At 64.5% G+C, this 55,810-nt stretch carries 59 protein-coding genes (2 of these 59 running past the window's edge); 11 read left to right on the top strand and 48 right to left on the bottom strand.

Annotated elements, in window-relative coordinates:
• The 34 genes from fliR to motA all read right to left on the bottom strand — a co-directional run.
• Nucleotides 1-456: the 5' portion of a flagellar biosynthesis protein FliR gene (gene fliR / locus B5V03_RS37610; RefSeq protein WP_129275445.1), read on the bottom strand. The gene continues 297 nt to the left of window position 1, outside the view; the window shows 456 of its 753 coding nt (coding positions 1-456); it begins with the start codon at nucleotides 454-456; its stop codon lies beyond the left edge, outside the window.
• Nucleotides 453-2,534, bottom strand: a complete 2,082-nt coding sequence (gene flhA, locus B5V03_RS37605; protein ID WP_129275444.1) for a flagellar biosynthesis protein FlhA — start codon at nucleotides 2,532-2,534, stop codon at nucleotides 453-455. Before flhA ends, fliR begins: the two co-directional genes overlap by 4 nt.
• Before the next feature lie 78 nt (nucleotides 2,535-2,612).
• On the bottom strand, nucleotides 2,613-2,879 hold the full coding sequence (gene fliQ / locus B5V03_RS37600; protein WP_129275443.1) for a flagellar biosynthesis protein FliQ: 267 nt from the start codon (nucleotides 2,877-2,879) through the stop codon (nucleotides 2,613-2,615).
• On the bottom strand, nucleotides 2,876-3,289 hold the full coding sequence (gene flgD, locus B5V03_RS37595; RefSeq protein ID WP_129275442.1) for a flagellar hook assembly protein FlgD: 414 nt from the start codon (nucleotides 3,287-3,289) through the stop codon (nucleotides 2,876-2,878). Before flgD ends, fliQ begins: the two co-directional genes overlap by 4 nt.
• A 14-nt stretch (nucleotides 3,290-3,303) precedes the next feature.
• Nucleotides 3,304-3,714 (bottom strand): flagellar biosynthesis repressor FlbT, encoded by a 411-nt coding sequence (gene flbT, locus B5V03_RS37590; protein WP_129275441.1) that lies wholly within the window; start codon nucleotides 3,712-3,714, stop codon nucleotides 3,304-3,306.
• On the bottom strand, nucleotides 3,714-4,058 hold the full coding sequence (gene flaF / locus B5V03_RS37585; RefSeq protein WP_129275440.1) for a flagellar biosynthesis regulator FlaF: 345 nt from the start codon (nucleotides 4,056-4,058) through the stop codon (nucleotides 3,714-3,716). The genes flbT and flaF overlap by 1 nt, the downstream gene beginning before the upstream one ends.
• Before the next feature lie 52 nt (nucleotides 4,059-4,110).
• Complete coding sequence (locus tag B5V03_RS37580; protein ID WP_129275439.1) at nucleotides 4,111-5,157, bottom strand: flagellar hook-associated family protein; 1,047 nt, start codon at nucleotides 5,155-5,157, stop codon at nucleotides 4,111-4,113.
• Nucleotides 5,158-5,160: 3 nt separating this feature from the next.
• Nucleotides 5,161-6,636: a flagellar hook-associated protein FlgK gene (gene flgK, locus B5V03_RS37575; RefSeq protein ID WP_129275438.1), complete on the bottom strand. Its 1,476-nt coding sequence runs from the start codon at nucleotides 6,634-6,636 to the stop codon at nucleotides 5,161-5,163.
• Nucleotides 6,637-6,670: 34 nt separating this feature from the next.
• Nucleotides 6,671-7,903: a flagellar hook protein FlgE gene (locus B5V03_RS37570; protein ID WP_129275437.1), complete on the bottom strand. Its 1,233-nt coding sequence runs from the start codon at nucleotides 7,901-7,903 to the stop codon at nucleotides 6,671-6,673.
• 97 nt (nucleotides 7,904-8,000) lie between these two features.
• Entirely contained in the window at nucleotides 8,001-8,582 is a 582-nt protein-coding gene (locus B5V03_RS37565) for a transglycosylase SLT domain-containing protein (RefSeq protein ID WP_129275436.1), read from the bottom strand.
• Nucleotides 8,533-9,882, bottom strand: a complete 1,350-nt coding sequence (locus B5V03_RS37560; protein ID WP_129275435.1) for a flagellar hook-length control protein FliK — start codon at nucleotides 9,880-9,882, stop codon at nucleotides 8,533-8,535. Before B5V03_RS37560 ends, B5V03_RS37565 begins: the two co-directional genes overlap by 50 nt.
• Nucleotides 9,879-11,090: a chemotaxis protein gene (locus tag B5V03_RS37555; protein WP_129275434.1), complete on the bottom strand. Its 1,212-nt coding sequence runs from the start codon at nucleotides 11,088-11,090 to the stop codon at nucleotides 9,879-9,881. Before B5V03_RS37555 ends, B5V03_RS37560 begins: the two co-directional genes overlap by 4 nt.
• Nucleotides 11,087-12,424, bottom strand: a complete 1,338-nt coding sequence (locus tag B5V03_RS37550) for a MotB family protein (RefSeq protein ID WP_129275433.1) — start codon at nucleotides 12,422-12,424, stop codon at nucleotides 11,087-11,089. The genes B5V03_RS37555 and B5V03_RS37550 overlap by 4 nt, the downstream gene beginning before the upstream one ends.
• Before the next feature lie 5 nt (nucleotides 12,425-12,429).
• Nucleotides 12,430-13,125: a hypothetical protein gene (locus tag B5V03_RS37545; RefSeq protein ID WP_129275432.1), complete on the bottom strand. Its 696-nt coding sequence runs from the start codon at nucleotides 13,123-13,125 to the stop codon at nucleotides 12,430-12,432.
• Nucleotides 13,122-14,750 carry a flagellar basal-body MS-ring/collar protein FliF gene (gene fliF, locus B5V03_RS37540; RefSeq protein WP_164988541.1) on the bottom strand — a complete coding sequence of 543 codons (1,629 nt, stop codon included), beginning with the start codon at nucleotides 14,748-14,750 and terminating at the stop codon, nucleotides 13,122-13,124. Before fliF ends, B5V03_RS37545 begins: the two co-directional genes overlap by 4 nt.
• A 304-nt stretch (nucleotides 14,751-15,054) precedes the next feature.
• Complete coding sequence (locus B5V03_RS37535; RefSeq protein ID WP_129275430.1) at nucleotides 15,055-15,963, bottom strand: flagellin; 909 nt, start codon at nucleotides 15,961-15,963, stop codon at nucleotides 15,055-15,057.
• 232 nt (nucleotides 15,964-16,195) lie between these two features.
• Complete coding sequence (locus B5V03_RS37530) at nucleotides 16,196-17,104, bottom strand: flagellin (protein ID WP_129275429.1); 909 nt, start codon at nucleotides 17,102-17,104, stop codon at nucleotides 16,196-16,198.
• Between the two features lie 269 nt (nucleotides 17,105-17,373).
• Nucleotides 17,374-18,279 (bottom strand): flagellin, encoded by a 906-nt coding sequence (locus tag B5V03_RS37525; RefSeq protein ID WP_129275428.1) that lies wholly within the window; start codon nucleotides 18,277-18,279, stop codon nucleotides 17,374-17,376.
• A 264-nt stretch (nucleotides 18,280-18,543) separates the two neighbouring features.
• Nucleotides 18,544-19,284: a flagellar type III secretion system pore protein FliP gene (gene fliP / locus B5V03_RS37520; RefSeq protein ID WP_129275427.1), complete on the bottom strand. Its 741-nt coding sequence runs from the start codon at nucleotides 19,282-19,284 to the stop codon at nucleotides 18,544-18,546.
• Nucleotides 19,281-19,724, bottom strand: a complete 444-nt coding sequence (locus B5V03_RS37515) for a flagellar basal body-associated FliL family protein (RefSeq protein ID WP_164988540.1) — start codon at nucleotides 19,722-19,724, stop codon at nucleotides 19,281-19,283. Before B5V03_RS37515 ends, fliP begins: the two co-directional genes overlap by 4 nt.
• 42 nt (nucleotides 19,725-19,766) lie before the next feature.
• Nucleotides 19,767-20,474: a flagellar basal body L-ring protein FlgH gene (gene flgH, locus B5V03_RS37510; RefSeq protein WP_129275425.1), complete on the bottom strand. Its 708-nt coding sequence runs from the start codon at nucleotides 20,472-20,474 to the stop codon at nucleotides 19,767-19,769.
• Entirely contained in the window at nucleotides 20,475-21,260 is a 786-nt protein-coding gene (locus tag B5V03_RS37505; RefSeq protein WP_164988539.1) for a MotE family protein, read from the bottom strand. It abuts the gene before it with no gap.
• A 67-nt stretch (nucleotides 21,261-21,327) separates the two neighbouring features.
• Entirely contained in the window at nucleotides 21,328-22,458 is a 1,131-nt protein-coding gene (gene flgI, locus B5V03_RS37500; RefSeq protein WP_129275423.1) for a flagellar basal body P-ring protein FlgI, read from the bottom strand.
• Entirely contained in the window at nucleotides 22,455-22,931 is a 477-nt protein-coding gene (flgA, locus tag B5V03_RS37495) for a flagellar basal body P-ring formation chaperone FlgA (RefSeq protein ID WP_164988538.1), read from the bottom strand. Before flgA ends, flgI begins: the two co-directional genes overlap by 4 nt.
• A gap of 13 nt (nucleotides 22,932-22,944) precedes the next feature.
• Complete coding sequence (gene flgG, locus B5V03_RS37490) at nucleotides 22,945-23,733, bottom strand: flagellar basal-body rod protein FlgG (RefSeq protein ID WP_129275421.1); 789 nt, start codon at nucleotides 23,731-23,733, stop codon at nucleotides 22,945-22,947.
• An 18-nt stretch (nucleotides 23,734-23,751) separates the two neighbouring features.
• The gene (locus tag B5V03_RS37485; protein WP_129275420.1) at nucleotides 23,752-24,081 is read right to left on the bottom strand and encodes a flagellar hook-basal body complex protein FliE; all 330 of its coding nucleotides are present in this window, start codon (nucleotides 24,079-24,081) and stop codon (nucleotides 23,752-23,754) included.
• Between the two features lie 2 nt (nucleotides 24,082-24,083).
• Nucleotides 24,084-24,500, bottom strand: coding sequence for a flagellar basal body rod protein FlgC (flgC, locus tag B5V03_RS37480; RefSeq protein ID WP_129275419.1), 417 nt, complete (start codon nucleotides 24,498-24,500; stop codon nucleotides 24,084-24,086).
• A gap of 11 nt (nucleotides 24,501-24,511) precedes the next feature.
• On the bottom strand, nucleotides 24,512-24,892 hold the full coding sequence (gene flgB, locus B5V03_RS37475; protein ID WP_129275418.1) for a flagellar basal body rod protein FlgB: 381 nt from the start codon (nucleotides 24,890-24,892) through the stop codon (nucleotides 24,512-24,514).
• 84 nt (nucleotides 24,893-24,976) lie between these two features.
• On the bottom strand, nucleotides 24,977-26,062 hold the full coding sequence (gene flhB / locus B5V03_RS37470) for a flagellar biosynthesis protein FlhB (RefSeq protein WP_129275417.1): 1,086 nt from the start codon (nucleotides 26,060-26,062) through the stop codon (nucleotides 24,977-24,979).
• 13 nt (nucleotides 26,063-26,075) lie between these two features.
• Complete coding sequence (locus B5V03_RS37465) at nucleotides 26,076-27,116, bottom strand: flagellar motor switch protein FliG (RefSeq protein ID WP_129275416.1); 1,041 nt, start codon at nucleotides 27,114-27,116, stop codon at nucleotides 26,076-26,078.
• 2 nt (nucleotides 27,117-27,118) lie between these two features.
• Complete coding sequence (fliN, locus tag B5V03_RS37460; RefSeq protein WP_129275415.1) at nucleotides 27,119-27,499, bottom strand: flagellar motor switch protein FliN; 381 nt, start codon at nucleotides 27,497-27,499, stop codon at nucleotides 27,119-27,121.
• Nucleotides 27,500-27,574: 75 nt separating this feature from the next.
• A complete protein-coding gene (locus B5V03_RS37455) occupies nucleotides 27,575-27,889 on the bottom strand; it encodes a hypothetical protein (RefSeq protein WP_129275414.1) in 315 nt (104 codons plus the stop codon).
• Nucleotides 27,870-28,808 (bottom strand): flagellar motor switch protein FliM, encoded by a 939-nt coding sequence (locus B5V03_RS37450; protein ID WP_164988552.1) that lies wholly within the window; start codon nucleotides 28,806-28,808, stop codon nucleotides 27,870-27,872. Before B5V03_RS37450 ends, B5V03_RS37455 begins: the two co-directional genes overlap by 20 nt.
• Before the next feature lie 2 nt (nucleotides 28,809-28,810).
• The gene (gene motA, locus B5V03_RS37445; protein WP_129275412.1) at nucleotides 28,811-29,707 is read right to left on the bottom strand and encodes a flagellar motor stator protein MotA; all 897 of its coding nucleotides are present in this window, start codon (nucleotides 29,705-29,707) and stop codon (nucleotides 28,811-28,813) included.
• A 141-nt stretch (nucleotides 29,708-29,848) separates the two neighbouring features.
• On the opposite strand from motA, the gene B5V03_RS37440 reads away from it, so the two are divergent.
• The 5 genes from B5V03_RS37440 (at nucleotide 29,849) to B5V03_RS37410 (ending at nucleotide 36,719) form a co-directional block, all read left to right on the top strand.
• Nucleotides 29,849-30,637 carry a DUF1217 domain-containing protein gene (locus B5V03_RS37440; protein ID WP_129275411.1) on the top strand — a complete coding sequence of 263 codons (789 nt, stop codon included), beginning with the start codon at nucleotides 29,849-29,851 and terminating at the stop codon, nucleotides 30,635-30,637.
• A gap of 3 nt (nucleotides 30,638-30,640) precedes the next feature.
• Nucleotides 30,641-31,369 carry a flagellar basal-body rod protein FlgF gene (gene flgF, locus B5V03_RS37435; protein ID WP_129275410.1) on the top strand — a complete coding sequence of 243 codons (729 nt, stop codon included), beginning with the start codon at nucleotides 30,641-30,643 and terminating at the stop codon, nucleotides 31,367-31,369.
• A 54-nt stretch (nucleotides 31,370-31,423) separates the two neighbouring features.
• Nucleotides 31,424-32,749, top strand: coding sequence for a flagellar protein export ATPase FliI (gene fliI, locus B5V03_RS37430; RefSeq protein ID WP_129275409.1), 1,326 nt, complete (start codon nucleotides 31,424-31,426; stop codon nucleotides 32,747-32,749).
• A 966-nt stretch (nucleotides 32,750-33,715) separates the two neighbouring features.
• Complete coding sequence (locus B5V03_RS37425) at nucleotides 33,716-34,363, top strand: MarR family winged helix-turn-helix transcriptional regulator (protein WP_129275408.1); 648 nt, start codon at nucleotides 33,716-33,718, stop codon at nucleotides 34,361-34,363.
• A gap of 1,291 nt (nucleotides 34,364-35,654) precedes the next feature.
• Nucleotides 35,655-36,719, top strand: a complete 1,065-nt coding sequence (locus B5V03_RS37410; RefSeq protein ID WP_129275407.1) for a ketopantoate reductase family protein — start codon at nucleotides 35,655-35,657, stop codon at nucleotides 36,717-36,719.
• 24 nt (nucleotides 36,720-36,743) lie between these two features.
• Here B5V03_RS37410 and B5V03_RS37405 read toward each other — a convergent pair whose 3' ends face one another.
• Nucleotides 36,744-37,070, bottom strand: coding sequence for a hypothetical protein (locus B5V03_RS37405; RefSeq protein ID WP_129275406.1), 327 nt, complete (start codon nucleotides 37,068-37,070; stop codon nucleotides 36,744-36,746).
• 204 nt (nucleotides 37,071-37,274) lie between these two features.
• Complete coding sequence (locus tag B5V03_RS37400) at nucleotides 37,275-37,526, bottom strand: hypothetical protein (protein WP_129275405.1); 252 nt, start codon at nucleotides 37,524-37,526, stop codon at nucleotides 37,275-37,277.
• A 40-nt stretch (nucleotides 37,527-37,566) separates the two neighbouring features.
• Between B5V03_RS37400 and B5V03_RS37395 the strand changes: the two genes are divergently transcribed.
• Both B5V03_RS37395 and B5V03_RS37390 read left to right on the top strand, forming a co-directional pair.
• Entirely contained in the window at nucleotides 37,567-38,385 is an 819-nt protein-coding gene (locus B5V03_RS37395; RefSeq protein ID WP_129275404.1) for a YkgJ family cysteine cluster protein, read from the top strand.
• 103 nt (nucleotides 38,386-38,488) lie between these two features.
• The gene (locus B5V03_RS37390) at nucleotides 38,489-40,003 is read left to right on the top strand and encodes an ATP-binding protein (RefSeq protein ID WP_129275403.1); all 1,515 of its coding nucleotides are present in this window, start codon (nucleotides 38,489-38,491) and stop codon (nucleotides 40,001-40,003) included.
• 28 nt (nucleotides 40,004-40,031) lie between these two features.
• Here B5V03_RS37390 and B5V03_RS37385 read toward each other — a convergent pair whose 3' ends face one another.
• The 9 genes from B5V03_RS37385 to B5V03_RS37345 all read right to left on the bottom strand — a co-directional run bounded on the left by B5V03_RS37385 (nucleotide 40,032) and on the right by B5V03_RS37345 (nucleotide 49,112).
• Nucleotides 40,032-41,078: a HoxN/HupN/NixA family nickel/cobalt transporter gene (locus B5V03_RS37385; RefSeq protein ID WP_129275402.1), complete on the bottom strand. Its 1,047-nt coding sequence runs from the start codon at nucleotides 41,076-41,078 to the stop codon at nucleotides 40,032-40,034.
• A 211-nt stretch (nucleotides 41,079-41,289) separates the two neighbouring features.
• The gene (locus B5V03_RS37380; protein WP_129275401.1) at nucleotides 41,290-42,030 is read right to left on the bottom strand and encodes an ABC transporter ATP-binding protein; all 741 of its coding nucleotides are present in this window, start codon (nucleotides 42,028-42,030) and stop codon (nucleotides 41,290-41,292) included.
• Entirely contained in the window at nucleotides 42,027-42,872 is an 846-nt protein-coding gene (locus B5V03_RS37375) for an ABC transporter ATP-binding protein (RefSeq protein ID WP_164988537.1), read from the bottom strand. Before B5V03_RS37375 ends, B5V03_RS37380 begins: the two co-directional genes overlap by 4 nt.
• Nucleotides 42,872-44,695, bottom strand: a complete 1,824-nt coding sequence (locus tag B5V03_RS37370; protein WP_129275399.1) for an ABC transporter permease — start codon at nucleotides 44,693-44,695, stop codon at nucleotides 42,872-42,874. Before B5V03_RS37370 ends, B5V03_RS37375 begins: the two co-directional genes overlap by 1 nt.
• 12 nt (nucleotides 44,696-44,707) lie before the next feature.
• On the bottom strand, nucleotides 44,708-45,865 hold the full coding sequence (locus tag B5V03_RS37365; RefSeq protein WP_129275398.1) for an ABC transporter substrate-binding protein: 1,158 nt from the start codon (nucleotides 45,863-45,865) through the stop codon (nucleotides 44,708-44,710).
• Nucleotides 45,866-45,926: 61 nt separating this feature from the next.
• The gene (locus B5V03_RS37360; protein ID WP_129275397.1) at nucleotides 45,927-46,505 is read right to left on the bottom strand and encodes an alkylhydroperoxidase domain protein; all 579 of its coding nucleotides are present in this window, start codon (nucleotides 46,503-46,505) and stop codon (nucleotides 45,927-45,929) included.
• Nucleotides 46,502-47,119, bottom strand: coding sequence for a CMD domain protein (locus B5V03_RS37355; RefSeq protein WP_164988536.1), 618 nt, complete (start codon nucleotides 47,117-47,119; stop codon nucleotides 46,502-46,504). Before B5V03_RS37355 ends, B5V03_RS37360 begins: the two co-directional genes overlap by 4 nt.
• Nucleotides 47,120-47,151: 32 nt before the next feature.
• Complete coding sequence (locus B5V03_RS37350; RefSeq protein ID WP_129275395.1) at nucleotides 47,152-48,186, bottom strand: putative FMN-dependent luciferase-like monooxygenase; 1,035 nt, start codon at nucleotides 48,184-48,186, stop codon at nucleotides 47,152-47,154.
• Between the two features lie 131 nt (nucleotides 48,187-48,317).
• Nucleotides 48,318-49,112 (bottom strand): MetQ/NlpA family ABC transporter substrate-binding protein, encoded by a 795-nt coding sequence (locus tag B5V03_RS37345; RefSeq protein ID WP_129275509.1) that lies wholly within the window; start codon nucleotides 49,110-49,112, stop codon nucleotides 48,318-48,320.
• Between the two features lie 53 nt (nucleotides 49,113-49,165).
• Between B5V03_RS37345 and B5V03_RS37340 the strand changes: the two genes are divergently transcribed.
• Nucleotides 49,166-49,354 carry a hypothetical protein gene (locus tag B5V03_RS37340; RefSeq protein ID WP_129275394.1) on the top strand — a complete coding sequence of 63 codons (189 nt, stop codon included), beginning with the start codon at nucleotides 49,166-49,168 and terminating at the stop codon, nucleotides 49,352-49,354.
• On the top strand, nucleotides 49,351-49,737 hold the full coding sequence (locus B5V03_RS37335; protein WP_129275393.1) for a hypothetical protein: 387 nt from the start codon (nucleotides 49,351-49,353) through the stop codon (nucleotides 49,735-49,737). The genes B5V03_RS37340 and B5V03_RS37335 overlap by 4 nt, the downstream gene beginning before the upstream one ends.
• Before the next feature lie 6 nt (nucleotides 49,738-49,743).
• Here the strand turns inward: B5V03_RS37335 and B5V03_RS37330 are convergent, their stop codons facing one another.
• On the bottom strand, nucleotides 49,744-51,192 hold the full coding sequence (locus B5V03_RS37330; RefSeq protein WP_129275392.1) for an MATE family efflux transporter: 1,449 nt from the start codon (nucleotides 51,190-51,192) through the stop codon (nucleotides 49,744-49,746).
• 141 nt (nucleotides 51,193-51,333) lie between these two features.
• Here B5V03_RS37330 and B5V03_RS37325 point away from each other — a divergent pair, with 141 nt between their 5' ends.
• Nucleotides 51,334-51,912: a TetR/AcrR family transcriptional regulator gene (locus B5V03_RS37325; protein WP_129275391.1), complete on the top strand. Its 579-nt coding sequence runs from the start codon at nucleotides 51,334-51,336 to the stop codon at nucleotides 51,910-51,912.
• Between the two features lie 251 nt (nucleotides 51,913-52,163).
• On the opposite strand, the gene B5V03_RS37320 is transcribed toward B5V03_RS37325, so the two are convergent.
• The gene (locus tag B5V03_RS37320) at nucleotides 52,164-53,351 is read right to left on the bottom strand and encodes a CaiB/BaiF CoA transferase family protein (RefSeq protein ID WP_129275390.1); all 1,188 of its coding nucleotides are present in this window, start codon (nucleotides 53,349-53,351) and stop codon (nucleotides 52,164-52,166) included.
• A gap of 148 nt (nucleotides 53,352-53,499) precedes the next feature.
• Here B5V03_RS37320 and B5V03_RS37315 point away from each other — a divergent pair, with 148 nt between their 5' ends.
• A complete protein-coding gene (locus tag B5V03_RS37315) occupies nucleotides 53,500-54,387 on the top strand; it encodes a VOC family protein (RefSeq protein ID WP_129275389.1) in 888 nt (295 codons plus the stop codon).
• A gap of 111 nt (nucleotides 54,388-54,498) precedes the next feature.
• Here the strand turns inward: B5V03_RS37315 and B5V03_RS37310 are convergent, their stop codons facing one another.
• Nucleotides 54,499-55,810, bottom strand: partial view of a porin gene (locus tag B5V03_RS37310; RefSeq protein WP_129275388.1) — the 3' portion only. 272 nt of this gene lie beyond the right edge of the window; 1,312 of the gene's 1,584 nt are visible here — the last part of the coding sequence; its start codon lies beyond the right edge, outside the window; its stop codon occupies nucleotides 54,499-54,501.

The following is a 55,810-nucleotide window of genomic DNA, read 5'->3' as shown; positions in this document are numbered from 1 at the left end:
GTTCATCAGCCCGCGCAGCACCAGCCAGTGCTGGTCGGTCACGAAGAACAGCGTGGTGACCGACGCCATGATCAGCGGCACCAGGGCCGGCGCCGGATCCGTGTCGGCGATCGGCGTGCCCGGAATGTTGCTGAGCCCGATCGCACTCGCCATCACGGTTGCCATGGTCTGGAGTGCCAGGAAGAACACGCGCCCGCCGAGGCCAATGACGCTGCCGATCAGGATTTCGGAGCCGATCAGGAGTGCCAGCGCCAGCGGCGCCGCATTCTCCGTCAGAGGTTTCAGGACCGCGATCAGGATCGGCGTCAGCGCAAACGTGGTGACGAGCGCGACGAATAGACGGATCTGGGCCGGGACCATGGCGCTGGAATAGCCGGGCACGAACATCAGGCAGGCGCCGATGCGGCAGAACACGATGAACGTCACCAGCACGCTGTCGGTGAGGCTGCTGATCACGAGATGGCTCCGAGCGCCCTGATCTCGGTACTGCGCGCGACCTCGACATGCGACAGGATCGGCAATGTCGGGAACACCCGCTCCAGGATCATCCGGACATATGGACGGGCTTCCGGGGTCACCGCCAGCACCACACTGGTGCCGTTCTCCGTGAACTTGCGGATCGCCGCGCTGGCTTCCGTCGCGAACTGCTCGATCAGACGCGGGTCGGCGTCGAACTCGGCGACGTCGCCCTTGGCATCACGCTTCAGGCTCTGATGGAACGCGAGATCCCAGCGATTGCCGAGACGGACCACGTTGAGCACGCCGTTGTCGGAGAGGTCGCCGCAGATCTGCTGGGCAAGACGCGTGCGCACGTGCTCTGCGACCTGCTCGGAGCGCCGCACATGAGGCGCGATCTCGGCGATCGCCTCGAGGATCAGATGGAGGTTGCGGATCGACACGCGCTCGGCCAGCAGGATCTTCAAGATCGCCAGCAGGCCCGAATAGGAAATCTGCGACGGGCAGAGATCCTCGACCAGGCGCTTGTATTCGGGATCGAGCCGGTCGAGCAGCCCGCGCATGTCCTTGTAGGACAGGAGCTGGGCGAGGTTGGCCCGGATCACTTCGCTCAGATGCGTGAGCAGCACCGACAAATTGTCGACCGGCTTGCAGCCTTGCCGCTTGACCTCGTCGGTGAAGGCTTCCGTGACCCACAGCGCCTTCATGCCGAAGGCCGGCTCAATCACCTCTTCGCCGGGCACGTCGGGCTTGCCGTCCTTGTCGACCAGCACCAACACCTCGCCGAGCCGCAGTTCGCCATGGGCGACACGCGTGTCGTGAATCCGGATCTGGTATCCCTTCGGATCGATCGACAGATTGTCGGTGAGCTTGATCTCGGGAATGACGAAGCCGTACTGCTTGGCGAACTTCTTGCGTATCTTGGCCACGCGGTGGCCAAGCTCGGTGCGCGAGCCCAGCATATGCACCGACAGGTGACCGCCGAGCGACAGCTCGATCTCCGCGGTCTTGAGCGATTCCTTGACGGAGTCCTTGGCCTCGGCCTGGGCACGCTCGTCGGCCTTGCGCGCATGCTCTTTCTTTTCCCGCGCCGCCTGCCGCCGCGGCAGCGAGTAGCCGACGAAAGCCATGACGCCGCCGAGCAGCAGGAACGGCGGCATCGGCAGCCCCGGCATCAGGGCGAGCACGAACATCATCAGCGACGCCGCCGTCACCGCGCGCGGGTAGCCGCCGAGCTGCCGCAGCACGGCCTGCTCCGCCGAACCCCGGGTGCCGCCCTTGGAGACCAGCAGGCCCGCCGACAAGGACACGATCAAGGCCGGCATCTGCGTGACCAGACCGTCGCCGACGGAGAGCTTTGTGTAGACGTCGGCGGCGCGCGACAGCGTCAGACCGTGATGGGTGACGCCGATGATGATGCCGCCGAAGATGTTGATTGCGGTGATGATCAGGCCGGCGATGGCATCGCCGCGGACGAATTTCGAGGCACCGTCCATGGCGCCGAAGAAGGAGCTTTCCTCTTCGAGCTCGCGCCGCCGGCGCTGCGCTTCCTTGTCGTCGATCAGGCCCGCCGAGAGATCGGCGTCGATCGCCATCTGCTTGCCGGGGATGGCGTCCAGGGTGAAGCGAGCGCCGACTTCGGCGATACGCGTTGCACCCTTGGTGATCACGACGAAATTCACCGTAACCAGGATGGCGAAAATGATCAGACCGATGACGAAGTCGCCGCCCATGACGAACTTCGAGAAGCCGGCAACGACGTGGCCCGCAGCCTGCTCGCCCTCCCCGCCCCGCGACAGAATCAGACGGGTGGTCGCGACGTTGAGCGCCAGCCGCAGGATCGTCGCGATCAGCAGCACGGTCGGGAAGGCGGAGAAGTCGAGCGGCCGCTGAATCCACAGCGCGACCATCAGGATCAGCGCCGACAGTGCGATCGAAAAGGCCAGGCCGAGGTCGATCAGGATCGGCGGGATCGGCAGGAACAGGATCGTGAGCATGGCCACGATACCGCCTGCGAAGAAGGCATCCGCCCCGAAACGGCGGGGGCTGGGCAGGCTAGCAGCAAACGTATCGGCCATGGGTCACCGGCAGGGGGGTCCGCCCCGCAATCTGCCGTGTAAAGCTTACGCGAGGGTGGTGGCCGACAGCGCAGCGGCTCAGAAGCCGCGCTCGATATGCGAGTAGACCATCTCGGTGAAGGTGGAGAGATGGGCACCGATGAAGGAGCCGGAGACGGCCACGACCAGGAGAATGACGATGATCTTCGGAACGAAGGTCAGCGTCATTTCCTGGATCTGGGTCAGCGCCTGCATCAGCGCGATGAGCGTGCCGACCAGCATTGCCGCACCGACGGCGGGTCCGCAGGCCACGATGATGGTCCAGATCGCCGCCTGGACGATGTCGAGGGCGTCCCGCTCGTTCATGACTGGCTGATCGTGAGGCCGGGTCCGACGGCGACCTTCGTGCCGTCCTGGAGGGTCGCGACGGAGCCGTCGGAGTTGATGGAGACCGACGCCACCTTGCCGGTGAAGGTCGCGCCGGTGGAGTCGGTGAAGCTGACGGTCTTTCCGATCAGTCCGGAGGCCTGCGACAACGACTGCGAGGACAGCAGTGAATCCAGCTTGGTGTTGGTCTGCATCGCCTGCTCGACCGACGACAGCTGCGCAAACTGGCTCATGTATTGCGACGTGTCCATCGGGTTGGTCGGATCCTGGTTCTTCATCTCGGCGATGAGGAGCCGAAGAAACGTGTTGTAGTCGACGCCGGTGCTCGACGTGGGCGTGTTCGAGCTGGACGATTTGCTGGTGCTGTCGGTCGCGCTGGAAACGTTCATGTGCCTCTCCGCTGTCAGGCCGCCTCGGATGGGGAATCGGTCGCGGCGCCGGCCAGGATGGCCTGCTCCACCGGGAACAGTGCCCGGATCCGCTTGAGCGCCTCGAAGTAACGGGTCGTCTCGACCAGCTCGTCGGCCGCCGCAAGCCCCTCCAGCATCTCGCGGCTTTCGCACACTGCGACCAGGGCCGAGTGGTGCTGCGCGTAGAGCGCCGAAGCATCCCGGATGTCGGTCGGGTTGATCAGCATGAGCTGGACGATGAAATAGAGCTGCCGCAGCGCCGTGGTGGCGTCGGACGCCTGCATGACCTGCCCTTCGAGCAGGAACATCACGTCGTTGACGAGTTCGAGCGAGACCTTGCGGTCCACGCGCAGCACCGCGCCGTTGATGTAGATCCGTTCGCCCGCGCGCAACGAGATTTTCATCAGAGAGCGTCTCGGATCAGGCGGTTGATTTCGATGAGCTGCATCACGTCGCTCGACCGTTCCTCGCGAAGGCGATCGGCTTCCTTGACCACCCACAGGCCGATCGAGATGATGTCGGCTCGCAGCTTCTCGGGAAGCCCGTTTTCCGGATGTGCGAGATCCTCGATGAAGATGGTCCATAGCCGCCGGACGTAAAGCAGGCTCTGGACCTGATCCTCCATGTTGAAGCGTTCGTTCTGGAGCCGTTCCAGCCGATCGATGCCGAGGCTGAGCGCCTGGCGCTCGCGCCCCCGCGCCTCGTAGCCGCTGTCTTCAACGACCGTTTCGTAGGATTCAAAAGTCATCCGGACAAACTCTGCGCAGGAATTTCAATGAGAAAGCGACGGCGGCCCGGGCTCAGAGATAGTTGATGAGGCTGATCTTCTGGAGCTGCGACGTCAGCGCGAGCGCCGTCTGGATCTGGGTCTGGAGCACATTGACGCGCACCGACGCTTCCGCCGGATCGACCTTCTCGATACCGACGATCTGATTGTTCAGAATGTCCTGCTGCGCCTTCAGCTTGTCGGTTGCGGTGGTCATCCGCTGCTGGACCGTGCCGATATTGCCGCCGAGCGTAGCGAGGTCAGTGATGGCGGTTCCGACCAGGCCGATGGCCTTGTCCACGACGACCTGAAACGTCGACTGGTCCAGGTTCGCATTCCCGAGATCGGCCATCATGGTGTAGGCCTCGGCAAGCTTGCGGAAGCCGGTCTGGTTGGCGCTGACGGACGTATCGGCGATCTCGGTCGTCGAGATACGGCTCTGCATGACCTGGTCGGTGGCCGACGACCAATTGGTGTTCCAGGCCGGGCTCGCGAACTCGGCATCGAAGGTGGTGTTGAGGAAGGTCTGCATCTGCGCCGGGGTGATGTTCTTCACGTTAGGCGAGGATTGCGAGAAGCCGAAAGTCGCAAGGAAATCGGCATCGACCTGGTTCTTGCTGGCTGTGCCCGTGGCATAGGCCGTGACCGGCGTGTTCTGCGTGTTGATGCCCGAGAACAGATACGAGCCGTTATAGGAGACGTTCAGCGCGCCGATCAGATCCTGGAGGTTGGAGGACGCAGGCGGCAGGATGATCCGGCCGCCGCCGTCGGTACTGCGGGCTGCGATCAGGTCCTTGAGGAAGTCCGTTGCGGTCGTGCCGAGCTGGGTGATCCGGCTCTGCGTGATGTCCAGGCGTCCCGCGACGAGCCCGTTGGTATCGACGAGCTGATCGGCGAAGCTCCAGTCTGCCCGCAGGGTGAGGTCGCTTCCCGTCGTGGCACCAAGCTCGAGACCGACATCGTAGAAGCGGCCGGTGGTGGCCTCGGTCGAGGCCTTGCTCAGCGCAGCCTGATTGTTGGTGATCGAGGACCTCAACGATGAGGACAGCATCAAGGTCGAGATGTAGTTCGCGCTCATCATGGCTTAATTCCCCACGGCAGCCAGCAGGCTCTGCAGCATTTGGTCGACGGTCGAGATGATCTTCGACGATGCCGAATAGGTGCGCTCGACCTGGAGCATCAGCGACATCTCGTCGTCCATGTTGACGCCGCTGACGTTGGACAGCGCCGCCGTGCTGCGGTCGAGCAGCGTTTTCTGGTAGGTGACGTTGGAATCCGCGGTCTTGCGCTGGTTTTCGATCCAGCTCGCCGACGACGACGCGAAGTCGATCAGGCTGCCGCTCGGCTTGCCCTGCGTTGTTGCATCGAACGGCTGCGCCGCATCCATGCCTCCGATGAGTTGCTGCAGCCGGGCCGAGTAGCCGCCGTTGCCCGCGGTGTTGTACCGGTATGCGACGTTGCCGCTGATCGCACCGTCGCGCAGCAGATTGGGGTTGCCGCCCTGGGCCGGGTCGACTGACGCCGCGACACTGATCAGGCCGGCAAGGCCGACCGAGACGGTGGCGCTCGCCGGCATCGCCGGCGCGCCGGGATAGGTGAAGAGACCGGGAACGTCGGGCAGCGCCGCGGCGGTCTGATCGCTTTCCCTGAACGTATTGATCAGGCCGCGCGCGACTTCGTCGAGCTGGCTCTGATAGGTCACGGTGTCCTTGTCACGTAGCTGAGCAAGGCCCGCGAGCTTGCCCGACTTCAGCGGCATCACCGAATTGGCTCCGGTCACCGGCACGCCGTCGACGTAGACCGCATTGCCGGTGGTGCCGGCCGTATAGATGTCGGTCGCCGCGAAACTCACCGTGCGCGCCGTCTTGTCGAACAGGACGGCGCCGCTGTCGGTGTAGAGCGCCGCGTCCCCGTTGGGACGGAGCGACATCGAGACGCCGAGCTCCTGCGACAGCTTCGAGACGATGCTGTCGCGCTGGTCGAGGAAGTCGGTGATGTCGTCGCCGGCGATCGTGCCCTTCACGATCGCGGTGTTCACGGACTGGAACTGGGAGAGCAGCTGATTGATGTTCTGAACCGACACCTTCATGTCGGCATCCGCGCCCTCACGGACCGACTGCACGGCCTGGGTCGCCTGGTTGAGGGCGGTCGCCATGTCCTTGGCGGACGTGACCGCCGCCTGTGCCAGCGTGGTGTTATCAGGGGCGTTGGCGTATTGCTGCAGCGCCTTCTTCAGCGCGTTGAGCTGCGCCGTCGGCGACTGGTCGAGCTCCGTATCGTCCACCGTGGCGGATGCGATTTTCTGGAGACCGTCATAAATCGCGTTCTGCTTGGCCGACGACGAGGTCGCGACCAGGACGTTGTCGTAGAGACCCGAACTGGCGGCGCGCTGGATCGCCGCGACGTAGACGCCGGCGCCTGGGAGGTTGTCCAGCACGGCGATCTTGCGTGAATAGCCGGTGGCGCCGGCCCCGGCGATGTTGCGCGAGATCGTCGACGACTGGATGCCCGACGCCATGAGCGAGGCGCGAGCGGAGTCGAGAGCAGTGGTAAGGGACATGATCTACTCTTGCCCGGGACGAGCGCTGAAGGATTCAGCGCTTCAAGTTGACGACGACGTCGAGCAAGTCGGCGCCGGTCTGGAACGATTTCGAGTTTGCGGTGAAGCCGCGCTGCGCCTCGATCATCCCGGTGAGCTCATCCGCGAGATCGACGTTGGACTCTTCCAGGGCGCCGGACTGAATCGTGCCGAGCCCGCCGGTGCCGGCATTCCCGGCCTGTGCATTGCCGGAATTCATGTTGGTCGAATAGACGTTACCAGGCTCGGGCGTGAGATTGTCAGGGCTCGCGACGTCGGCAAGCATGATCGTGTAGAGCGTCAGCTGCTGTCCGTTCTTGAGGATGGCCGTCACGTGGCCCCCATCGTCGACATCGACCTTGTCGATAGCCGAGGGAACGCTGCCATTGACGGTGGCCTTGAAGCTGAAGTCGGTTCCGACCTGCGTCATGTTCGACAGATTCATGGTCATCGCCGCACCGCCGGGGACGGTGAAGGCGAGACTGGTGGGGCTCGCCGCGGCCAGCGTGCCTTTGCCGGCTGCCGTCGTATCGAAGGTGAAAGTGGTGGCGGGGGCGAGCGACGCACCCGTCGCGGAGTTATAGACCTGAAGCTGCCAGGTATCCGAGCCGGCGGCCGTCGCCGTGTGGGACATATAGACGTCGAGCGTAACAGCCTGGCCGATATTGTTGTAGGCCACGATGGAGCTCTTCGATGAATATGACGCCGGGCCGGGCGGACCAGCAATGACAGCCGCCTTCGGGTCCAGATTGCCGGTCGTGAGCGTCCCCGCCGTCGACGGCACGGGCACCTGCGAAACCTGGGCGACGTTGACGATCTGCATGCCGGACAGGCTGTTCTGCGAGAAATTGGACACGTTACCAGGCTGACCCAGGAGGTAGTAGCCGGCCGCGTTGACCAGATTGCCCTGGCTGTCCGGCACGAACGAGCCGGCGCGCGTCAGATATTGCTGCGTGTTCTTGGCGTTCGAGACCACGAAGAAGCCGTTGCCCTGGACACGGAGATCCGTGGTCGACGTGGTGAACTGCGTACCTCCGCCGTCGCTGATGGCATAGCGGACGGTCGTCTCGACGGCGCCGGAGTCGTAATTGCCGGAGCCACTCTTCAGGATCAGCGACGAGAATTCCGTCGAAGCCCGCTTGTAGCCGGTCGTGTTGACGTTCGCGATGTTGTCCGAAACCGTCGACAGCTTGTTGGACTGCGAGTTCATTCCGGAAACGCCGGTGCGCATAACACCATACAGGCTCATGAATTAAGCTCCTTTGTCAGGTTGCATCTACAATGCGGGTTCTTGCTTGCGCGGGGCTGATGATTGGGAACCATGCACAACTTTCGGGTCGTCCTGGTCATGTCGTCTTCGGCTGACAGAACGAGCGCGCCTTGTCGGTCCACGCGCCGAAGCCGCTGGAGACGAGGTGAGCGACGATGTGGCAGACGTAGCGCTTTTGCGCCGGCTGGTTGTTGGGGCCGGCATTGTAGCGGGCGACTGCCATGGTCCAGCTGCCCTCGCGCTGCTTCAACTCCTTGAGGAAGCGCGCGGCATATTCGACGTTCTTCGCGGGGTCGAACATCGCCTGCACCGAGTTGAACTTGTCGCCGTGATAGTAATGGTTGATCTGCATGCAGCCGAGATCGATCAGCTTGATGCCCTTGGCTCGCATCGCCTCGAAATTCGCGATCGCATCCTTCATGTCCTTGGCGAACACGGTCTGGCCGTCGGCACCGAGCGCGTAAGGATAGAGCGCGCCGCGCCGCCCGGTCTCGGTGAGCCCGACGGCGTAGAGAATGCCGAGCGGAATGCCGTGCTGCTGGGACGCACGTGCCATCTCGCGCTCGCAGGGGCGCGAATTGTCGGTCGCCGCTGCCGCAGCGCCCGCATTACAGATAAACAGGGCCGCGACGAGTCTGCGGGCCCACGTCCTGGTCATGACGCGTCTCCTGGTTGGACTGGCGCTCCTGGCGAGCCTGCTTCGCGCCGTTGTCCGATTGCCCCGACGAATTGCCGGCGCCGTCGAACGTGCCTTGCGACTGGGACGGTGGCTGTTGCTGGCCCGAGAGCTGCGATTGCGACTGGCCGGAGCCGCTCTGGAATCCGTCCAGCGAACCGTGCTGGACCGGCGCAACGTCGGCGACGTAGCCCGCCGACTGCATCAGATCGCGGATCGAGTCGCGCTGCTGGTCCAGCATCTGGCTCGTATCCTTGCGTTCGGCGGCAAGCTGTACCGACACTTCGGTACCGACGAGACGAAGGCGAACGGTGACGTTGCCGAGCTGCGGCGGCTCGAGATTGATGGTCAGAATCTTGAGCGGCTGATCCGGCGCGTTGCCCTGCGACGTCGCGAGATCGGCGGCGGCAGACGCGGTCGACGCCGGCGTCTCCTTCAACTCGGCGACGACCGCATTGGCGACCTGTTGCGGGGCGTTGAATTGGGCCGGCGGCAGATGGGTCTCCTGCTGTACCACGGTGACCTTGGTCGTCTCGGGCAATGCATCCCGGGCCGAGGCCTTGACTGCACGTTCCACATTGGCCGTGACAGCCTCGAAACCGGATGACGCGGGCATTGCTTTTGGCGCAGCTTCATCGCCTTGCAGCGGCGATGCCGCCGCTTGCGAAGCCGGGCCCTGCGCACGCGTATTGGCTGGAGCAGCAGCGGTTGGCGCGGGATCGGCCGTGGCCGCCTTCGCCATGCCGACGCCCTGAACATCGCGCTTCGTTGCGGACGATCGTTCGTCGCGCGTGGACGAGTCCTTCCTGTCCGCAGCGGATTGCGTCTGCGGCTGGATTTGCGGTTTCATGGCCGGCACCGCCGCCAGATCCTGCCCGACGATCGTTGGAATGCTCGATCGGCTCTGGACGTCCGCCTTCATCACCTGATCGGTCGGTGCTTGCTTGTCCGACGGCGCGTCAGCCGATTTGTCGGACTCGTTCGCAGATTTGGGCTCATCGGTCGCGTCGGTGCGATCCTCCACCGCCTCGTCCGTCTTGTCCTTCCCGGCCGGATGCACCAGGCGCGCCCGCAGCGTTCCGGCTTTCACGGTCGTATCGCTGCCATCATCGTTCAGCGCCCGCTTCGCCATGTTCGAGACGGTGTGGAGCAGATCATTGAACGACGAATCCGCCTGCGATTTGCTCGCGGCGCCCTTGGCCAATCGCGACGTCCCGCGCATGTTGAGGCTCTCGGCTAGACCGGAGAAGAGCTGCCCGGAGGTTCCGCTGAGCTTGGTCATGGACGACGATCCCTGGTGAGGAGTTCGAGTTCGCCGAGCTGCTTCTGCGCGCGTGCGAGGGTTGCGGTCGATGATGCGAGATCGACACGCGCCGGCGTCACCGGAGGTTTTTCGGCCGCGGCGGCGGGTCCGCCCGCGAACGGCTTGCGGACATCGAGCGCAAGCTGAACCGTTGCATTGAGGAGCGGAACGTCGTGCTCGGGCAGCTTCGACCGGTCGAGCGCCTTCAGCTCGGCGAGACCGCCGTCATATTCGTCGGTGAGCACCCGCGAGGCACCACGGAAGAAATGCGCCCGCTCGCGCTCGACCGAGGCATCGGCGCTGAGCGTGAGCGCTCGCTCGCCAGCGAGCCGGGTCACGGCCATCCGTCCACGCACCATTGCACTGCGCGCGATGACGAGATAGAGCTTGAGGCGGCTCGCGCGGTCGATCTGCTCCAGCAACGTGACGATCCGCGCGAACCGGTTCTCGTCGAACGCGAGGCTCGATTGCGTCAGGCCCGTGGAGAAGCGCTGCCAGAAATCGCCGGCATAGATCGAGTTGCGGTAGTGACGGATATAGGCCAGCGTCAGGAACTCGAACTTGTCGAACTCCTCGGCCTGCCCGACCAGCAGGATCTCGCGCCGCAGTGCCGCCTCCTCGACGAGCGTGCCGGGCAGCAGCAGGCGCGCGTCGTCGAGACGCTCGATCGCAAACGATGCCTCGGCACGCGCGAACAACGCGCCCTGGACCAGCGCGACCTGCCCGCCCAGGCCCGACGGAATCGTCCGCGGCTTGACGTCCTTGAGCAGCTCGCGCGCCTCGTCCTGTCGGCCCTCGACATAGGCGAGCGCGCCATCGAACAGCCGTCCGTCGACGTTGATCTTGTCGCGCGGCAGCTTGCGCACCACTTGCGGCGCGCCGCCGCTGAGCAGGTAGATGACGACGGCCTGGCCGTTCTGCGGGTTGCTCCACACGTTCGCATCGGCGGCGAGAAACTTTTCGCCGATCTGCCGGATCAGCGCGATATGGCTGCCATGCGCCGCGGTGTCGCCGCTGGCGATGCCGTCCTGCACCGCCTGCAATCCGCGCACGAGCTCATAGGGTTCGCTCGATGTCGACGCCGGCGCTGGCGCCGCAGCCGACGCTGGAGCCGGATCGGCCAATACGCGTGCGGCCGTCAGCGGCAACGCCATCAGCAACACGGCGCAGAGGAGCGGCCTGATCAAGAGCGCTTCTCCCGGATCAAGATCTCGATCCGGCGGTTCTGCGCGGCCGCCGGGTCGTTCTGAAGTTTCGGCCGACGATCGGCGTAACCCTCGACGTGCTCGATCCGCTGCGCATCGACGCCGGAGCGGACCAGCATGTAATAGGCCATCTGCGCACGGGCCGTCGACAGCCGCCAATTGTCGTAAGTCTCCGACTTGTACGGCCGATTGTCGGTGTGACCGCGGACGATGATCATGCCGGGGCGCTTTGCCAGCAGCGGGCCGATCTTGTCGATCACGCGGATGAGTTCTGGCCGCGGCTCGGCTGAGCCGACCGCGAACATGCCGAAGCTCGCATCGTCGGTCAGGCTGACCAGGAGGCCCTCCTCGACCTGGCGCACCTCGGCCACCGGTCCCGCGCCCGCCTTGATGTCCGACAGCGCATCCGCGATCGCGGACTGAAGCTGCGTGACGGCCTGCTGTTGTGTTTGCGCGGCGTCGCGCGGTTCGGAATTCTTCGCTTGATCACCGGGGCGCGACTGTGCGGCCGCGTTGGCTTGAGCGCCAGCCTGGGCGCCTGGTTGCGTATTCGCCTGGGCACTGCCATCGCGTTGGGCCTGCGACGGCGCGGGACCCGGCGGCAGCAGGGGCGTCAGGCTTGCGGACGACGCGTCCGCATTCGGAGCGATGCTTCCGCCGGCATCATCCTGCGTGGCACGGCGCGGTTGCGGCTCGCCCTGCCCTGTTCCGGACGCATTGTCGCGCGCGGACGCATTCGGCTTTGGCTCGCTGTCGACGAAGCGATCCGAATCCTTGGACGCCTGTGGTGTCAGCCTCCAATAGCCGGGATCGAAGGGATCTCGGTAGGCGTCACCGCCCTTGAGGCCATCCTCCTCGGCGGAGGTCAGCGCGCCGGCGCGGCGCTGGCCCGCGGCCTGGTTCGCGCTGTTGGCAATCTCGGAGAGCGTCGCATAGGGATCGCGAAACAGAATTTTCTCTTCATAGGAGGCCGGCTTCTCCGCTGTCGGCGAGTCGCCACGACGCTCTTCGTTTTGCCCGGCCGGCTGTCGCCTGCCGTCTTGCCCCTCGAAGATCGTGTGCTCCTTCTTGGAGAGATCCTTGAGACCCTTGGGAGCGGGCGCGTTCTCCGCGAGCTTGATCGGGTTGAAATAGCTCGCGACCACCCGTTTCTGGTCCTGGTTGAGCGCGTTGAGCAACCACATCACCAGGAAGAACGCCATCATCGCGGTCATGAAGTCCGCATAGGCGATCTTCCAGACGCCACTGTGATGCGGCTCCTCGGCGAAGGCGCTGCGACGGCGGACGATGACGAGCTCGTGCTTGACCTCTTCCATGGCGTCTACCGGCGCGCTTCCTTCAGGCGTTCGCTCCAGGTCGTGATCTGGGTTTCGATCACGGTCTGGTCGGCGACGACGCGGACTTCGACAGTTTCGGCGGCCTCGTACTGGATCCCCGTGCGCCTGGAAGCCTCGAGCTGCGTCCTCACGAGATCAAGCAGCTCGCTCGGGCCGGTGACCTTGAACACCGGCACCGGCGAATTGCCGGTCAGCGCCGCAATCTGTTCGACCAGCGATCCGATCGCCTTGTCGCGAACCGCGTCGGCGAGGAAAGGCAGCAGGATGCGCGCGACCGAGCTCGCGATGTTGGTCTCGATCTCGCGGCAAGCCGACTCGAAGCCGCTCACGATCGCGACCGCCTGCTGGTCGGACCATTTGGCCCGCTCCTCGCCGAGCCGGATCGCGCTGCGGACGCGCTCCTCGGCAACCCTGGCATCGGCCTCCGCGACGGCGGCGGCATGACCGCGACGATAGGCGTCGTCGAGGAGATTGACCGGCGGAGCTTCCGGCTCGGGCGCCGGTGACTGAAGCTGCGGCTGCGATTGAGGCTGACGCTGCGGCTGGGCCTGCGGCTCGCGCCGGGCCTCCTTCGGCCTGGTCAGCACGTCCTGGATCTTGGGCGGTGGAGCTAGCGGCGGCGACTTAGTCCGGCCGTTCGCGTCGAACTGCGTCAGGAGTTTTCCGATAGCCGCGTTCATGCTGCCTCCTCGCGTCGCATCCAGTCTTTAAGGATCGCTGCCGCTTGCGTCTGATCGAGCCGGACGATCTGCTCGAGCCGCTTCTGCGGCGTCCGCTGCATCTTGCCCTCGAGGTCCTCGACGAGGTTGAGCTCGAGATCCTGACTCTCGGTCAGGGCAAGCGCCGCAGCAGCTTCGAGCTCGGCGGCCTCGGCCGCCTCGGTCTGCTCCTGAGCCGCGCGATGGGTCAGAATGCCGTTGACCGCGGGCCGAAGACCGAACCAGACCAACATTGAAGCAACGGCCAGGATCGTCACCGCGTTGATGACGCTGCCGAGCTGCTTGTTGATCATCTCGACGAAGCTGATCGGCGGCACCGGCGCGAGCTCGCGCGAGCCTTCGATGAAGTCGACGGCCGTCACCTGGATCTGGTCGCCGCGCGTCTTGTCCAACCCGCCGGCCGTCGCCGCGAGCTGGCTGATCTCGGCGAGCTTGCTGTCGACGATGGCCTGGTTGCTCTTGTCGCCGAGATCGGCAACGAGCCGCGCGCGGTTGACCAGAACGGCGATGAAGAGCTTCTTGACCGAGTAGCCGTCGCTCACCGTCGTCGTGGTCTTCGACGACACCTCGAAATTGGTGACGTCTTCGCGGCGGGTCTTGTCTTCGCTGGAATTCTTGGTGCCGCCGGCGTTGACCTGCTGATCGGGAAGATTCTGCTGAACCGTGGTCGGCGTCGACCGGTCCGCGTTCTGCGACTTCTCGTTTTCGCGCACGTTCCGCACGGAACGCTCCGCGCGGGTCTCGGGATCGTAGACGGTCTCGTTGGTCTGCCGCTTGTCGGTGGAGAGCTGCGGGGCGACGCTCACCTCGAAATTGTCCAGGCCCAGATACGGCGTCAGCGCCTTGCGGATGTTCTCCTGCACCATGCCGCCGACCGTCTTCTGCAGGCTTGCCATCTTGGTCGGCGCGGCGCTCGCCTCGTCCTCTTCGGCCAGCAGCATCGAGCCGTCGGCGTCCAGCACGGTCACCTTCTCTTTGCTCATGCCCGGGATGGCTGCAGCGACGAGATGGCGGATCGACTGCGCCGTGCGCGCCTCGATTGCGCCATCGGTGCGCAGCACCACCGAAGCCGAAGGCGGCTGCTGCGTCGCGCGGAACGAGCCGCGCACCGGCAGCACGATATGCACCCGTGCCGCCTTCACGCCTTTCATCAACTGCACCGTTCGCGCGATCTCGCCCTCGAGCGCGCGCAGCTTCGTCACTTCCTGCATGAACGAGGTCAGGCCGAGCGAGCCGATCTTGTCGAATAGCTCGTAACCGGAATTGGCGCTGGTCGGCAGCCCCTTCTCGGCAAGCAGCATCCGCGCCTGCATGGTCTGGCTCGGGCGCACTGAGAGCGCGTCGCCGGCTGTATTGACGTCGAAGGTAATATTTTGCTCGCGCAGGGCGGCGCCCATGCGCGTCACGTCCTCGCGGGTCAGGCCTGTGTAGAGCGTCTCGAATTCCGGCCGACTCAGATAATAGGCGCCACCGACAACGGTGACCAGAACGGCAAAGCCGATCAATCCCAAAGCCATCAGGCGTCGCGGACCAAGCTCCAGCAGATTATTGAGCAGTTGCTGTATTTGCGCACGACTGAACAGCATATGACCTCGTACCAATGCGAACGTAGAGGACACTCCGCTGCCAACCTTGTCTGAAGGTTGCGCGAGGGCACGAATGTGTCAGTTCGCAGGCGAGACGTTGTAAATTTGCAAATTTTCCTCCGACGCATGCGGGTCAGGAGCAACAAGCGGACGCGCGGCCGCAAGGCGGCGCGATCGGCTACGGCGTGTTGCACGAAGTCTGACGTCAGGAGGTCGATTGCGGGCACGTCATGTGCCGTCAAAACCGCCGTTCACGGCGGGGACCGTGCTCCCTTGGGAACACGGTCGTTTCCAAAGTCTAAGCTTACTTGAACAGCGACAGGATGCTCTGGCTGTTCTGGTTGGCGATCGAGAGCGCCTGAACGCCGAGCTGCTGCTGGGTCTGCAGCGCCTGAAGGCGGGTCGATTCCGCGTTCATGTCGGCATCGACCAGCTGGCCGACACCGCGATCCACGGAGTCCATCAGGGTCTTGACGAAGTCCGTGTTGGTCTGGATGCGGTTCTTGACCGCGCCGAGGTCGGCGGCGGCCGAGGCCACCGAGTTGATCGCTGCCGTGACCTTCACGATGTAGCCATCGAGCGTGGTCTGGTCAGCCACCGAGTCGGTCAGCGTGGCGATGGTGAGCGTGTTGATCGAGGCACCGGCGCTGACGGTGTCCAGAATGCCGGTCGTGGCCGACGTATAGAGCGAATAGTTGGAGATCGTCAGGGATATGGTGCCGATGGTGGGCGTTCCGCCGACGCGAGAGAACGACGACACCAGGTTGAAGGTCGCCGGCGTGGCGGTGGTCGCGCTCAGCCAGTTCACGCCGTTGAAGGTCGCCGCACTGGCGGTGCCCTTCATCTGCTGCTGGATCTGGGTGATGTCAGCCTGGATCTTGGTACGGTCGATACCGGCGGTCTTGGCTTCGACCAGCAGCGCCTGGAGCTTGGTCAGGCCGCCGGTCTTGTCGCCGACGACCGCAGTCAGAGCGGTGTATTCGGTGTCGACGGTCGCAGCCGACAGACCGAGCGAGTCGGAGACGGCGGAGAGCGCGGCGTTGTCGGCGCGCATCGAGGTTGCGATCGACCAGTAGGCGGCGTTATCCGAAGCGGTGGCCACGCGCTGGCCGGTGGAGATCCGGCTCTGCGTGGTGGAAAGCTGGCTGCTGACGTTCCGGAGCGTCTGCAGCGCCGTCATTGCGGAGGAGTTGGTGAGAAGGCTAGAACTCATCTTTGACGCCCCTTTGAAAACTGGATTGAGGTTGGGGACATACCGGACTTGCACCGGTACGACAGGGCGGCGTCATGCCTTTGGGCCGCGGAAAAGCGGCTCAACCTGTCGTACCGGCTGCGATAGCAGGCGAAGTTGGTGCGAGGCTTGTGGCTTCGCACGGGACGTGACGCCAAAATGAAAAGGGGCCGCGCTTCGCAAGAAGCGCGGCCCCCTCAGATGGTTGTTAGGCTTAGCGGAACAGCGAGAGGATGCTCTGGCTGTTCTGGTTAGCGATCGAGAGCGCCTGAACGCCGAGCTGCTGCTGGGTCTGGAGCGCCTGAAGGCGGGTCGATTCCGCGTTCATGTCGGCATCGACGAGCTGGCCGACACCGCGATCAACCGAGTCCATCAAAGTCTTGACGAAGTCCGTGTTGGTCGAGATGCGGTTCTTGACGGCGCCGAGGTTGGCGGCGGCCGAGGCCACCGAGTTGATCGCTGCCGTGACCTTCGAGATGTAGCCATCGAGCGTGGTCTGGTCAGCCACCGAGTCGGTCAGCGTGGCGATGGTGAGGTTGTTGACCGAAGCACCGGCGGTGACGGTGTCCAGAATGCCGGTCGTGCTCGACGTATAGAGCGAATAGTTGGAGATCGTCAGGGTAATGGTGCCGATGGTGGGCGTGCCGCCGACGCGGGAGAACGACGACACCAGGTTGAAGGTCGCCGGCGTGGCGGTGGTCGCGCTCAGCCAGTTCACGCCGTTGAAGGTCGCCGCACCGGCGGTGCCCTTCATCTGCTGCTGGATCTGGGTGATGTCAGCCTGGATCTTGGTACGGTCGATGCCGGCGGTCTTGGCTTCGACCAGCAGCGCCTGGAGCTTGGTCAGGCCGCCGGTTGTATCGCCGACAACCGCGGTCAGAGCGGTATATTCGGTGTCGACCGTCGCAGCCGACAGACCGAGCGAGTCGGAGACGGCGGAGAGCGCGGCGTTGTCGGCGCGCATCGAGGTTGCGATCGACCAGTAGGCGGCGTTGTCCGAAGCGGTCGAGACGCGCATGCCGGTGGAGATCCGGCTCTGCGTGGTGGCGAGCTGGCTGCTGACGTTCCGGAGCGTCTGCAGCGCCGTCATTGCGGAGGAGTTGGTGAGAAGGCTAGAACCCATTTTGATGTCCCTTTGAGATTGATTGAGTGGGGACATACCGGACTTGCACCGGTACGACAGGGCGGCGTCATGCCTTTGGGCTGCGGAAAACCGGTTAAGGCCCAACCTGTCGTAGCGCCGACCTTAACCCGCGAAGCTTGTGCGGGGCTTGTGGCTCTGTGTCTTGACTGCAACAGGGCAGCCGAAATTGCGGCGTGCGCGTAGCGTCCCGCCAAACGAAAGGGCCGCGCTTCGCGAGAAGCGCGGCCCTCCCTGGATTGTCTTCAGGCTTAGCGGAACAGCGACAGGATGCTCTGGCTGCTGTTGTTGGCGATCGAGAGCGCCTGCACGCCAAGCTGCTGCTGGACCTGGAGGGCCGCCAGGCGGGTGGACTCCCGGTTCATATCGGCGTCGACGAGCTGGCCGATACCACGATCAACCGAGTCCATCAGGCTCTGGACGAAGTCCGTGTTGGTCTGGATGCGGTTCTTGACGGCGCCGAGATTGGCGGCCGCCGAAGCCACCGAGTTGATCGCTGCCGTGACCTTCGAGATGTAACCATCGAGCGTGGTCTGGTCAGCCACCGAGTCGGTCAGCGTGGCGATGGTGAGCGTGTTGACCGAGGCACCGCCGCTGACGGTGTCCAGAATGCCGGTCGAGGTCGACGTATAGAGCGAATAGTTGGAGGTCGTCAGGGCAATGGTGCCGGTGGTGGGCGTGCCGCCGACGCGGGAGAACGACGACACCAGGTTGACCGTCGCCGGCGTGGCGGTGGTCGCGCTCAGCCAGTTCACGCCGTTGAAGGTCGCCGCACTGGCGGTGCCCTTCATCTGCTGCTGGATCTGGGTGATGTCAGCCTGGATCTTGGTACGGTCGATACCGGCGGTCTTGGCTTCGACCAGCAGCGACTGGAGCTTGACCAGGCCGCCGGTGCTGTCGCCAACAACCGAGGTCAGAGCGGTATATTCGGTGTCGACGGTCGCGGCCGACAGACCGAGCGAGTCGGAGACGGCGGAGAGCGCGGCGTTGTCGGCGCGCATCGAGGTTGCGATCGACCAGTAGGCGGCGTTGTCCGAAGCGGTGGCCACACGCTGGCCGGTGGAGATCCGGCCCTGCGTGGTGGAGAGCTGGGAGCTCACCGACCGCAGGGTCTGGAGTGCGGTCATGGCGGTCGAGTTCGTAAGCAGGCTTGACATTGCGAATGTCCCTTTATGTACGCGTTACATTTTCACGAGGGGACATACCGGGCTTTCACCGGTACGGAGGGGCGGCATCATGCCTTTGGACTGATGTGGGTGGGGTCCAACCCGCCGTGCCGCATTGCTAGCACGTCGAATCTTGCGCCGAGATTAAGATCGGCTGGAATTTCGCTGCAATATCAGATGGTTAACGGCACTGTCCGCTAACCATAAACCCCTACTTCTCGCTAACCATAACCAGCCGCCCGGCAATCTCGGCCGCTATGAGAACGACCGCACCAGTCCGGAGGCGAGCAGGTTCCAGCCGTCGATCAGCACGAAGAACAGCATCTTGAACGGCAGCGCGATGATCGTCGGCGGCAGCATCATCATGCCCATCGACATGGTCAGCGTCGCCACGATCATGTCGATGACCAGGAACGGCAGCATGATCAGGAATCCGATCTCGAACGAGCGCCTGAGCTCGGAGATCATGAAGGCCGGGATGATGACGCGCAGATCGATGCGCTTGTCGTCGAATTTCTTGCGGAAGCTCTCGGCGGCGAGCGCCTCGAAGGTCTGCAGATCCTTGTCGCGGACATGGGCCAGCATGAACTCGCGGAACGGATCGGTGATCTTCAGATAGGCCTCTTCCTCCGAGATCTCGTTCTTCATGAGAGGCTGGACGCCGGTCTCCCAGGCGCGGTCGAAGGTCGGCGCCATCACGTAGAACGTCATGAACAGCGCGAGGCTGACCAGCACCAGATTGGCCGGCGTGGTCTGAAGGCCGAGACCGGAGCGCAGGAACGACAGCGCCACTGCAAATCGCGTGAAGCTCGTCACCATGATGAGCAGACCCGGCGCCACCGACAGCACCGTGATCAGCGCCATCAGCTGAATGATGCGGCCGCTGGTCGAGCCGTTGCCCGGCGGTAGCAGCGAGTTGAGGTCCGGAATCTGGGCCAGCGCCACCTCGGGCAGCACGACCAGAACCAACGCGAGCAGCAGGACTCTCAGTTTCACTGGATCACCAACGTCTCAATGATCAATTCGCGGATCTTGCCCGACGAGCGGATATTGGCGCGCTCGGTCAGGTCGTCGCGCAGATGCTGGAGCCCGCGCGATCCCTCGAACTGCGTCACCGAGGCGGAGCGCAGATAGGTCACGATGTCCTCGCTGACATGGGCGGCCAGGATACCGGCATCCTCGTCACTCATGCTCTCGGTCACCATCGAGGCCTCGACGCGAGCCCAGTTGTTGGCGGGCGCGGCGAGATTGGTCACGATCGGCGACAGTTTTCGAAGCCGCGCGCTGCCAGCGTAGCTCGACGCAATCGGCGGCGGCGTGGCGCTCTTCTTCGCGTCGGCGACGCGCTCGGCGGCCGCAAACAGATGCAGCCCGGCAAGCGCGCCCGCACCGATCGCGACAAGGGTCAGCACCAGGATGGCCGCAATCAGGCGCATCACGATCCCCGCCCTCGCCGCGCGGCCAGACCGCCGCAAATCTCAGAATGGTGCCACGGCGTCATAGATCCGATGTCCCCATCCAGGCTGCTGCACGTCAGACAGATTTCCGCGACCGCCATAGGACACCCGCGCCTCCGCGATCTTTTCGTAGGAGATCGTGTTGGTGCGCGAGATGTCACGCGGGCGCACGATGCCGCCGACGTTGAGCACGCGCATCTCGGTGTTGACACGGAACTCCTGCGAGCCACTGATCATCATATTGCCGTTCGGCAACACGTCGGTGACGATGGCGGCGATCGAGAGCTTGATGTCCTCTGTGCGATCGATCTGGCCGTTGCCTTTGATCTGGGTGTTGGTGCTGAGGTTGGCGCTGGTCGAGCCCTTGTCGCTCCATCCTGCGACGTCCATCAGCCAGTCGAGCCCGAACTTGATCTGCGAATCACGCGAGCGATCGGTCTTGTTGTCGAGCTTGGCCTTGTCCTGCATCGAGATGATGACAGTCACGACGTCGCCGGCGCGCCGGGCGCGGGGATCGCGGTAGAGATCAGTGCCGTCGTCCCAGGTCGAGCGATAGCTGACCGGCGTACGCACACGGGGCGTCACCGGGATCGGCTCGGCCTGCGTCCGCAGGCCGCTGCCGACGGGCGACAGGCGCGGGCCGGTCAGGACCTCGGCCGGATCATTCAAGCACCCGGTCAGGAGCACCGACGACAGCAGCAGCGACAGGACGAGGATCGGCTTTTTCATCTATTTGGTCTTTCCGTCGTCCACGCGACGCATTCCGCCGAGCAAATCGGCAAGGTGTGCGGCGCGCGCCGTATCCATCTCGTTGAAGATCGCGCTCGAGCTCCTCGGGCTGAGCTTGGCGAGCACGGCGGCGGCGGTCTCGTCCGCCATGCCGGCGATCTGGGTCGCCGCGGCGTCCGGCTTCATGCGCGAATAGATCTCGACGACCTGCGCCTCGGCCTTTTTCAGGAAGTCGTCGCGCAGCGCCATCCACTTCTCGTATTCGGCACGCTTGGCCTCGACCTCGGCGATCCGCTCACGGAGCAGGCTCTCGGCCTTCTCCAGCTCCTTGAGCTGCCAGGCGAGCCTCGCATCGACGGCGGGATCAGCCACGTTGCTGCAGAACAGGGCGACCTCGCTGTCCCCCGACGCGGCGGCCTGCGGCGGCGCAGGCTTCGGCGGCGCCGTGACGCTGCCGGGTTTGGCAGGCCGAACCGGTGCGGCTGCGGGCGCTGCCGGTGCTCGTGCCGGTGCAGGCGCTTCGGGCGCCGGCACCGCGCCGGTGGTGACTGGCCCGGAATCTTCGGCCGCCCACGCCGTCGCCCGCATCGAGGCATTGTCGCCTGGAATCGCCGAAGCAGGCAGCGGCGGCTTCTGCGATTCGGGCGCGCGCGCCCGCGCGAAGGACAGCAGGTTGAGCGGCTTCGACGGCTTGGCCTCGTCCAGAGCAAGCACGGGCGAAGCACTCACGACCGCGGAGATCGCGATCAGGAGGAGCAGCTTGGTTTTGTGTTCCAATTTCAGCATCGGGCCGTGTGCGATTCTCGGTCGAGACCTGAGCATTGAGCGACCAAGCTTGCACGACGCTTGTGCATCATTGCACGATGACGTCGGCCTGGAGGGCGCCGGCCGACTTGATCGCCTGGAGGATCGCGATGATGCCTGACGGTTTGAGGCCGATCTGGTTCAATCCGCGCACCAGGCGCTGGAGATCGACGCCGCTCAGGATTGCCACCTGCGATCCGGCCTCGTTGGCCTCGACCACGGTCTGGGGAACGACCACGGTCTGCCCTCGCGAGAACGGCGCCGGCTGCGACACCACGGGAAGCTCGGTGACGCGGACCGTCAGATTGCCGTGCGTCACCGCAACGGTCGATATCCGCACGTCACGCCCGATCACGACCGTGCCGGTGCGCTCGTTGATGACCACCCGCGCCGGCGTGTCCGGCTCGACCGTCAGCTCGCCGACTTCCGCGAGAAAACGGACGGGTCCGACGTTCCGCGGTTTCGACAGCACGATGGTGCGGTAGTCGCGCTCGAAGGCGATCTGGGCCCGGTAGCGGCCGCCGGCATAGCGATTGATGGCATCGAGGATGCGGGTTGCCGTGACGAAATCAGGGTTCTTGAGCTCCAGCACCAGGTACTCCATCTCGTGGAGGCTTCCCTGCACCTCGCGCTCGACCAGCGCGCCGTTCGGAATGCGGCCTGCGGTGGGCGTGCCCTGGCTGACGCTCTGCGCCTGGCCGCCCACGCTGTAACCGGCAACCGTGACCGCGCCCTGCGCCACCGCATAGACCGCGCCATCCGCCGCGCGCAGCGACGTCATCACCAGTGTGCCGCCGAGCAGCGAGGTCGCATCGCCCAGCGACGACACCGTGACGTCCATACGCTCACCCGCCCCGATCGAGGGCGTCAGGTCCGCGGTCACCATCACGGCTGCGACGTTGCGCGTGCGCAGCGTTGTCGGACGTGTCGGGTTGCTGGTGCTGGTGGTCTCGTTCCTGACATTGATGCCCATGTTCTCGAGCATCGATTGCAGGGATTGCTCCGTGAATGGAGCGTTGCGAAGCGTGTCGCCGGTGCCGTTCAGGCCGATGACGAGGCCATAACCGACGATCTGGTTTTCGCGCAGACCCTTGATGTCCGCGATATCCTTGATGCGGACGGCGGCCTGGGCGCTGGCGGCGGAAAGAATGAGGACGAGCGCGATCAGGAATCTGGTCATGACCCGTCCACGACCTTGACGGTGCCGTCCGGCTGGACGATCGCCCTGATGATCACGCCCGTGTCGGTGTTTCGTACGGTAATGAGCGCGCCCGGCGCGCCGGATTGCATCGCGGCACCGTAGGTCACGATCGACAAGCCGGAGTCCTCGACCACGACCTTGACCATGGCGCCCCGGGCGATGGTGAAGGGATCCTCCACCGAATTGGTAGGGATCGGCTGGCCCGGCAGCAGTGCCCGCCGCGCCATGCGGCCGACGAGCACCTGACGCCCCTCAATGAACATGGCGACCCCGAGCACGTTCGGCGCAAAGACTCGCTCGGTGATCATGTCGTCCCGGATCAGCTCGCCGGCGCGGATCGAGACGGCCGGCACGGGAAGCCGCCTCTCCTCGGCTGCAGCGACGCGCGCCGAGACGAGCACCAGCAGCACGGCGGCCAACCCGCGCACGATCAGGCCCACCCTGTTCAACATGGACACACCGGAACTAGCGAAGGCCCTTCGATACGGTCGAGGCCATTTCATCCGAGGCTTGGATGACCTTGGCATTCATTTCATAGGCGCGTTGCGCCGAGATCAACTCGGTGATTTCCTTGACCGGATCGACGTTCGAGGCTTCGAGATATTGCTGGTTGATCTTGCCGTAGCCGGAATCGCCCGGCAGTCCGACGACCGGCGTGCCGGACGCCGTGGTCTCGCGATAGAGATTGCTGCCGAGCGGCTCGAGGCCGGCTTCGTTGGCAAAGTTGGCGAGGTTGAGCTGGCCGATCTGCCGGGGGTTCACTTCCGTGTCCAGCTTGGCGAACACTTGTCCGGTCTGGTTGACGGTGACCTGAACCGTTCCCTGCGGAATCGTGATTGCCGGGTCGAGCAAGTAACCGTCGGTGGTGACTAGCTGACCGTTTGGGTTGGGGCTGAATGCGCCGGCCCGGGTGTATTGCACTTCGTTGTTCGGGCCGAGCACCTGAAACCAGCCGCGGCCGTTGATCGCGAGGTCGTAAGGGTTGCCGGTCTGTGTGAGCGCACCCTGGATATGCAGCTTGCGGATGGCCGTCGACTTGACGCCGAGGCCGAGATTGGAACCTTCCGGGATCGGCGACGAACCGTTGACGTTCGCGACGCCCTGCATGCGGTCCATCTGGTAGAACAGATCGGTGAATTCCGCACGCGCACGCTTGTACGACGTCGAGTTGATGTTGGCGATGTTGTTCGCGATGACTTCGATATTGGTCTGCTGGGCATTCATGCCCGTGGCCGCAATGGCGAGCGATTTCACTTACGTCACTCCTTCAGATCAAATCGACATCCGAACGACTTCCTGGTAGGCCTGCACGACCTTGTCGCGAACCGCGACCGCCGTCTGCAAGGCCTGCTCGGCCGACATCAGCGCCTCGACGACCTTGCGCGTCGATTCCTTGCCCTGCATCGCCGAGATCGACGCCGCCTCGCCCGCTTTCAGCGTGCCGATCGCGTCGGTCGTCACCTGCTTCATCACCGAATCGAAGCCGATGTCGTCGGTCGACTGGATTGCGGTCGGCGCAGCGGGCGCGATCGCCTGCGTTTCCGTGGCACGGCTTGCCGCCTGCCCTGCGTTAATCGCGGTGGATGAAATCGCCTCAAGCATTGTCAGCTCCTCAGAAGGTCGATGGTCATGCCCAGCATCGACCTCACCTGTTTCACCACTTGGAGATTGGCTTCATAGGACCGGTTGACTTCCCGCATGTCCGCCATCTCGATCATCATGTTGACGTTCGGCATCTTGACGTAGCCGGCCTTGTCGGCGGCGGGATGTCCCGGTTCGTATTCGACGCGGTAGGGCGTGGTGTCGACCCCGATCTCCTTGACCTTCGCGAGCTGCGAGCCCGAGGCGCGGTCCAACGCGGCATCGAACGTGATGGTCTTGCGCTGATACGGATCGGCGCCGGCAGTCCGCCCGGTCGCGGTCGCGTTGGCGAGGTTTTCGGAGACGATGCGCATGCGCGTCGACTGCGCTTCGAGCCCGGAGCTCGCAACCGTCAGGGAAGCACTCAGTGAGTCCAGCATGTCAATTCACCTCAGGCCTTTGCGCTCGACAGGACCATGCGGTGGAACGACCGCACGATTGCCGAATTCATCGAGTAGTCGCGATTGACGTCGCTACCCTTGATCATTTCCTGCTCGAGGCTGACGGAGTTGCCGGAGTGGACCACGTCCCAGCTGTCCTTTTTGGCGGTCGCGCGCGTATCGGTCTCGGTCGCGGACAGCTGCATGTGCGACGGCGATGTCGTTGCAAGCCTGACCGGCATCGCGTCGAGCACCTTGTTGAAGGGTTCGACATCGCGCGCCTTGAAGCCCGGCGTATTGGCGTTGGCGACGTTGGTGGCAATGGTCGACTGGCGGAGCTCGAGGTAGCGCGCCTGCGACGATGCGAGTTCGAAGAGATAAAGCGGTCCCACGACAGCCCCATTATGATCCGTTGGAAGAACCCTAGGGCGTTAAGCTTTCGTCAAGCTGTTGGGCGACGCACCATCCTCGGAAATCTACTGGACCTTCTCGGGACGCGGCGCCTGCTTCGACTGGAGGAAGTAGATGATCTCGGCCACGGGCCGGAAGAACTCCGCAGGAATCACCTGATCGACCTGAACGGCCTCGTAGAGTGCGCGCGCCAGCGCCTTGTTCTCGATCACCGGGATGCGATTCTTCTCGGCGACTTCGCGGATCTTCAGTGCGATCACGTCCATGCCCTTGGCCACCACGAGCGGCGCAGGGTTTTCCTCGCGATTGTAACGCAGCGCGATCGCGAAGTGCGTTGGATTCGCGATCACCAGCGTCGCGCGCGCAGCCGAGGTGATCATCCGCTGCCGCGAGCGATCGCGCGCCAGCGAGCGCAGGCGTGCCTTGATCAGCGGATCGCCCTCGGCCTGCTTGTGCTCGTCCTTGATCTCCTGCTTGGTCATGCGCAATTCGCGCCGCCAGTGGAAGCGCGCCCAGGCGAGATCGATCGCGACCAGGACGATGGTGGCGATGCAAATCGCCGAGACGATCCGCATCGCGATGTTGAGGATCATCTCCGGCAGCGCAACCGGATCGGTGTACATCGCCTCGAACGCCTTCGCTTCCGATGAGCGCAGCACGACGACGACGACGGAAGTCACCGCGGTGAGCTTGAACACCGACTTGCCGAACTCGACGAGGCCCTGCGATCCGAACAGCCGGCTCCAGCCGCCGATCGGGGAGATTCGCGAAAGATCCGGCATGATGCGCTCCAGCACCAGGCGCGGCGCGTTTTGTAGCAGCGAGGAAGCGAGGCCGAACACCGTAATGATGACGACCGGCGGCACCAGGAATCGTAACGCCTGGAGGCCCACCACATTGAGCAGGTTTTGCACATCCGCGCCGTTGCTGAGGGGAAAGCCGCCGGGATCGTCGAGCAAGCCCGTCAGCGTCGGCGTCAATTGCAGCACGCCCGGGCCGACCAGGAACGAAAGGATCACCATCAGCGCGGCCAGCGTCGCGAAAATGGAGGCCTCCCGAGAGACCGGGATTTGGCCCTGTTCGAGCGCATCGCGGACTTTCTTCTCGGTCGGCTCTTCTGTCTTGCTCTCCTGATCGGATGATTCTGCCATGCCCGTTCAGCGGTCAGCGGAAGACCAGCTCATCCTCCTGGTCGGGGTTGAGCTCGATTTCACCCTTCTCGGCGAGGTCGAGTGCGAGGTCGGTGATGACGCGGCGCGCCTCCAGCACATCGCGCTGGTTCGACGGCTCGCCGATCGCGAGTTCGTGCTCGACGACGCGGCGGACACGCGAGGCGACGGCAGACAGGATCAACTCGCGGAAATGCTTGTCGGTGCCCTTCAGCGCGACGACGATGCGATCGGTCGGCACCTGATCGAAGATCATGGTGCGCGCCTTGGGCGCCAGGTTGATCACGTCGTCGAAGGTGAACAGCAGCTCCTTCAGCACTTCGGCCGACTTCGGCCGCTTCTCCGACAGGCTCTTCAGCATGTCCTCGATATGGCCGCGCTCCATCTTGTTGATGATGTCGGCGACGCGCGCGTAAGTATCGGCGCCGAGGTTACGGGCGAAGTTCAGCGTCAGGTCCTCGTGCAGCGTCTTTTCGAGGACTTTCATCGCGTCCTCGACGATCGGCTTGAGGCTGAGCACGCGCCGCATCAACTCGTTGCGCAGGCTCGACGGCAACTGGCTCATCACCTTGGCGGCGCAGGACGGCTTGACCTTGGACAGGATCAGGGCCGCGGTCTGCGGATGCTCCTTGGAGAGATAAGTCGCCAGCGAGTTTTCCGACACCGACGAGACGCGGTCCCACACCGACCGGCTCGAATTGCCGAGCAGGTCCGACATGATCGCCGAGACCTGGTCGGCCGGGAGCACGTCGCCGAGTATGGCTTCCAGGCCACCGATGGTGCCGAGGATGTTGGCGCCCATCGAGAACTGCTGGGCGAACTCCTCGACGATCGACTCGAGCTCCTGCGCAGTGATCGGCCGCAGCTCCGCCGCGGCCTTGGTGACGATGCGGATATCCTGCGGCTCGAACTGCGAGAGCACGCTCGCAGCCGCCTGCCGACCCATGGCCAGCAGGAGTGCCGCGACCTTTTCCGTTCCACCCAGCGCGGCAACGCCTCGCTGCTTGATGGGAGCGATGCCGACCTGTGCCGCCATGGTCAGGTATCACCCTGCCCCAGCGGCCCGACAATCTCCGTAAGCGAGACGCCGAAGCGGGAATTGTCCTCTTCGACGACGACCACCTCGCCGCGGGCGACGATGCGGCCGTTGACGACGACGTCGACGGGCTCGCCGACCCGGTGGTCGAGCGGAACCACCGCGCCGCGGCCGAGCTTCATCAGGTTCGCCACCGGGATGGTCGCCGAACCCAGCACCACCTGCATGGTGACGGGAATGCGCAGGATCGCGTCAACATTGGCGAACTTTCCGGTCTCCTCCGCCGTGCGCGCGGCAATCTCCGCCAGCCGCTCCAGCGGAGATGCCTCGGCTTCTCCCGATGCGGATGCTGATGCAGAATCATATTCGAAGGGTTGCGCCATTTGGTATCGCCTCTTGGTATTTCCGCTCCCGGAACGCCGCGGCGTTCCGATCGTCATTGTTCTGCCGGTTCGGCTTTAATGCTTGTTCACGTCGGCGCCGCCCGCGGTCGCAGTGGATACGAGCCCGCTTCTGGCATCGAGCGCCGCGATCGCCTCGTGAGCCTGATCGATCTTGGTGCCGAGCACATTGGCGAGCCGCCCCAGATTTGCAGTGGAATCGTGCGCCGCGGTGATGACCGTGTCGAAGGCGCCGGCCGTCTCGTGGACGATGGTCGAGAACTCGCCCTGATAGCTGCGCAAGCGCGCCAACTCGCGGTGCATCTTGGTCACCCGCATGCTGGTGAAGGCCAGCGCGATCAGCAGCACGGCATCAACGAGATAGGATATCATCGACGAACTCCCGTTTCTGATCGACGGGATCCGCCACCTGCATGGCGTAATAGCCATCCAGCTGGCCGATCTGACACCAGAACAGCACCTGATTGTTGCTTTCGAGACGGGCCAGCGTACGCGGCGTAGCTTCGAGCTCGATCACCTGCCCGACATGGAATTTCACGACGTCGTCGAGGGTCACCATCTTCTCGTCGAGCACTGCGCTCAACGTCACCTCGGTGCGATGGACCTCGCTCTCCATCTGCTCGCGCCAGCGCGGATCGTTCGCACCGCCTTCACTGACGACGACATGTGCGAGCTTCTGGCGCAGCGGATTGAGCGCGGAGTGCGGAACGATGAGGAACATCTGGCCGCCGCGGAACAGCGCCTGCAGCATGATGTTCGCGCAGATCGACATGTTGCCGCCACGCCCGATCGCCAGCGAGGCCATCGCGGTCTCGACCCGCTCGACACGGAAGGTGACGCTGGACGTCCCGGCGAAAGCGGTTTGCAGCGCCTTAGCGAAGCGTTCGAACAGCGCCTGGACCAGCTTGAGCTCGATGTTCGAGAAGGTGCGCTCTACGTCGAGCGGCGGCTCGGCACCGTCCGAGCCGAACATCGCCTCGACCATCGTGAACACGAAGTCGCGATCGAGCATGATGATGACGCGGGAGTCCCACTGCTCGGCATAGAGCACGGCGGCGACGGCATTGCTTTCGTAGTCCTTGATGATGTCGCCGACGCGGTCGTTGGTGATGCCGTTGACCGAGAAGTAACAGGGCGTTCCGGCCATCGGCTGGAGGCTGTCGGTGCACAATGCCGCCATGCGATCGAAGATCACATTGAGCATCGGCATGCGTTCGATGGAGATACCCGCCGCATCGAGCAGGTAGTTCGGCAGTTGCTTGCGCTGATCGACCTCGACGTCTTCCATCATCGTCATGCGCGGGCGGCCTTCGGTTCAGCGTCGGTCACGACGGCCTTGGGACCGGCGATCGTCTCGTTCTCGACGACGTCGATCGAGGGACGCTCGTTGCTCGAGATCATCTTGCGACCATGTTCCACCGCGATCTGCGGCATGGCACCGTTCATGAAGGCCAGCAGTGTCTGCTTGACGATGATGTAGGGTCGGCACTTCTTCTCGCGCGTCGTCTTGATCTTGATCGCGAAGGGCGAAATGACGCCGTAGGACAGGAAGATGCCGGCGAAGGTGCCGACCAGGGCCGCGCCGATGAAGCCGCCCAGCAGCTTCGGCGACTGATCGAGCGCACCCATCGCCTTGATGACGCCGAGCACGGCGGCGACGATGCCGAGCGCCGGCAACGCCTCGGACACCATCACCAGCGCATGGTAAGGTGCCAGCTTGCCCTTCACTATGGTGTGGATTTCCTCGTCCATCAGCGCTTCGATCTCGTGCGTGCGCGCGTTGCCCATGATGATGAGGCGGACATAGTCGCAGATGAACTGGAGCAGCGACGCGTCACCGAGCACGCTCGGGAACGCCTTGAATATCTCGGAGGACGAGGGATCGTCGATATGCGCTTCCACCTCGTTGCGGCCCTTGCCCCTGAGCTCGCGCATCAGGGCATGCAGCGCCCCGAGCAGGTCGAGATAATAGCGCTGTCCCGGCACCGCGCCGGTGATGGCCTGCATGCAGGCGACCCCGGTGTCGACGACCGTCTTCCACGGATTGGCCACGATGAAGGTGCCGACCGCGGTGCCCAAGATGATCACGAATTCCCACGGCTGCATGAGCACGGCCAGATGCCCGCCCATGGCGGCAAACCCGCCAAGCAGCGCCGCCACCGTGATGAAAATCCCCACGAAACTGAGCAACGCGCCACTCCATCGCCGATCCCACCGGGAATCTCTAGTTGGCGAGCCTTGCGCGAAGCTGGCTTCCCGGTCGCCAGCCTCACGCAAGCAATTGGCGGCAGCTTGGGACGGCGTCGCGACGGCGGCGAGAGGGCACGAGTCATGCTATCCACGATCGCGGACTACACCAGATTGACCACGGACCTGGGCAAGTCGATGACGCAGGTCGCGACGCAGCCGGATGTCAGCCGCGATACCGATTACTTCCTCAGCCATATCGGCAACGTGAAGACGATCGACGACTTCCTGAAGGACTATCGCCTCTATTCCTATGCAATGAAGGCCTATGGCCTCAGCGACATGACCTACGCCAAGGCGTTCATGCGCAAGGTGCTGACCGAGGGGGTCTCGGACAAGGACGCCTTCGCCAACAAGCTCTCCGACACCCGTTACCGGGAATTCGCCACCGCCTTCAATTTCGCCGCCAACGGCGACCAGGCGACCTCGACCTCCGCAGCCACGACCGGCACGGCGACCCAATACGTCACGCAGACGATGGAGCAGAACGCCGGCGACCAGAACGAGGGCCTGCGGCTCGCGCTCTATTTCACCCGCAAGGCCTCCACGATCACGAACGCCTATCAGATCCTCGCCGACAAGGCGCTGACCCAGGTGGTCCAGACCGCAATGGGCTGGTCGTCGATGATCAGCTCGTCCGACATCGATGCCCAGGCCAAGATGATCACGGACAAGATCGACCTCACCGACTTCCAGGACCCGACCAAGGTCACCAAATTCGTGCAGCGCTTCGCGGCGATGTGGGATGCGACCCAGGTCCAGAGCGACACCTCGACCAACCCTGCGCTGGTGCTGATCGCCGGCGCATCGACGTCGGCCAGCCTGGATACCACCATGCTCACGACGCTTCAGAACATCCGGTTCAACAGGTAAATCATGCAATCGGCTCTCTATGTCGGCTTGTCGGCGCAGGTCGCGCTCGAGAAGCGCCTCCAGACAATCGCCAACAACGTCGCCAACGTCAACACGGCGGCATTCCGCACCGACGTCGTGAAGTTCGAGACGGTGCTGTCCAAGGCGGGCGCGAACCCGGTCGCCTTCTCCTCGCCCGGCGATAACATCATCTCGCGCGAGCAGGGCAGCATCACCGAGAGCGGCAACCCGCTCGACGTCGCCGTGGTCGGACAGGGCTGGATTGCCTTCGCCGGCCCGAACGGTACGGTCTATACCCGCGATGGCCGGCTCCAGATCGCCGCCAACGGCGATCTCCAGACGGTGTCCGGCTTCCCGGTCGTCGATGCCGGCGGCGCGCAGATCACGCTCGACCCGAACGGCGGGCCGATTGCGATCTCGCGCAGCGGCGCGATCACCCAGGACAACAACGAGATCGGCACCATCGGTCTGTTCAACATTCCCGCTGATGCCAATCTCGATCGCTACGGCAATTCCGGCGTGACGCCGGACCGCCCCGCGACCGCCATCGCCGATTTCTCCCGCGACGGCTTCAAGCAGGGCTATGTCGAGGGCTCCGGCGCCAATCCGATGATGGAATTGACGAAGCTGATCGCGGCTTCGCGTGCCTTCGACGGCACCAATTCGATGATCGAGGGCACCGAGAGCTCGCTCCAGAATGCAATCCGGACGCTGGGCGAGCCCGGCAAGTAGCCTTGAGTCAAAGTAAGATTTGCGCCTCGCGCGCATTGAGGGTGGACGGTTTCCTTGAATGCTCTTCGGCAACTCGAGTGGGCGCTGCTGGAGCTTCAGCAGAGCACTCCCCTGGCCAGCGTCAGCGGCGCGATCTCCGAGATCGCGCCGACGCATTTCCGTGTCTCCGGCCTGTCGCGCTTCGTCAGGCTCGGTGAACTGATCGGCGTCAACACCGGCGGCAAGCCGCAGATCGGCGAGGTGGTGCGGATCGACAGCGAGGGCATCATCGCCAAGCCGTTCGACCGGGTGTTCTCGGGTGGCCTCGGATCCGTTGCCTACCGGATGCCGCCACTGTCGTTCGCGCCCGATCCGAGCTGGAAAGGCCGCGTCATCAACGCACTTGGGGCCCCACTGGACGGACAGGGTCCTCTCACCCCGGGATCGCGAGCGGTCTCGGCGGAGGCCGAGGCGCCGGCGGCGATGAAGCGCGCGCGCGTTCACAAGCCGCTGCGCACCGGCGTGCGCGTCATCGACCTGTTCGCCCCGATCTGCGCCGGCCAGCGCGTCGGCATTTTTGCCGGCTCCGGCGTGGGGAAGTCGACGCTCCTCGCAATGCTCGCCCGCAGCCAGGGCTTTGACACCGTCGTGCTGGCCCTGGTCGGTGAGCGCGGCCGCGAAGTGCGCGAATTCATCGAGGACGTGCTGGGCCCCGACCGTCATCGTGCTGTCACCATCGTATCGACGGGCGACGAAAGCCCGATGATGCGGCGGCTGGCGCCGAAGACCGCCATGGCGGTTGCCGAATATTTCCGCGACCGGGGCGAATCGGTCCTGCTCGTGGTCGATTCGATCACCCGTTTCGCCCACGCCGCCCGCGAGGTCGCCCTCGCCGCCGGCGAGCCCGCGGTCGCACGCGGCTACGCGCCGACGGTCTTCACCGACCTGCCGCGCCTCCTTGAGCGCGCCGGCCCCGGCGAGGAGGGATCCGGCACGATCACCGGGATTTTCTCCGTGCTGGTCGACGGCGACGATCACAACGAGCCGATCGCCGACACCATCCGCAGCACCCTCGACGGCCACATCGTGCTGTCCAGGCACATCGCCGACCAGGCGCGCTATCCGGCCGTGGACGTTCTGGCCTCGGTCTCCCGCCTCGCCCACAACGTCTGGGACCCCGAGGAGCGCGAACTGGTGAGCAAGCTGCGCACCATGATGGCCAAATACGAGGACACGCGGGACCTTCGCCTGATGGGCGGATACCAGTCGGGACGCGATCCGGGCCTCGACCAGGCGATCGACATGGTTCCGAGAATCTACAACGCGATGCGGCAAGATGCCTCGGCGCCGCCGAGCGCCGAACCATTCCGCGAGCTGCGGGACATGCTCAAGGGCGAGTAGAGCCAATTCGGTTCCGATACAACCGGAGCCGGGCTCTGACTTCCTGGTTCGGCGCATTTTCGGTGCCCGAACCGGTATAGGCTTCACGCAACAACGCTCCAGCAGCGTGAGAGGGCGCACGGCGCGCCCACGACGTCGCCTGCTCATTATTTCGACAGCCGATCGCGCATGCCGCCACGCTTGCCGTGCATGCGCACGCATCGCGTGCTGCAGTTTTCCGTCGTGAGCGCGTCACCCAATCGGATGAGAGGCGGACGGCTGCGCCCAAGCGGCTGGTCCGATGATTCTTCCCATGCGATCGCAACAACCGCCGCGTGTACTCCCTGCGAGTTCCCCCGGCGATTCTCGGAACACATCGCACAAGTTGTGGATGACTCGATGCGGATCGCCTTGGTCATGCACAAGCTTCGATCAACTTGCATCCACGACGGACAACAACATGCCGTGCAATCAAACCGTCGCATAGTTACGTGCATGTTGCTTGCAAGACAGCGTATTACGATCACCATCATGTGTCCCGAAAAGCGAGATTGTCTTGAACGTTACATTCGCCTGCGACGACATCAGGTCAGCGAGGCTGTCTCTACTTGCTTTTGTTGAGAAGCTCATTCATCGTTTCGATGGAATATAAGAAACGTCTGCGTGTGACTTGAACTTTAGGGGCTTCGGTTGAACACCTCCGATCCATCGTCCGCCAGCGACGGCAACTCGGACTTTCGTTCGACCACGCCACGATTGGCATACCATCAGCAACACAGTTTCTCGCACCGTGCCTCGCAGCGCCCACTGGTCCGGATCGGGCGCCGGGCAGTTCGTACTTTCGCGCGAGTGCAGGGCACGATGCACGTGTCGAACGTTGCGAACGATGTTGCGAGCAATACGGGCTCTCGCGAAGGACTCATGCACAACGGCGGAATGCGGCTCCGGGGCGCCGCAGACGAGACTCCCGGAGCAAGGTAGGAATTCATGCCGTTGGCACGCGAGGCGGTCGAGCTGCTGGTTCAGGCGGCCAGAGCCTGGTATTTCGAAGGCAATCAGCATGGATTGCGTGATCGCGAATGGATGGCGCTGCGCTTTCTCGGCCGCGCCAACAGGTTTTCGCGCACGCCGTCCGCGCTCGCCGGCTTCATCGGCGCCACAAGGGCGACCGCATCGCAGATCGTGAAGACGCTGGAGAGCAAGTCCTTCCTGGTGCGAAAGCCGTCGCATGAGGACAAGCGCTCGGTCGTGCTGCACGTCACTGCACAGGGCGAAAAGTGCCTGAACCAGCACGATCCGATCAACCACGTGGTGAACGCGGTCACCTCGCTCGGCACCGACGAATGCGTCAAGCTGCGCGACTCGCTGCGGGAGATCCTCAATCACCTCGACGCGGCCCATCAGCGGCTCGACGCCAGCATCTGCCGCGACTGCATGTTTCTGGCCGAACGCGGCCCCGGCAACGGCCCGGCCGCGGGAAAGGGACGCGCGGCCGCCGAGTTCATGTGCCGGCTGTATCGCGCGCCCGTTTCCCTCGATGAGACGGAACTGCTGTGCACCAGTTTCGAGCGCACCCGCGACCGCCCGAAGATCGAGGAGCATCTCGACCGCGCGCGTGTGGCGAGCCAGGGATGAAGCAGGGATAAGGCAAAGGGCTCCACGGCCTGACCGCGGAAGCAACTTCCGCGCGGATGCTGCGGCCGAAACTTGCGTAAAGTTTCGCGGAGCAAGAGGCAGGATCGCCGTTCCAATCACCGCTGTCATTCCCCGCGAAGGCGAGGAATCCAGTACGCTGCGGCCTTTGGATTCAACACTGCTGCCTTGGACTACTGGATCGCCCGCCCCAGTGCGCAATTGCGCACAAGGCGGGTGATGACACCGAGTGTGGAGCGCGCGACTGCTCCCACATCGTCATTGCGAGCGCAGCGAAGCAATCCAGAATCCCTCTGCGGAAAGACTCTGGATTGCTTCGTCGCTTCGCTCCTCGCAATGACAGAGCAAGGGGCCGCATCGCGATCCTCCAGCGTGTTTTTCAAATCGCAGACACGCCTTCCCGTTCTCGCAGCGTATTTCGCCCGAGCTTTGCTTCGTCTCGCCACCCTCTTGAAGCCAAGAGGGCGCAGGGAAGGCCGGGTGCTGACCTCGCACCCGCGGTCCGCTGCGCGAAAGGTAGCGCAAAAGAACCGCACAGCAGCATACAGGTGGTGCCAATCACTCGGCCTTCCCTGCGCGATGGTCGGACGGCTTATGCCGTGCTCTCCCGGGAGCCGAGTTCCTTCTGGCCTCCCTCGTCCCGCGAATTGGATGATGCAGTCTGCCCGGTTGGGCTCGCTCGCACCTTCGCGAAGACTTGACCGTAGCAACGACGGCCAGGACCACACGGTTTTGCCGTACGCACGGCCCGCCATTTCGCCGCAGTATTTCCAGCCCTGTCGACGGAGCCGGAAACTTACCGACGAGACGAAGCCTGGCAGCGCCGCTCATCCGCACGCGGTTTCGGGCTCACAGGGACTACCCGCCCTGCCCGCACCATGTCGTGCCGACGCTGCTGCGTCCACCGCAAGCCCGGCTCGCGTATCGTGACGACAACATGATCGCCCCTCAAGGATGAGCCGGGATGGGCGACACATACGCCATTTCCGAATTTCGGTAAAGCGGAATATTTTCTTGAGAAGGGGTTGACGACCTCGCGGGTGTTTTGCCCGTCGGGCAAGGTTCCAGAGCCCGGGTGAGCGCACGACATCCGGGATCTCTGCGGGCGGGCGGATTCCCGGTATCGCTGCTCCCCCGGGCAGGATTTCGGCCCCAGCCTTGTATGCATTATCCCAGTTGCCATCGCCGGGCGCTTCGCCTTACATGCCGCTAACCCGCCCTCGGGCCACGGCCGGGGCGCAAAAAATCACATGACATTTCCAGGGGACGAAACATGGCGCGTAACATATTGATTCTTGGGGCTTCCTACGGCTCCCTGCTGGGCACGAAGCTGCTGATGGCGGGGCACAACGTGACCCTGGTCTGTCGCGCCAAGACCGCGGAGCTGATCAATCGCGACGGTACCGAGGTGCGCATCAAATTGCGCGACGAGGCGGTGCACCGGGCCATTTTCTCGCGCGACCTGCCCGGCAAGCTCGACGCGGTGACGCCGGCCAATGTCGACGTCTCCCGCTACGACATGGTCGGGCTTGCGATGCAGGAGCCGCAATACACCAACCACACGGTGCGCGTTCTCATGGTCAGGATCGCCGCGGCGAAGCTGCCGTGCCTGTCGATCATGAACATGCCGCCGCTGCCTTATCTCAAGCGAATTCCCGCGCTCGCGGACATGGATCTGGAGGAGGCCTACACCAATGCGCAGGTGTGGGAGCGGTTCGCGCCGGGACTGGTGACGCTGTGCTCGCCTGATCCGCAGGCGTTCCGTCCGCCGGAAGAGGCCGCCAACGTGCTTCATGTCGGCCTGCCCACCAACTTCAAGGCATCGGTCTTCGCCGACGACAAGCACAACAAGGTGCTGCGCGAGCTCGAAGCCGATATCGACGCGGTGACGCTCGACGGCAAGGACGTCCCGGTGAAGCTGAAAGTGTTCTCGTCCCTGTTCGTGCCGCTGGCGAAATGGTCGATGCTGCTCACCGGCAATTACCGCTGCATCACGCCGCACGAGCCGCAATCGATCCGCGACGCCGTGCACGGCGACCTTAAGCGCTCGCAGACGATCTACGACCATGTCGACGCGATCGCCCGCCGGCTCGGCGCCGACCCTGAGGATCAGGTGCCGTTCGCGAAATATGCCAAGGCCGCCGAGAGCCTGCTCAAGCCGTCATCGGCCGCGCGCGCGGTCGCCAGCGGCGCGCCCTTCATCGAGCGCGTCGACCTGCTGGTGAAGCTGATCTCGCATCAGCTCGGCGTGCCCAATCCCGAGATCGACCGCACGGTCGAGACCGTGGACCTGAAGCTGAACGAGAAGATCGTGCAGGGCGGATCGGGCGCGCAGTAGCGGGACGCACGCGGCTTCGCGCCATCAATGAGAGTGTCCGCTTCCGCCGAAATCGCCGACATGGTCGCTGCCGCCGTGATCTGCGCTGCCATCATGGCCGCCTGATTCGGAGCCGGCAAAGAAACCCCAACGTTCGGCATCCAAGACCATCGACGTGTAGAGCGCTCTCACCATGCCGTATTCAGGGTCGGCGGGTTCAAGCTCGTCGAGCTTCGCTCTCATCTCGGCGATATCTCTCAAACGTGCCCGCTTGTTGAAGAGCCAATAGATGCCCAGGCCGAGCGTCACCAAGGCCACGATACCGAACATCGTGATGGTGATCGCGGCGGGAGTAGCGAGCATGCTCATCATGATTGGAGTCTCCCGGCATCGTGCCGACCGGCAAGATGGCTGACGACTAGCGCACCCCCTAAAGATATCGACAATCCCTGGGTGAAACTCCGCCTGAAGTGCCGCAGCTCACACCAGTTCCCGGTGTGGTGCACGAGCAACGCGGGCGCGCCGGCCTCCATCCTCACCTCGCAATCACGCAAACGTGTCGCCTCCCCGCACGCCTTACGCAGCTGAGGCCCGGGTGAGAAAAACCAAGTCGCTCATCATCTTTCCGGATTGCGCGCGTCCGAAATGAGCTTGTTTGACCGCGAATTCGCCCGACGCAAGCGAAGTTCCCGTCCGCCGCCGCTTGACGATGATCGCGACCGGAACGCGCGATCCCTGCATTTTTTGCAACCGCTGCATGCGCGGGTCTCGGGCTCCGCTCGTTGTCTCACAAAAGGGAAAAAGATAGCTTTCTAAATAAGCCATCACGCAAGCCGTCCGGAAGCGGATGTAAACAGCAAGACAGAAGATGGATCAGGCGATGCTGAGCGTCGTCCGCGCAGTCGAGGCGGGCGCGACGACGATCAAGGGAGTGATCGACGCCACCCGACTATCCCGCCTCAAGATCGAACGTGCGTTGAACGCGCTCGAGAAGCAGAAGCTGCTGGTGCGCGACGGCCAGGGCTTTCGCGCGACCGGCCTTCCGAAGACGACAAAGCCCGCGCGACAATGCGGATCATGCAACGCCTGCTGCGATATCCTCGAGGTCGCGGCCGTCGACAAGCCGGTGAACCAGCTCTGCAAGCATTGGCAGACGGGCATCGGATGCAACATCTACGACCGCCGTCCACAGATGTGCCGCTCCTTCGTCTGCGCCTGGCTGCAAGGCCATCTCGACGACGAGTGGTTTCCCGCGAAGGCGGGCATCATCGTGCATTTCAGCCAGGACGCCGTGAATGTGACGGTCGATGACCATTGCCCCGATCGCTGGCGCGAGGAGCCGTATTTCAGCAAGCTCGCCGAATGGTCGCTGAATGGTATCAGGCGGGTCGGAAACCGCGGCTATGCGACCCTCATTGTCTCCGGCGAGAACCGGTTCCTGCTGCTCGGACGAACCATCGTTCCCGAACCGACCCTGTTCGGCACGGCGTTCCTGCCGCTAACTGCTGACACGTTCCGGTTCTGGCGGGCGGCATCGCCCGAACATCTGCGGCGGCTGCACGAGCGCGTCGCCGAGATCGAGCGCATCGGGCAGGAATTCGGCTCCTGCGCGATCCCCGAGAACGAGGACGACGATCCGCAAGCGCCCTATCGGCCCGCACTTCTACGGTTGTCGGGGCACGCCTGAACTCCGCCGTGGGCAACACAGCATGATTCGCGCCGTAGTGCTCGACGCGCCGCGACGGGGTTGATAAGCCCCTGTCCGCGAATGGAAGGGCCTGAGTCGGGGCATGACGGTTGCAATCGAGATGGGGCAGACCACGGCGGGCGCCTCGGCCGCCATGGACCTCGAGGAACTGCTGGCGACCCGCCTGCTGGTGCAGGGCAATTCGGGCTCCGGCAAGTCGCATCTGTTGCGGCGGCTGCTCGAACAGAGCGCGCCCTGGGTGCAGCAGGCCATCATCGATCCCGAGGGTGATTTCGTCACGCTGGCCGAGCGCTTCGGCCATCTGGTGATCGAGGCCGAGGATCACACCGAACGTGGCCTTCAGGTCGCAGGCGAGCGTGCGCGGCTGCATCGCGTCTCGACCGTGCTCAATCTCGAAGGGCTGGACGCCGAGAACCAGATGCGGCGCGCGGCGGCCTTCCTCGGCGGGATGTTCGACGTGGACCGGGATCATTGGTACCCGATGCTGGTGGTCGTCGACGAGGCGCAGCTGTTCGCGCCGGCCGTGGCTGGCGAAGTCTCGGACGAGGCACGAAAACTCTCGCTCAGTGCCATGACCAATCTGATGTGCCGCGGCCGCAAGCGCGGGCTTGCCGGCGTCATCGCGACGCAACGTTTGGCCAAGCTCGCCAAGAACGTCGCCGCCGAAGCCTCCAACTTCCTGATGGGCCGGACCTTCCTCGACATCGACATGGCGCGCGCCGCGGACCTGCTCGGCATGGAGCGGCGGCAGGCCGAAGCCTTTCGCGATCTCGAGCGCGGGCAGTTCATGGCGCTGGGACCCGCGCTGTCGCGACGCCCGTTGCGCCTGAACATCGGCCCGACCGACACCAGCCCGCGCAATTCGACGCCGCGGCTGATGCCGATGCCGGAAGCCGCACTTGAGGATATGCGCGCCGTGATCCTGGCCGCGCCGCCGCCCGATGCCAGCCGGCCGCAACGCCGCCCGGCGCCTGATTTGCTCGAACAGCTCCGCGCGGCAAAGGCGGCCGCCACACCGGAGATCCGGCCCGAAGTGATCGAGATACCGGTCAGCGCCGAAGAGCTTGCCCAGCGGCGCGAGCGCGTCGATCGTACCCTTCGCGCCGTGCTCGCTGCGCCCGATGCCGGCTTCCGCGCCATCGGCGTGCTCTATCAGGAATTCGTGGTCCGCTGCCGCATCGAGGGGCTCGGCTCCGCGGTGCCCGACCTCAACGAATTCCGCCGGATGCTAACGCATGCGCGCGCCGGGCTCGGCACAGATATCGCCGAGGACGATGCCTGGCAGGAGGTGACGCTGCGCGCCTCGATCCTGCCCGACGACATGCAGGGCGTGTTCATGATGATCGCGCGCGCCGCCAAGGAGGGCTGGCCCTGCCCCGGCGATGCCGCGATCGCCCGCGCCTACGGCTCGCACTCGCTGCGCCGCGCCCAGCGCCTGCTCGGCTACATGGAGGAGCAGGGCCTGATCGTCGTCCAGCTCGACGGCGGCGGGCGCAGGTTCGTCACGCTGGTGGAATTGGCCTGGGCGACCGCGCCGGGCGATCCCAATGGCGATGATCTGCCGGTAGAGTCAGCGCAGAGCGCGGCTTCGGCCTGATCAGACGGTTTCAGAGCGCGCGCCCTGCTCACGCCGCCTCAGTGGCAACCACGTTGGGCGCGGCGAACATGCGGCGATAGAGCAGGACCGAGACGAGCCAGGCGACCGCGAACAGCGCGATCACCGCGAAGCCGACATTCGCAAGCGACTCGTTGAGGCCGTCGACCAGCGTCCACACACCGCCCGTGAGGCCAAGACGGTCGGCGATCAGGCCGAGCGCCTCGATGCCACCGATGAACAGTGCGACCGCAACGGACGCGCCGGTGATGGTGAGGTTGTACCAGAGCTTGCGCATGGGATCGACGAAGGCCCAGCGATAGGCGCTGACCATCAGCGCGGAATCGGCGGTGTCGACCAGCGCCATCCCTGCTGCGAACAGCGCGGGAAACACCATGACATCGGCGAGCGAGGCGCCGCGCGCGGCTTCGCTGGCGGAAATGCTGAGCAGGCCGACCTCGGTTGCGGTGTCGAAGCCGAGACCGAACAGGAATCCGAGCGGATACATGTGCCAGGGTTTTGTCACCAGGCGGAACATCGGGCCGAGCAGCCGCGCGAGGAACCCGCGATTGGCGAGCAGTGCGTCAAGACCTTCGGTGTCGTGAACGCCGTGCTCGCGCGCCATACGGAAGGTCCGCCACAGGCCGGCGAAGATCACAAGATTGATCGCCGCGATCACCAGCAGGAACAGCGCCGACACCGACGTGCCGATGAAGCCGCCGATCTCCCTCAGCAGGCCGTCGCCGCCAAGGCCGACCACGCCAAGCGCAAGCAGCATGGTCGCGACCACCACGATAGTGGAATGGCCGAGCGCGAAGTAGAGACCGACGCTGCGCGGCGCGCCGCCCGCCTGCATCAGCTTGCGCACGACATTGTCGATCGCGGCGATGTGGTCGGCGTCGACGGCGTGGCGAAGGCCAAACACCCAGGCCAGCAGCGCGGTCGCCATGACGGTCGGCCGGTCGCCGAACGCCGCGAAGGCCCAGGCCCATGCAGCGATGTTGGCGGCGATGAGCCCGCCGAACAGCAGCACCAGTCCGGGCTCGACTGCCCGCAAAGACCATCTCGTCAAGAACATCGTTCCGCCCGCTGCACACCCCATCGCGGCAACGGTATGATATTTTCATAGAATGGTCACACTAGCCAGTCCCTGCGGGAGCCTGATGATCGCATATGCGAATTTACTGGGGGGTCGTCATGCCCGGGCTTGTCCCGGGCATCCACGTTCTTCAGCGGGAAAAGCGTGGATGGCCGGGACAAGCCCGGCCATGACGAGTGGAGAGATCGAGCTACGCCGCTTCAGACCCGCCGAGATAGGCGTCCCTCACACGGGGGTCATCCTTCAGCGTGCGCGCCGGACCTGACAGCACGATCTTGCCGGTCTGGAGCACATAGGCCTCATGCGCGATCTCGAGCGCGAGGCTGGCGTTCTGCTCGACCATGAACACCGACACATCTTCCTGGTTGATGGTGCGGATCAATTCCAGCACGCGATCGACATAGAGCGGCGACAGACCCATGGTCGGCTCGTCCATCACGATCATCCTGGGACGGCTCATCAGCGCGCGCGCCATCGCGACCATCTGCTGCTCGCCGCCGGAGAGGGAGCCTGCGCGCTGCGACAGCCGCTGGCCGAGCTTTGGAAACAGCGTGAGCATCTTGTCGAGATCCTGCGCCACCGCGTCGCGGTCGTTGCGCACGAAGGCGCCCATCAGGATGTTTTCCCGGACGCTCATGTCCGCGAACAACCGCCGCGCCTCCGGCACCGAGGAGATGCCGCGGCGGACGATCTGCGGCGTGGTCAGCCCAATCAGAGAGGCGCCGTCGAACATGACCTCACCTGAGCGCGGTTTGACCAGGCCCAGAATGATCTTCATCGTCGTCGACTTGCCGCTGGCATTGCCGCCGAGCAGGCACACGATGTGCCCACGCGCAACCGTGATCGAGAGATCGAAATGGACCTGGGCCTGGCCGTAGAAGGTGTTGACGTTCGATAGGGCCAGCAGCGGTTCGGGTGCGTTTGTCGTCATGCCGCGCTCTCCTGCTCCGCCGTGCCCGACAGGCCATGGCCGAGATAGGCCTCGATCACCTTGGGATCGACACGCACCTGTTCGCCCGGCCCTTCCGCGATCTTTTTGCCCTCGTCCATGACGATGACGCGGTCGGAGAGGCGCATCACCATCTCCAGCTTGTGCTCGATCAAGAGGATGGTCAGGCCTTCCGCCTTCAGCTCGGCGACGAGCGCCTGCATTTCCGCGGTCTCGGTCGGGTTCATGCCGGCGGTCGGCTCGTCCAGCAGCAGCAGGCGCGGCCTCAAGGCGAGCGCACGGGCGATCTCGACGCGGCGGCGGTTGGCATAAGAGAGGCTATAGGCGGGTTGGTCGATGCGCGGCAGCAGCCGCTCGCCGAAGCGGGCGAGGATGGTCTTCACCTCCTCGCGCAGCCGCGCCTCCTCGTCCCTGACGCTTGAAGGGCGCAGCAGGGCCAATCCCAGCTCCAGCAGCGGGCCGATCACCGGCACCGCCGGCTTCACCGCGCGCAGCCGTGTGTGCGCGCCGATCAGGACGTTGTCCATGACGCTGAGATTGCCGAAGACGCGGCCGAGCTGGAAGGTGCGCGCGATGCCCTGGCCAGCGAGCCGTTCCGGCGAGAAGCCCGTGATGTCCTGCCCTTCGAAACTGACTTGGCCGGCATCGGGACGATCGAGGCCGGTCACGAGATTGAACAGCGTCGTCTTGCCGGCGCCGTTCGGTCCAATGATGCTGACCAGCTCGCCCTTGGCGAGGTCGAGATCGATGGCGTCCACCGCGGTGAGGCCGCCGAACCGGCGCGTCAGCCCGCGCAGGGACAGCATGGTGTGCTGCTCCGCCATCACATCGTCCCCAGCAGGCCCTGCGGCCTGAACCGCACCAGGAGCAGCAGCACGATGCCATAGATCAGGATGCGATACTCGGCCGCGATCCGGAACATCTCGGGCAGGCCGACCAGCGCGACCGCGCCGACGATGGCCCCGACGACGTTGCCGAGGCCGCCGAGGATCACGACCGTCAGCGCCAGGATGGACTGCTGCGTGTTGAAGGTCTCATGGTTGATATAGGAATAGAGATGCGCGGCGATGCCGCCGCTGATGCCGGCCGCGAACCCGCCGAAGATGAAGGCCAGCGATTTGTAGCGGTTCAGGCTGAGACCATAGGCGCGCGCGGCGATGTCGTCGTCGCGGATGGCGCGAAAGCTGCGGCCGAGATGTGAGCTGAGCAGGCGGCCCTGGAGCAGCGCGAGCGTGACCATCACGACAAAGCTGAACCAGTAGATCGAGGTCGGGCTGATCAGCTCATAGCCGAACAGCGACAAAGGCGGGATGCCGGAGATGCCGATCGGGCCGCGCGTGACGCTTTCCCAATTCAAGATCACCAGCGACACGATCTCGCCAATCGCGAGCGTCGCGATCGAGACGTAGTGCCCGCGCAGGCGGAACGACGGCGAGATCAGGGCCGTACCGAGCGCCGCGCTCATCAGGCCGCCGCCGATAATGGCGAGGCCGACGGGAGCCGAGAACGTGAGCGAGAGCAGCGCGGAGGTGTAGGCGCCGATCGCGAGCAGCGCGGCATGTCCGAGCGAGACCTGGCCGATCGTACCGGCAACCAGCGTCAGGCTGAGCGCGAGCATGCCGAGCAGCCAGGCGTTGATCAGGGTCTGGAGCACGTAGAAGGACACTGGGAACAGCGGGAGGATCGCGAAGATCGCGGCCGCAGCCAGCAAGGCCCAGCGTGGGATGGGCACCGGACGGCTCGGCGCAATAAAAGTGCCGGTGAGCGGCTCGGGCGGCGCCTGCCGCGCGCTGGCGAACAGGCCGTTCGGACGCAACACGAGGACGACGACCAGCAGCAGGAAGGCGAACAGATTGCGGTAGCTGGTGCCGAATACGGCGACGCCGTAGCTCTCGACCAATCCCAGCAGCAGGCTGCCGATCACGGCGCCGGGCACGTTGCCGGCGCCGCCGACGACTTCGGCGACGACGCCCTTGAGCGTCGCCTGAAGGCTCATCGCGGTGTCGATCTGGTTGTAGTACATGCCGACCAGCATGCCGGAGACGCCGCCGAGCGCAGCCGCGATGCCGAACACGGCCTGATTGACGCGATTGACGTCGACACCCATCTGCATGGCGGCGTCGCGGTCCTGCGAGGCGGCGCGGACGGCCCAGCCGAGCTTGCTGTAGCGCAGGAACACGAACAGCAACAATGCGCTGGTGAGGCCGACACCGGCGATGAGCAGATCAAGCGGACCGATCGTGCCGCCACCGACCTGGAAGCGCACGTCCGGCAATTGGCTCGGCAGCGCGCGCGGGTTGGGCGAGAAGGTCAGCATCACCAGCTGATCGAGCACGAAGCTGATGCCGATGGTGGCGAGCAGCGGCGCGATGCGCACCGAGTTCTGCAGCGGCCGCAGGCCGAATCGTTCGATGATCAACCCGACCAGCGCTGCGGCTACGGCCACCACGATGATCGTCAGGGGGAGCGGCGTATGTAGCTGCACCACCGCGACCCAGCCGATATAGGCACCGACGAGATAGATCGAGCCTTGCGCAAAGTTGATCAGCCGGCTGACGCCGAAGATCAGCGCAAGCCCGACCGCGACGAGGGCGTAGACATTACCGACGATCAGTCCGTTGATCGTGTAGTCGAGCCAGGAAGACACGCGGGAAATTCCTCAGGTCGGCTTGCCGTCCCAGAGCGCGAACTGCCCCTTGCGCACGACCAGCTCGGCGTTCATGGCACCCTTGACGCGACGGGTCGCGACGTCGAACGTCGCAGCGCCGAAGATCACGCTCGGAACATCCTTTACTTTCATGAAGGCGTCGCGGACGGCACGGCGATCGGTGCCACCGATCTTGACCACGGCGGCCGCCATGTTCATCGCGTCATAGGCGTAGGCGTTGAAGGCGTCGGGCTCGAGCCCGTTGTACTTCTTCTTGAAGCCCGCGATGAATTTCTGCACCTCGGGCCGTGGGTCTTCCGGGAAGTAGCGCGTGCCGACATGGACGTCCTCGACCGCCTCGCCGCCGAGCTCCAGGAATTTCGGCGAATAGACCGAGCTTGCCGCGCAAATCACCTGCTTGAGCCCGACCTGACGCGCCTGACGTGCGATCAGCGCGCCATCGGAGTAATAGGAGATCAGCACCAGCCCGTCCGGATTGGCGTCACGAACGCGCACCAGCGTCGAGCGAAAGTCGCGCTCTTCCGCGATGTAGCCTTCGGTGACCGCGATCTCTGCGCCATACTCCTTCGCGGCGTTGACGAAATAATCACGGCTGGTGCGGCCCCAATCGGTGTTGAGGTGCAGCACTGCGAGCTTCTTCAGGCCAAGCTTCTTCACGGCATAGGCCGCCAGCAGCGGCTGTTCGTCGGCCTGGCTGACCGACGTGCTCCACATGAAGTCGCCGCCCTTGGTGAAATCAGGATGCGAGTTGGTGAAGCCGAACTGCACGAGGCCCGCGCGCTGATAGATCGGGGATGCCGCCATCGAGGCCGGGCTGGAGAAATCGCCGAGCTCCAGCACGATGCGGGGATCGGACACGAACTTTTGCGCGATCGCCACCGACTGGCGCGGGTCGCTCTGGCTGTCCTCGAAATTGTAGGCGAGCTTACGGCCGTTGATGCCGCCGGCCGCCTGGATCTCGTCCAGCGCGAGGTCAAAGCCCTGCTTCCACTGCGTGCCATATTGCGCGTTCGGCCCGGTGAGGGGACCGCTGACGCCGAGCAGGATCGGCTCGGAGGATTGCGCAAACGCGCTGCGCGAGAAGGCGGCGCCAGCCATCATGGCGGCAAGCGAGCCCTTGACCAGGGTACGGCGATCGATGTTGCTCATGAAAGGCTCCATCCACTCAGGTGTTGAAACAAAGCAGCAATTCTTGTGCCGGTGAGATTGCCTATTTCGAGGGCTCGCCGAGCGACAGCATCAGCCGGTTCGCCCAGTTGAAGAACGAGGCGCCGTTGATGACGTCGACGATCTCGGCATCGTCGAGACCGGCGCGGCGCAGCTCCTCGATATTGTCGGGACCGAACGCGACCGGCGTCGCGGCCAGTGAGACCGACGCCTTGACCACGGCATTCCAGCGCTCACCGAGATCGGCCTTGACGCCCTCGTCGAGCAGGCGCTGCACGTCGTCGCGGCGCTTGGAATAGGTGCTGGCAAACCGCGCATGCACGGAGGCGCAGTAGATGCAGCCGTTGTAGCGCGAAGTCGCGGCCGCCGCGAGCTCACGCTCGGCGCGCGGCAGGCCGTCGGCGACGTTGTAGAAGATGTCCTTGTCGGTCTTGGTGCGGGCTTCAAGGACTTCAGGGTCGCGCACCAGCAGGCGGAAATATTCCGACTTGGCGCGCGAGCGATCGACCAGGCCGGCGAAATGCCGCTCGGTCAGCTCAGTCTCGGGCAGCGGCTCGATCCACGACACCCAGCCGAGCTCATCCTGGGTGAAGACGATTGGCGGATTGACGGTGGCGCTCATGATGCGGCCTCCTCTGATGCGTTCACGGCGGCGAGCGTGCGCAAGCCGCTGACGACCCGCACCTGGAACGACAGGAACGCGACGAGTTGTGAGAAGGTGACAATGCCGGTGTTAGACCAGCCGGCGGCAAGCAGCGCCTGCATGTCGTCAGATGCCGCATCGCGCGGGCGGAAGACCAGCAGATGCGCATGCTCCAGCGCAGCGACGAGCCGGGCGCCGAGAGCGGATTTGCGCTCCGCACTCACGCGAAAAATGAGACCGGCCGTGTTCTCGACCGACAGCGGACCGGCGGGAAAGGAGCCATACGGCCCCGAGGTCTTGCCCCGCGCGATCTCGAGCTCGATCGCCTCGACCAGACGTGGGCCATCCGCGGTCGCCGCAAGCTTGTCGCGATAGAAGGAGGCAACGGGCGTTTCGCCATGAAGCCCGGTCACGAAGGCCGCGACCGCGGCCCGTTCGAGCAGCGAGACATCGCCGGCGTCGATCGGCTCGAACAGAGAGAGATAACTCTTCTGCGCATTCTCGCGCGCCTGCAGGCGCTTTGTGCGAATGGCGTCCAGTGCCGATCCCGGCTTGATCCCGGCGAGCGTGTCGATGATGTCAGGCGTACTCATCATAAGGCCTCGTACAATCCTTGAAATCCCGATTAGCCCGCCAGGGCCACTTCGGGCGCTGTCTTGGTCCAGCCCAGCGCCGGCGCGACCTTCTCCGCGACGAGGTCGATCGAGCGGAGGACGTAAGGATGAGGCGCATCGACCGAATGGACCTGGAAGACCAGATCAGTCACCCGCTCGAGCGTTGCATCCGTGCGCAGCGAGGCAATAACCTCGTCAGCTCCGCCGACATGGGTGTCGAAAGCCCTGATCATCTCCTCCAGCGTCTCGCCGGGAGGAAGGTGACCGCCCTTCATGAATTGTGGCAGCGCGCGGCGCAATCCGATGTCTGCGAGACGCATCGCCTCGCGATGATCGTCGGCAACGAACACGCTGCGCGAGGCCATGATGCGCGGTTCAGCACCTGGCGGCAACGCTTCGAGATAGGCGTCGATGATCGGATTCTGGATCTCGGCGAGCGTGGCCTTTGGCGCGTCCTTGACCCGCGGCTGGGTGCGCGAGAGCAACAGGCCATCGCCGGCCTTGCCGGCGCGGGCGCCGCCCGTCACCGAGAACGTCGCCTGCCAGATGCGCTTGTCCAGTTGCGGCCGCTGCGGATAGAGCGTGTCGCCGCCGTCGAGTTGCTTGCCGGTCAGCGCCGCGCGGACGACCTCCAGATTGCGGGCAAAGATCTCGTTGCGCTGGGTGCCGTCGAGGCCGAAGGCGGCAAAGGCCGACGGGTTGCCGCCGGTGCCGACGCCGAGCTCGAAGCGGCCGTCGCAGAGCAGATCGAGCACCGCGGCGTCCTCGGCGACCCTCACCGCATTCTCCAGCGGCAAAGTGACGATGCCGGTGCCGAGGCGGATGCGCGAGGTTTGCGCGGCGACATATCCCAGGAAGGTGAAAGGCGACGGCAACCCGCCCTCACGTTCGTGAAAATGGTGCTGCGCGATCCACGCGGAATCGAGCCCGGCCTGCTCGGCGCGCACGATCTGCTCGGCCGCGAAGCGATAGCGGTCCGCCGGCGGCGCCTCGTCGAGCAGCCGCGTGAAGAAGCCCAGGCGTTTCAGGTTTGCAAAGCGTTTCATACGACCCCTGTCGGGCGAGGATGGCCACGGCGGCGATGATGTCGGTTGCCGCAGCTCCAGACAAGCGGGCATTGCGCAAGGCAGCCCGCCGGACCATCCCTCCCGCGCTGGACTCTGGCTGGGCAGATTGCCTACCAGCTCGGCAGCACCGCGCCCTTGAACTTGGTCAGGACGAATTCTTTCACCTCGGGCGTGTGATAGCTGTCCACCAACACCTTGACCCAGGGCTTGTCCTTGTCGGCGACGCGCACCGCGATCAAATTGACATAGGGGCCCTTCGGGTCCTCGCGCAGGATCGGATCCTTGACCGGATCGAGGCCTGCCTGGGTTGCATAATTGGTGTTGATCGCGGCTGCGTCGACGTCGTCGAGCGCGCGCGGCGCCTGCGCTGCATCGACCTCGATGAACTTCAGTTTCTTGGGGTTCTCGGTGATGTCGAGCACCGTCGGCTTGAAGCCGGTGCCGTCCTTCAGCTTGATCACACCCTTGTCGCGCAGCAGCAGCAGCACGCGGCCGCCATTGGTCGGATCGTTCGGGATCGAGACCTTGCCGCCGTCGGGGATATCGGCGAAGGCCTTGTGCTTCTTCGAATAGACGCCGATCGGGAAGTTCACGGTCAGGCCGACGGCCTCGATCTTGTAGCCGCGGTCGGTCTTCTGGTTGTCCAGATAAGGCTGGTTCTGGAACGAATTGGCCTGGATCTCGCCGGCATCGAGCGCGGCGTTCGGCACGACGTAGTCGGAGAATTCGATGAGCTGGATGTCGAGGCCCTGCCTGGCGGCGATCGGCTTCACGGCCTCGAGGATCTGTGCGTGCGGACCCGGCGTCACGCCGATCTTGATGGTCTCGGCGCTCACGGCGGCCGACCAGGCGACGAGCACGGTCGAGAGGATCAGGGGGAGGCGAAACGACATCTTGGTCTCCATCACGCGGGCGGCAATCATTGGAACCGTATTCGCTTCTCCGTAGGGCGAAATCAATGAAATGGAAATCCATATTGGCGGGCCGCAGCAAACGCACGTTCTCCATTCCGCGGCAAATGGGAAACGAATTCGCGGCGACAACGACGCCTCCCGCAAGCGTGAGGCGCGTCACGGCAAAGTGTCAACTGGCCGGCGATATTGGCGACACGACCAGCAAGGAACTCAGCCCGGGAATCCTGCCATGACCGCCCTCGCCGCGCCAAAGCTCACGGCCCAGAACCGGCTCGAATGCTTCCTGCTCCATGCCCTGTTCCAGGGCGTGCCGCTCTATTCCAGCGTCGTGCTGATGATCAAGCTGGTGGCCGCCTCCGAGATCGTCGGCGAACGCTACGGTGCCACCATCTTCATCGTGCTCGCGGCAAGCTTCCACGGGATGCTGACGCGCTGGCTCGCGCCAAGATTTCCGCGCTTCTTCCGGCACAACAATGCGCCGATGTTCGGCGATGCCACGCTGTCTTTCACCGAAAAGGTCTCGCGCTGGCTGGCTGAGCCGAAGACGGCGGTGGAGCTGCTGTCGAATGTGCTGCTGATGTCGGTGCTGGTGATCGGCGTCGCCAGCATCAGGTGAAGCAGCCTACCCGATCCGCCAGGTCGACGGCGACAGCATGATCAGGACGCAGATCGCAGCGTAGGCGGCGAGCGACACCGTAACCATGGTGGCGAGCCCCACCATGCCCGCGCCAAAACTTGCCACCGCGATCCAGCCGCCACCGGCTGCGATCAGGATGCGTGCGACCGAAGCCGCGAGCGGGCCCATGGCGCGGCCGGTGCCTTGAACCGCGAAGGACGTCGCGAAGCCGAAGCCGAGCGCGGCATAGGCCGGCGCGACGATGCGCAGGTAAGCCATGCCCTCGCTCACCACTTCGGCATCATGGCTGAAGAGATTGAGCCAGGCCGTCGGAAAGATTGCGACGAGCAGGCCGATCGCGCCGGTCATGACCATGCCGACCACGCCGCTGATCCAGCCGATTTTCCGCGCCCGCGCCGTCTGCCCGGCTCCCATGTTGACGCCGACCATGGTCAGCGTCGCCGTGCTGATGCCGAACAGCAGCGGGATCATGATGTAGTCGAGCCGCGAGGCGATGCCGTAGCCGGCCAGCGCCGAGGTGCCGAACAGGCCGACCGCGCCGGTGACGAGGATGACGGTGAGGTTGGTGAGCACCGCGTTGAACGCGGTGGGGATGCCGACCTTCAGCATGTCGCCGAAGATTTTTGCGCGAAGCGGCACGATGCGCAGCTTCAGGCCGGTCGCGCCCGAGGCCATGTAGCGCAGCAGGAACAGCATCGCCGCGCCGTAATAGAGGCCGAAGGCGACGCCGGCGCCGCCGATGCCGAGCCGCGGGATCGGCCCGAACCCGAAGATCAAGGCCGGCGAGACCGGGATGGTCACGATCGCACCGACCAGCGTCACCAGCGCGGGCACCCTGACATTGCCGGAGCCGCGCAGCGCCGCCGCCTGGAGATTGACGATCCACACCGGAATGGCGCCGGCGAACAGATAATTGGAATAGGTGGTGGCGGCAGCGAGCGCGTCGCCCGCGCCGCCCAGGGTGCGATAGAGCCAGGGGCCGCCGAGGATCACGCCGAGCGTGAACACGCCGCCAGCAATGATCGCGAGCACCACGGCATGAAACAGCGCCGCCTCGGCGTCATCGCGGCGGCCCGAACCGACCGCGCGCGCCACCGAGGATGCGACGCCGGAGCCGAACCCGCCATTCGACATCATGGTCATCAGCATGAAGAACGGGAACACCAGCGCGGCGCCCGCCAGCGCATCGGTGCCGAGGAAGCCGACATAATAAGCCTCCGCGATGTTCACCGCGGTCTGCGCAACGAGGACAGTGACGGTCGGCAGCGCGAGCTTGAGCAATGTGGAGAGGATGGGCGCATGCAGCAGCGTGGCCCGTCGTTGCTCGGCCACGCTTGGAGCCGCCGGTGCCGCTGCCTGGCGAAGCGGGGCCGCGGTGTGGGCCACGAATGGCGTGGCGGACAGGCCGGTCTCGGCGACATCCTCAACTGACATGGGTTCGATCCTGTGAATCCGTCGGACCGCCCCATCGGCCGCCCATTGAATTATGAGTATAATGTATTATTATGATCGTAATGCAATAGGTTCCGCTGTATAATTTTTGGCGGGCAAGAAGCTGGGTCGCGGGAGGCGGAATTGGCGCGCTACGATAAGGGACACAGGGACACCACGCGGCGGCACATTCTCGATGTGGCCTCGGCGCAGTTCCGCGAGAGCGGCATCGCCGCGGTCGGCCTCGCCGGCATCATGGCGGAGGCCGGCCTGACCAACGGCGCCTTCTACACACACTTCGCTTCCAAGGAGGATCTGGTGCGTGAGGTGCTGTGCGACGCGCTGGAGCGGCGCGAGCAGCGGCACAAGGACAATCTCGAAAACGGCGTTCCGGTCGAGACCACGATCCGCGATTATCTCTCGCCCAGGCATCGCGACGCTGCAGCGACCGGCTGCCCGACCGCGGCGCTGGTCTCCGAGATCGCACGGCATCCGAAGACGACTCGCGATGCCTTCACCGGAAAGATGTCGGACATCATCGCGCTGATGGCTGCGCAGATGCGGGATGGCGCGGCGGCGGAGCGCCGGCGACGCGCGATTTCGGTCTATGCGACCATGGTCGGCGCGCTGCAATTGTCGCGCGCGGTGAACGACAGGAAATTGTCGGAGGAGATTCTGGAGAACGCGGTTGAGGCCGCGCTGACGCTTGCGAACAGGCCGTGATGCATTCGAGATCGACAGCCACCCGGAAATCCTGCGACCGCCCCAAATCTTGCGGCCGCTCGAGTGTGGCCATTTCCAGGCGGCTGCAATGAATCTCTTGCCGGAGCAACACTACGAAACTTGATGCGTTTGCGCCGACCGGGTTAGCTTTGCTCGCGGCCTTACAACTTCCCCAAGTTCGTTTCGCTCGCACCGGATCGCCGCCTGAAATGTCTCAGGCGTCGATCCGGCACTGCCGCCGCGCAACGTCGCTAGATAATTTCGTTTTGCCGAAGTGCCTCAATCGCAGCTGCGTCATAGCCGAGCTCGGCGAGGACACGATCGGTATGCTCCCCGAGCGTCGGCGGGCGGCTCGCGATTTCGCCCGGCGTTTCCGACAGACGCACGGCGGCTCGCACCACCGGCGCGGGTTTCGGCAGGCCCGGATATTCGACGTCCTGCATGAAACCGGCGGCACGAATATGCGGATGGTCCAGCGCCTGCTGCGGGCTCAGCACTGGCCCGGTCGGAATCATCGCACGTCCCAGCGTGTCGACGGCCTCCTGCGTCGTGCGCTCGGCGCACCAGCGCGCCATCCGCTCGCTGATGACGGGGCCGTTGTTGCCACGGCTGATGTCATCGGCAAAGCGCGGATCGTTCAGCCACTGGTCTTCCTCACCCATCAGCCTGGCCCAGCGCTTGAACAGCGGATGCCCGGTGACCTGGCACAGCACCCAGCCGTCCTTGGTGCGGTAGATGTCGGCGGGCGCAGCGGTCTGGCCGAGATTGCCAGATGGCACGCGGTTGACGTTGATGACGGCCTGCTCGATCAGCGTGGCATTGGTGAAGGACAGCGCCGTCGCAAGCAACGCGCCCTCAACGATCTGCCCGCGCCCGGATTTCGCACGTTCCATCAGCGCCGCGAGCGTACCGAACGCGCAATGCAGCGCGGTGCCGAAATCGACCCAGTTCACCGCGGCACGATAGGGCGGATCGCCCGCGCCGGTCATGTACACCGAACCCGACATGACCTGGCCGACACCGTCGAAGCCGACGCGGTCGGACCAGGGCCCCGGCCCGCCGAACGCGGTTGCGGTCGTCAGGATGATGTCGGGCTTGATCGCCTTCAACGAGTCGTAGTCGAGCTTCATCGCGCGCAGGGTTTGCGGCGGCAAATTGGCGACGACAACGTCCGCGGTCGCGATCAGGCGGCGCATCACCTCCTGCCCTTCCGGCTTCATCGGATCGAGCGTGATGCACTTCTTGTTGCGGTTGACCTGGAGGAACAGCGCGCCTTCACCGCCTTCGCCGACCGGCGCCACGAAGCGATCCTCGCTGCCGTCGCGCTTTTCCACGCGGATGACCTCGGCCCCGAATTCGGCCAGCAAGGTCGCACAATAGGGACCCGCGATATAGCGCCCGAAATCCAGGACGCGCACGCCTTCCAGAACTCCCCCCATCGATCCCTTCCTTATGTCTTTCGCCGAGATTACAGGGACTGACGACCACGGCAAGGCGGCCATCGAGATGTGATCGGCGGGTCGTTTCGGCTGGCGGAAATTCTGCTCTAGTATGACCAGTCCGTCCCTTAAGCCGGAGCGCATATCCATGCCGCAACAATTCGATCGATCCGCAGAAGATCTCGGCAACGCCATCCATTTCGAGCACGTCAATATCCAGGTGCCGGATCAGCGCCTGGCGACATTGTTCTATGTCACGGGACTTGGGCTCACCCGCGATCCCTATCTGATGGTGTCCGACACCAACATGTGGATCAACGCCGGACGGAGCCAGTTTCATCTGCCGAGCGGCAGGCCTCAAGTGCTGCGCGGCCATACCGGCCTCGTCATCGAAGGACGCGAGGCGCTGCTGCAACGGCTGGCCTCAGTCGCGAAGAAGCTCGAAGGCACCGCATTCACGTTCACCGAACACAACGACCATGTCGAGGCCGTCTGTCCGTGGGGCAACCGCATGCGCGTCCATGAGCCGGACGCGGCCCGTTTCGGGCGTATCACGCTCGGCATTCCCTATGTCGAGTTCGATGTGCCGGTCGGAACGGCGCCGGCGATTCGCGCCTTCTATCCCGACATCATGGGCATGCCAGCGGCTTTGCGAAACGGCGACGGCACGGTTGCGGCGGTGAAGACGGGCCGCGACCAGCATCTGCTGTTCCGCGAGACTGACCGGCCGCAGGGCGACTATGACGGGCACCATGTGCAGATGTACATCACCGACTTCTCCGGGCCCTACCGCAAGCTGCTCGCACGCGACCTGATCTCCCGCGAGGACAATCAATATCAGTACCGGTTCTGCGACATCGTCGATCTCGACAGCGGCAAGACGCTGTTCACGGTCGAGCACGAGGTGCGCAGCGCGACCCACCCGATGTTCATGCGGCCGATGGTCAATCGCAACCCTGGGGTCACCAACCGCAATTACGCGTTCGGCCACGACCAGACGTCATGGGCGATGGGGCCGGATCTCTACGACGGATAGCGGCAGCGCTGTCCTGCCGCACGCGACTTTCGCGCCAACGAATCGATACGACAAAAAGAAAAAGCCCCGGCGGTTTCCCGCCGGGGCTAAAGTCAGGTCGCTAGACCGATCTTACCAGTTGCGCTGAGCGCGGAGGATCATGGCGATCGAGTCCTGGTCCTTCAGCTCGTAGACCGCGGTCGGCTTTGCGGTCGTGACGGCCGGGGTGATGCCAACCGTGCCGGAATACTTCTGGTCGAGGTGCGTCCAGGAGAGGTCCGCCGAGAAGGTCAGGTTCTTGACCGGGGTCCAGCGGGTGACGACACCGAGCTGGCCGATCGCGAAGTCCGGGTTACAGCCGGTGACACCAGCCAGGCCACCGAACACGCCGCCAGCACCGCCGGCGCCGCAGAGGGTGGTCTTGGCCAGCGTACCGAACTGAGCCTGAGCGTAGGCACCGTAGAGCGCCGAGTTCCAGTAGGGATCCCAGTTGTGGGTGTAAGCGCCGCGGAAGCCCCAGGTCTTGACGGTTTCCTGCGAGCTGCCGCCCACGAACACCGTGTCAGGAGCATTGGCGAAGCCGACGCTGCCGTAGGCACCGGCCGCGCTCGAGCTACCGTACAGCGCGTAGGAGCTGCCCGACAGGTTCTGGAAGTTATAGCGGGTCGCACCGTCGGTGTAGACGCCCTGGATGTTGATCGTGTCACCCGCGCCAGTCGGGATGTTCTTGATCGACAGAGCGAGCTGCACGGCCCAGCCCCACTTGTCATCAGGATGACCGGTGATTTCGGTCGGGCCGTAGTAACCGACGTGGTTATCATGCGCAGCCACCGACGCCTGGAAGAGGCCCCAGGCCTGGTCGACACGCACCTGACCGACGAGGTTCGGCGAACGCGAGCCGCCGATGGCGTTGGTGCCGTACGAACCACCGAGCATGCCAGCCGCGGTCGCGCCGGTCATGTTGAGGTTGCCGGCCTGATAGTACTGGGTCGCGTCTTCCGCCGAGAACGACGCCGTCACGCCCTGACCGAAGTCAGCGGTGTAGGTGAACTGGTTGACACCAGTGACCGTGCCGCTGCCGCCGACGAGGTTGTCGGTGATGTTGCCGGGATAGTTGGTCCAGGGCGCGTCGAACTGCGACACGGCCTTACCCATCGTGAAGCCGGCGAACTGGATGAAGGCGTAGTACACGCCGAGCGCACCACCGGAGGTGTTGCCGTCGGTGCCGTTCACCGCGCCGGAGCCGTTCGAGCCGACGAGGCCGGTGCCCGCAGCGTTGAGACCGAGCGTACCGCTGTACTGGGTGCCGCCCGTTGCCGAACCGGTCGGGGTGTAGTTGCCGGTCGTCCAGGTGAAGACCGCATCGAAATAGGTGCGAACCACGCCGTACTCGGTCGCGGTGCGGGTGTCGATGTTGAGGTCTTCACGAGCGCGCATGGTGTAG

Source organism: Bradyrhizobium betae, from assembly GCF_004123905.1.
GTDB classification, from domain to species: domain Bacteria; phylum Pseudomonadota; class Alphaproteobacteria; order Rhizobiales; family Xanthobacteraceae; genus Bradyrhizobium; species Bradyrhizobium betae_A.
The sequence above is the reverse complement of the archived record's forward strand: the minus strand, read 5'-3'. Positions and strand labels throughout refer to the sequence as shown.

Coding starts and splice junctions, on each gene's coding strand:
- flhA (WP_129275444.1), bottom strand. CDS start 2,534: ATGGCCGATACGTTTGCTGCTAGCCTGCCCAGCCCCCGCCGTTTCGGG.
- fliQ (WP_129275443.1), bottom strand. CDS start 2,879: ATGAACGAGCGGGACGCCCTCGACATCGTCCAGGCGGCGATCTGGACC.
- flgD (WP_129275442.1), bottom strand. CDS start 3,289: ATGAACGTTTCCAGCGCGACCGACAGCACCAGCAAATCGTCCAGCTCG.
- flbT (WP_129275441.1), bottom strand. CDS start 3,714: ATGAAAATCTCGTTGCGCGCGGGCGAACGGATCTACATCAACGGCGCG.
- flaF (WP_129275440.1), bottom strand. CDS start 4,058: ATGACTTTTGAATCCTACGAAACGGTCGTTGAAGACAGCGGCTACGAG.
- B5V03_RS37580 (WP_129275439.1), bottom strand. CDS start 5,157: ATGATGAGCGCGAACTACATCTCGACCTTGATGCTGTCCTCATCGTTG.
- flgK (WP_129275438.1), bottom strand. CDS start 6,636: ATGTCCCTTACCACTGCTCTCGACTCCGCTCGCGCCTCGCTCATGGCG.
- B5V03_RS37570 (WP_129275437.1), bottom strand. CDS start 7,903: ATGAGCCTGTATGGTGTTATGCGCACCGGCGTTTCCGGAATGAACTCG.
- B5V03_RS37565 (WP_129275436.1), bottom strand. CDS start 8,582: ATGACCAGGACGTGGGCCCGCAGACTCGTCGCGGCCCTGTTTATCTGT.
- B5V03_RS37560 (WP_129275435.1), bottom strand. CDS start 9,882: ATGACCAAGCTCAGCGGAACCTCCGGGCAGCTCTTCTCCGGTCTAGCC.
- B5V03_RS37550 (WP_129275433.1), bottom strand. CDS start 12,424: ATGGAAGAGGTCAAGCACGAGCTCGTCATCGTCCGCCGTCGCAGCGCC.
- B5V03_RS37545 (WP_129275432.1), bottom strand. CDS start 13,125: ATGAACGCGGCTATCGGAAAACTCCTGACGCAGTTCGACGCGAACGGC.
- fliF (WP_164988541.1), bottom strand. CDS start 14,750: ATGCTGTTCAGTCGTGCGCAAATACAGCAACTGCTCAATAATCTGCTG.
- B5V03_RS37535 (WP_129275430.1), bottom strand. CDS start 15,963: ATGAGTTCTAGCCTTCTCACCAACTCCTCCGCAATGACGGCGCTGCAG.
- B5V03_RS37530 (WP_129275429.1), bottom strand. CDS start 17,104: ATGGGTTCTAGCCTTCTCACCAACTCCTCCGCAATGACGGCGCTGCAG.
- B5V03_RS37525 (WP_129275428.1), bottom strand. CDS start 18,279: ATGTCAAGCCTGCTTACGAACTCGACCGCCATGACCGCACTCCAGACC.
- B5V03_RS37515 (WP_164988540.1), bottom strand. CDS start 19,724: ATGCGCCTGATTGCGGCCATCCTGGTGCTGACCCTTGTCGCGATCGGT.
- flgH (WP_129275425.1), bottom strand. CDS start 20,474: ATGAAAAAGCCGATCCTCGTCCTGTCGCTGCTGCTGTCGTCGGTGCTC.
- B5V03_RS37505 (WP_164988539.1), bottom strand. CDS start 21,260: ATGCTGAAATTGGAACACAAAACCAAGCTGCTCCTCCTGATCGCGATC.
- flgI (WP_129275423.1), bottom strand. CDS start 22,458: ATGACCAGATTCCTGATCGCGCTCGTCCTCATTCTTTCCGCCGCCAGC.
- flgA (WP_164988538.1), bottom strand. CDS start 22,931: ATGTTGAACAGGGTGGGCCTGATCGTGCGCGGGTTGGCCGCCGTGCTG.
- B5V03_RS37485 (WP_129275420.1), bottom strand. CDS start 24,081: ATGCTTGAGGCGATTTCATCCACCGCGATTAACGCAGGGCAGGCGGCA.
- flgC (WP_129275419.1), bottom strand. CDS start 24,500: ATGCTGGACTCACTGAGTGCTTCCCTGACGGTTGCGAGCTCCGGGCTC.
- flhB (WP_129275417.1), bottom strand. CDS start 26,062: ATGGCAGAATCATCCGATCAGGAGAGCAAGACAGAAGAGCCGACCGAG.
- B5V03_RS37465 (WP_129275416.1), bottom strand. CDS start 27,116: ATGGCGGCACAGGTCGGCATCGCTCCCATCAAGCAGCGAGGCGTTGCC.
- fliN (WP_129275415.1), bottom strand. CDS start 27,499: ATGGCGCAACCCTTCGAATATGATTCTGCATCAGCATCCGCATCGGGA.
- B5V03_RS37455 (WP_129275414.1), bottom strand. CDS start 27,889: ATGATATCCTATCTCGTTGATGCCGTGCTGCTGATCGCGCTGGCCTTC.
- B5V03_RS37450 (WP_164988552.1), bottom strand. CDS start 28,808: ATGATGGAAGACGTCGAGGTCGATCAGCGCAAGCAACTGCCGAACTAC.
- B5V03_RS37440 (WP_129275411.1), top strand. CDS start 29,849: ATGCTATCCACGATCGCGGACTACACCAGATTGACCACGGACCTGGGC.
- flgF (WP_129275410.1), top strand. CDS start 30,641: ATGCAATCGGCTCTCTATGTCGGCTTGTCGGCGCAGGTCGCGCTCGAG.
- B5V03_RS37425 (WP_129275408.1), top strand. CDS start 33,716: ATGCCGTTGGCACGCGAGGCGGTCGAGCTGCTGGTTCAGGCGGCCAGA.
- B5V03_RS37410 (WP_129275407.1), top strand. CDS start 35,655: ATGGCGCGTAACATATTGATTCTTGGGGCTTCCTACGGCTCCCTGCTG.
- B5V03_RS37405 (WP_129275406.1), bottom strand. CDS start 37,070: ATGATGAGCATGCTCGCTACTCCCGCCGCGATCACCATCACGATGTTC.
- B5V03_RS37395 (WP_129275404.1), top strand. CDS start 37,567: ATGGATCAGGCGATGCTGAGCGTCGTCCGCGCAGTCGAGGCGGGCGCG.
- B5V03_RS37390 (WP_129275403.1), top strand. CDS start 38,489: ATGACGGTTGCAATCGAGATGGGGCAGACCACGGCGGGCGCCTCGGCC.
- B5V03_RS37385 (WP_129275402.1), bottom strand. CDS start 41,078: ATGTTCTTGACGAGATGGTCTTTGCGGGCAGTCGAGCCCGGACTGGTG.
- B5V03_RS37380 (WP_129275401.1), bottom strand. CDS start 42,030: ATGACGACAAACGCACCCGAACCGCTGCTGGCCCTATCGAACGTCAAC.
- B5V03_RS37375 (WP_164988537.1), bottom strand. CDS start 42,872: ATGGCGGAGCAGCACACCATGCTGTCCCTGCGCGGGCTGACGCGCCGG.
- B5V03_RS37365 (WP_129275398.1), bottom strand. CDS start 45,865: ATGAGCAACATCGATCGCCGTACCCTGGTCAAGGGCTCGCTTGCCGCC.
- B5V03_RS37360 (WP_129275397.1), bottom strand. CDS start 46,505: ATGAGCGCCACCGTCAATCCGCCAATCGTCTTCACCCAGGATGAGCTC.
- B5V03_RS37355 (WP_164988536.1), bottom strand. CDS start 47,119: ATGAGTACGCCTGACATCATCGACACGCTCGCCGGGATCAAGCCGGGA.
- B5V03_RS37350 (WP_129275395.1), bottom strand. CDS start 48,186: ATGAAACGCTTTGCAAACCTGAAACGCCTGGGCTTCTTCACGCGGCTG.
- B5V03_RS37345 (WP_129275509.1), bottom strand. CDS start 49,112: ATGGAGACCAAGATGTCGTTTCGCCTCCCCCTGATCCTCTCGACCGTG.
- B5V03_RS37340 (WP_129275394.1), top strand. CDS start 49,166: ATGAAATGGAAATCCATATTGGCGGGCCGCAGCAAACGCACGTTCTCC.
- B5V03_RS37335 (WP_129275393.1), top strand. CDS start 49,351: ATGACCGCCCTCGCCGCGCCAAAGCTCACGGCCCAGAACCGGCTCGAA.
- B5V03_RS37330 (WP_129275392.1), bottom strand. CDS start 51,192: ATGTCAGTTGAGGATGTCGCCGAGACCGGCCTGTCCGCCACGCCATTC.
- B5V03_RS37320 (WP_129275390.1), bottom strand. CDS start 53,351: ATGGGGGGAGTTCTGGAAGGCGTGCGCGTCCTGGATTTCGGGCGCTAT.
- B5V03_RS37315 (WP_129275389.1), top strand. CDS start 53,500: ATGCCGCAACAATTCGATCGATCCGCAGAAGATCTCGGCAACGCCATC.